At 44.1% G+C, this 57,671-nt stretch carries 49 protein-coding genes and 1 other RNA gene (2 of these 50 running past the window's edge); 20 read left to right on the top strand and 30 right to left on the bottom strand.

The window, feature by feature from the left end; all coding sequences use genetic code 11:
* The 9 genes from R7040_RS12010 to R7040_RS12050 all read right to left on the bottom strand — a co-directional run.
* Nucleotides 1-91: the 5' portion of a riboflavin synthase gene (locus tag R7040_RS12010; protein ID WP_005383626.1), read on the bottom strand. It extends 563 nt beyond the left edge of the window; only the first 91 of its 654 coding nucleotides appear in the window; its start codon is at nt 89-91; the stop codon falls past the left edge of the window.
* Between the two features lie 8 nt (nt 92-99).
* Nucleotides 100-1,227 carry a bifunctional diaminohydroxyphosphoribosylaminopyrimidine deaminase/5-amino-6-(5-phosphoribosylamino)uracil reductase RibD gene (gene ribD, locus R7040_RS12015; RefSeq protein ID WP_318096874.1) on the bottom strand — a complete coding sequence of 376 codons (1,128 nt, stop codon included), beginning with the start codon at nt 1,225-1,227 and terminating at the stop codon, nt 100-102.
* A 7-nt stretch (nt 1,228-1,234) separates the two neighbouring features.
* The gene (gene nrdR / locus R7040_RS12020; RefSeq protein ID WP_005381578.1) at nt 1,235-1,684 is read right to left on the bottom strand and encodes a transcriptional regulator NrdR; all 450 of its coding nucleotides are present in this window, start codon (nt 1,682-1,684) and stop codon (nt 1,235-1,237) included.
* Nucleotides 1,685-1,889: 205 nt separating this feature from the next.
* On the bottom strand, nt 1,890-3,140 hold the full coding sequence (locus R7040_RS12025) for a glutamate-5-semialdehyde dehydrogenase (protein WP_054579047.1): 1,251 nt from the start codon (nt 3,138-3,140) through the stop codon (nt 1,890-1,892).
* Between the two features lie 17 nt (nt 3,141-3,157).
* Nucleotides 3,158-4,297 (bottom strand): glutamate 5-kinase, encoded by a 1,140-nt coding sequence (gene proB / locus R7040_RS12030; RefSeq protein ID WP_005383771.1) that lies wholly within the window; start codon nt 4,295-4,297, stop codon nt 3,158-3,160.
* Between the two features lie 121 nt (nt 4,298-4,418).
* A complete protein-coding gene (gene crl / locus R7040_RS12035; RefSeq protein ID WP_258492743.1) occupies nt 4,419-4,808 on the bottom strand; it encodes a sigma factor-binding protein Crl in 390 nt (129 codons plus the stop codon).
* Nucleotides 4,809-4,923: 115 nt separating this feature from the next.
* Nucleotides 4,924-6,171, bottom strand: a complete 1,248-nt coding sequence (gene frsA / locus R7040_RS12040; RefSeq protein ID WP_318096875.1) for an esterase FrsA — start codon at nt 6,169-6,171, stop codon at nt 4,924-4,926.
* 91 nt (nt 6,172-6,262) lie between these two features.
* A complete protein-coding gene (gene tet(34) / locus R7040_RS12045; RefSeq protein WP_005381590.1) occupies nt 6,263-6,727 on the bottom strand; it encodes an oxytetracycline resistance phosphoribosyltransferase domain-containing protein Tet(34) in 465 nt (154 codons plus the stop codon).
* 263 nt (nt 6,728-6,990) lie between these two features.
* Nucleotides 6,991-8,280: an NCS2 family permease gene (locus R7040_RS12050; RefSeq protein ID WP_258470392.1), complete on the bottom strand. Its 1,290-nt coding sequence runs from the start codon at nt 8,278-8,280 to the stop codon at nt 6,991-6,993.
* A gap of 1,023 nt (nt 8,281-9,303) precedes the next feature.
* Between R7040_RS12050 and R7040_RS12055 the strand changes: the two genes are divergently transcribed.
* Nucleotides 9,304-10,776, top strand: a complete 1,473-nt coding sequence (locus R7040_RS12055; RefSeq protein ID WP_042521203.1) for an aminoacyl-histidine dipeptidase — start codon at nt 9,304-9,306, stop codon at nt 10,774-10,776.
* Between the two features lie 64 nt (nt 10,777-10,840).
* Here the strand turns inward: R7040_RS12055 and R7040_RS12060 are convergent, their stop codons facing one another.
* Nucleotides 10,841-11,380: a DUF3332 domain-containing protein gene (locus tag R7040_RS12060; protein WP_005381596.1), complete on the bottom strand. Its 540-nt coding sequence runs from the start codon at nt 11,378-11,380 to the stop codon at nt 10,841-10,843.
* A gap of 330 nt (nt 11,381-11,710) precedes the next feature.
* On the opposite strand from R7040_RS12060, the gene R7040_RS12065 reads away from it, so the two are divergent.
* From R7040_RS12065 to R7040_RS12075, 3 genes are all read left to right on the top strand, one after another.
* Nucleotides 11,711-12,778, top strand: a complete 1,068-nt coding sequence (locus R7040_RS12065) for a succinylglutamate desuccinylase/aspartoacylase family protein (RefSeq protein WP_042521202.1) — start codon at nt 11,711-11,713, stop codon at nt 12,776-12,778.
* A 263-nt stretch (nt 12,779-13,041) separates the two neighbouring features.
* Complete coding sequence (locus R7040_RS12070; protein WP_053306531.1) at nt 13,042-15,228, top strand: TonB-dependent receptor domain-containing protein; 2,187 nt, start codon at nt 13,042-13,044, stop codon at nt 15,226-15,228.
* A 118-nt stretch (nt 15,229-15,346) separates the two neighbouring features.
* Complete coding sequence (locus R7040_RS12075; protein WP_005381599.1) at nt 15,347-15,787, top strand: hypothetical protein; 441 nt, start codon at nt 15,347-15,349, stop codon at nt 15,785-15,787.
* A 90-nt stretch (nt 15,788-15,877) separates the two neighbouring features.
* Here the strand turns inward: R7040_RS12075 and R7040_RS12080 are convergent, their stop codons facing one another.
* Nucleotides 15,878-16,186: a DUF3622 domain-containing protein gene (locus R7040_RS12080; RefSeq protein ID WP_025998700.1), complete on the bottom strand. Its 309-nt coding sequence runs from the start codon at nt 16,184-16,186 to the stop codon at nt 15,878-15,880.
* 295 nt (nt 16,187-16,481) lie between these two features.
* Nucleotides 16,482-20,375: a phosphoribosylformylglycinamidine synthase gene (gene purL / locus R7040_RS12085; RefSeq protein ID WP_318096878.1), complete on the bottom strand. Its 3,894-nt coding sequence runs from the start codon at nt 20,373-20,375 to the stop codon at nt 16,482-16,484.
* Between the two features lie 298 nt (nt 20,376-20,673).
* On the opposite strand from purL, the gene mltF reads away from it, so the two are divergent.
* A complete protein-coding gene (mltF, locus tag R7040_RS12090; RefSeq protein ID WP_170894036.1) occupies nt 20,674-22,251 on the top strand; it encodes a membrane-bound lytic murein transglycosylase MltF in 1,578 nt (525 codons plus the stop codon).
* 587 nt (nt 22,252-22,838) lie between these two features.
* Here mltF and tadA read toward each other — a convergent pair.
* From tadA to R7040_RS12120, 6 genes are all read right to left on the bottom strand, one after another.
* The gene (tadA, locus tag R7040_RS12095) at nt 22,839-23,387 is read right to left on the bottom strand and encodes a tRNA adenosine(34) deaminase TadA (RefSeq protein ID WP_081248149.1); all 549 of its coding nucleotides are present in this window, start codon (nt 23,385-23,387) and stop codon (nt 22,839-22,841) included.
* Nucleotides 23,388-23,600: 213 nt separating this feature from the next.
* Nucleotides 23,601-25,160, bottom strand: a complete 1,560-nt coding sequence (locus tag R7040_RS12100) for an AbgT family transporter (protein ID WP_017635695.1) — start codon at nt 25,158-25,160, stop codon at nt 23,601-23,603.
* A 288-nt stretch (nt 25,161-25,448) separates the two neighbouring features.
* Nucleotides 25,449-25,859 carry a prepilin-type N-terminal cleavage/methylation domain-containing protein gene (locus R7040_RS12105; RefSeq protein ID WP_005381606.1) on the bottom strand — a complete coding sequence of 137 codons (411 nt, stop codon included), beginning with the start codon at nt 25,857-25,859 and terminating at the stop codon, nt 25,449-25,451.
* Complete coding sequence (locus tag R7040_RS12110) at nt 25,849-27,102, bottom strand: hypothetical protein (RefSeq protein WP_053350259.1); 1,254 nt, start codon at nt 27,100-27,102, stop codon at nt 25,849-25,851. Before R7040_RS12110 ends, R7040_RS12105 begins: the two co-directional genes overlap by 11 nt.
* Nucleotides 27,099-27,716 (bottom strand): PilW family protein, encoded by a 618-nt coding sequence (locus tag R7040_RS12115; RefSeq protein WP_053350258.1) that lies wholly within the window; start codon nt 27,714-27,716, stop codon nt 27,099-27,101. The genes R7040_RS12110 and R7040_RS12115 overlap by 4 nt, the downstream gene beginning before the upstream one ends.
* Nucleotides 27,697-28,206: a GspH/FimT family pseudopilin gene (locus R7040_RS12120; RefSeq protein WP_005381616.1), complete on the bottom strand. Its 510-nt coding sequence runs from the start codon at nt 28,204-28,206 to the stop codon at nt 27,697-27,699. The genes R7040_RS12115 and R7040_RS12120 overlap by 20 nt, the downstream gene beginning before the upstream one ends.
* A 103-nt stretch (nt 28,207-28,309) precedes the next feature.
* Here R7040_RS12120 and R7040_RS12125 point away from each other — a divergent pair, with 103 nt between their 5' ends.
* Nucleotides 28,310-28,741 (top strand): type IV pilin protein, encoded by a 432-nt coding sequence (locus R7040_RS12125; protein WP_104978840.1) that lies wholly within the window; start codon nt 28,310-28,312, stop codon nt 28,739-28,741.
* Nucleotides 28,742-28,810: 69 nt separating this feature from the next.
* On the opposite strand, the gene dnaJ is transcribed toward R7040_RS12125, so the two are convergent.
* The 4 genes from dnaJ to grpE all read right to left on the bottom strand — a co-directional run bounded on the left by dnaJ (nt 28,811) and on the right by grpE (nt 34,713).
* Nucleotides 28,811-29,959, bottom strand: a complete 1,149-nt coding sequence (gene dnaJ / locus R7040_RS12130; protein ID WP_005381620.1) for a molecular chaperone DnaJ — start codon at nt 29,957-29,959, stop codon at nt 28,811-28,813.
* 204 nt (nt 29,960-30,163) lie between these two features.
* Nucleotides 30,164-32,077, bottom strand: a complete 1,914-nt coding sequence (gene dnaK, locus R7040_RS12135; protein ID WP_005381623.1) for a molecular chaperone DnaK — start codon at nt 32,075-32,077, stop codon at nt 30,164-30,166.
* A 347-nt stretch (nt 32,078-32,424) separates the two neighbouring features.
* Nucleotides 32,425-33,699: a dicarboxylate/amino acid:cation symporter gene (locus R7040_RS12140; protein ID WP_053350256.1), complete on the bottom strand. Its 1,275-nt coding sequence runs from the start codon at nt 33,697-33,699 to the stop codon at nt 32,425-32,427.
* A 417-nt stretch (nt 33,700-34,116) separates the two neighbouring features.
* The gene (gene grpE, locus R7040_RS12145; protein WP_021034134.1) at nt 34,117-34,713 is read right to left on the bottom strand and encodes a nucleotide exchange factor GrpE; all 597 of its coding nucleotides are present in this window, start codon (nt 34,711-34,713) and stop codon (nt 34,117-34,119) included.
* Nucleotides 34,714-34,859: 146 nt separating this feature from the next.
* Between grpE and nadK the strand changes: the two genes are divergently transcribed.
* The 5 genes from nadK (at nt 34,860) to bamE (ending at nt 40,128) form a co-directional block, all read left to right on the top strand.
* Entirely contained in the window at nt 34,860-35,744 is an 885-nt protein-coding gene (gene nadK / locus R7040_RS12150) for an NAD(+) kinase (protein ID WP_005381631.1), read from the top strand.
* Between the two features lie 265 nt (nt 35,745-36,009).
* On the top strand, nt 36,010-37,191 hold the full coding sequence (locus R7040_RS12155) for a DUF3103 domain-containing protein (RefSeq protein ID WP_017820586.1): 1,182 nt from the start codon (nt 36,010-36,012) through the stop codon (nt 37,189-37,191).
* Between the two features lie 166 nt (nt 37,192-37,357).
* Entirely contained in the window at nt 37,358-39,022 is a 1,665-nt protein-coding gene (gene recN, locus R7040_RS12160; RefSeq protein WP_005383750.1) for a DNA repair protein RecN, read from the top strand.
* 21 nt (nt 39,023-39,043) lie between these two features.
* A complete protein-coding gene (locus R7040_RS12165) occupies nt 39,044-39,526 on the top strand; it encodes a GNAT family N-acetyltransferase (RefSeq protein ID WP_258470397.1) in 483 nt (160 codons plus the stop codon).
* Nucleotides 39,527-39,768: 242 nt separating this feature from the next.
* The gene (gene bamE / locus R7040_RS12170; RefSeq protein ID WP_017820585.1) at nt 39,769-40,128 is read left to right on the top strand and encodes an outer membrane protein assembly factor BamE; all 360 of its coding nucleotides are present in this window, start codon (nt 39,769-39,771) and stop codon (nt 40,126-40,128) included.
* A 101-nt stretch (nt 40,129-40,229) separates the two neighbouring features.
* Here the strand turns inward: bamE and R7040_RS12175 are convergent, their stop codons facing one another.
* Both R7040_RS12175 and R7040_RS12180 read right to left on the bottom strand, forming a co-directional pair.
* Nucleotides 40,230-40,589 (bottom strand): RnfH family protein, encoded by a 360-nt coding sequence (locus R7040_RS12175; RefSeq protein ID WP_005381640.1) that lies wholly within the window; start codon nt 40,587-40,589, stop codon nt 40,230-40,232.
* The gene (locus tag R7040_RS12180; RefSeq protein WP_005381641.1) at nt 40,579-41,022 is read right to left on the bottom strand and encodes an SRPBCC family protein; all 444 of its coding nucleotides are present in this window, start codon (nt 41,020-41,022) and stop codon (nt 40,579-40,581) included. The genes R7040_RS12175 and R7040_RS12180 overlap by 11 nt, the downstream gene beginning before the upstream one ends.
* A gap of 119 nt (nt 41,023-41,141) precedes the next feature.
* Between R7040_RS12180 and smpB the strand changes: the two genes are divergently transcribed.
* From smpB to R7040_RS12195, 3 genes are all read left to right on the top strand, one after another.
* Nucleotides 41,142-41,627: an SsrA-binding protein SmpB gene (gene smpB, locus R7040_RS12185; protein WP_005381642.1), complete on the top strand. Its 486-nt coding sequence runs from the start codon at nt 41,142-41,144 to the stop codon at nt 41,625-41,627.
* Between the two features lie 66 nt (nt 41,628-41,693).
* Nucleotides 41,694-42,061, top strand: a transfer-messenger RNA (tmRNA) gene (ssrA, locus tag R7040_RS12190).
* Between the two features lie 526 nt (nt 42,062-42,587).
* Nucleotides 42,588-43,073, top strand: a complete 486-nt coding sequence (locus R7040_RS12195) for a DUF6795 domain-containing protein (RefSeq protein WP_064377308.1) — start codon at nt 42,588-42,590, stop codon at nt 43,071-43,073.
* A 683-nt stretch (nt 43,074-43,756) separates the two neighbouring features.
* On the opposite strand, the gene R7040_RS12200 is transcribed toward R7040_RS12195, so the two are convergent.
* On the bottom strand, nt 43,757-44,320 hold the full coding sequence (locus R7040_RS12200; protein WP_005381668.1) for a porin family protein: 564 nt from the start codon (nt 44,318-44,320) through the stop codon (nt 43,757-43,759).
* A gap of 398 nt (nt 44,321-44,718) precedes the next feature.
* Here R7040_RS12200 and R7040_RS12205 point away from each other — a divergent pair, with 398 nt between their 5' ends.
* From R7040_RS12205 to R7040_RS12220, 4 genes are all read left to right on the top strand, one after another.
* A complete protein-coding gene (locus tag R7040_RS12205) occupies nt 44,719-45,597 on the top strand; it encodes a LysR family transcriptional regulator (RefSeq protein WP_213967875.1) in 879 nt (292 codons plus the stop codon).
* Between the two features lie 120 nt (nt 45,598-45,717).
* Nucleotides 45,718-47,253 (top strand): bifunctional GNAT family N-acetyltransferase/carbon-nitrogen hydrolase family protein, encoded by a 1,536-nt coding sequence (locus tag R7040_RS12210; RefSeq protein WP_047102129.1) that lies wholly within the window; start codon nt 45,718-45,720, stop codon nt 47,251-47,253.
* 204 nt (nt 47,254-47,457) lie between these two features.
* Nucleotides 47,458-48,045, top strand: a complete 588-nt coding sequence (locus tag R7040_RS12215) for a DedA family protein (RefSeq protein ID WP_213967874.1) — start codon at nt 47,458-47,460, stop codon at nt 48,043-48,045.
* A gap of 180 nt (nt 48,046-48,225) precedes the next feature.
* On the top strand, nt 48,226-49,593 hold the full coding sequence (locus tag R7040_RS12220) for a Na+/H+ antiporter NhaC family protein (RefSeq protein WP_005381672.1): 1,368 nt from the start codon (nt 48,226-48,228) through the stop codon (nt 49,591-49,593).
* A 74-nt stretch (nt 49,594-49,667) separates the two neighbouring features.
* Here R7040_RS12220 and R7040_RS12225 read toward each other — a convergent pair whose 3' ends face one another.
* The 4 genes from R7040_RS12225 to R7040_RS12240 form a co-directional block, all read right to left on the bottom strand.
* Nucleotides 49,668-50,507: a 3-keto-5-aminohexanoate cleavage protein gene (locus R7040_RS12225; RefSeq protein WP_158157263.1), complete on the bottom strand. Its 840-nt coding sequence runs from the start codon at nt 50,505-50,507 to the stop codon at nt 49,668-49,670.
* Complete coding sequence (locus tag R7040_RS12230) at nt 50,498-51,829, bottom strand: aspartate aminotransferase family protein (protein ID WP_213967873.1); 1,332 nt, start codon at nt 51,827-51,829, stop codon at nt 50,498-50,500. The genes R7040_RS12225 and R7040_RS12230 overlap by 10 nt, the downstream gene beginning before the upstream one ends.
* A 208-nt stretch (nt 51,830-52,037) precedes the next feature.
* Nucleotides 52,038-53,306, bottom strand: a complete 1,269-nt coding sequence (locus R7040_RS12235) for an O-acetylhomoserine aminocarboxypropyltransferase/cysteine synthase family protein (RefSeq protein WP_213872726.1) — start codon at nt 53,304-53,306, stop codon at nt 52,038-52,040.
* 117 nt (nt 53,307-53,423) lie between these two features.
* A complete protein-coding gene (locus R7040_RS12240; protein WP_132937057.1) occupies nt 53,424-54,335 on the bottom strand; it encodes a LysR substrate-binding domain-containing protein in 912 nt (303 codons plus the stop codon).
* 106 nt (nt 54,336-54,441) lie between these two features.
* Between R7040_RS12240 and R7040_RS12245 the strand changes: the two genes are divergently transcribed.
* On the top strand, nt 54,442-55,698 hold the full coding sequence (locus R7040_RS12245) for a D-amino acid dehydrogenase (protein WP_318081405.1): 1,257 nt from the start codon (nt 54,442-54,444) through the stop codon (nt 55,696-55,698).
* A 307-nt stretch (nt 55,699-56,005) separates the two neighbouring features.
* The gene (locus R7040_RS12250) at nt 56,006-57,553 is read left to right on the top strand and encodes an alanine/glycine:cation symporter family protein (protein WP_005381681.1); all 1,548 of its coding nucleotides are present in this window, start codon (nt 56,006-56,008) and stop codon (nt 57,551-57,553) included.
* Between the two features lie 100 nt (nt 57,554-57,653).
* Here the strand turns inward: R7040_RS12250 and R7040_RS12255 are convergent, their stop codons facing one another.
* Nucleotides 57,654-57,671, bottom strand: partial view of an acetate uptake transporter gene (locus R7040_RS12255; RefSeq protein ID WP_005381682.1) — the end only. Its footprint extends 573 nt past the window's final position; 18 of the gene's 591 nt are visible here — the last part of the coding sequence; its start codon lies off the right edge, out of view — the gene reads right to left on this strand; it ends in the stop codon at nt 57,654-57,656.

Below are 57,671 nucleotides of genomic sequence, written 5' to 3' on the forward strand. Positions count from 1 at the left end.
GCGTACCCGTTTCAACCGTGACGGTGATGTCTTCGCCCTTCGGCGTAATCGCAGCTAACTTGCCAACTGCTTCTACTATTCCTGTAAACATACTATTTCTTATCTAATTTCATTACGTTTTATGGTGGCGGTGATGCGAATGTCTACCCCAACCATACGAACGTCTGTAATGTTTAAATCTATGACGTCAGCCATAGCGCTTAACCCTAAAGCACCGATAAGCCCCCGACCATCGCTGCCCATGAGTTTTGGCGCAAGGTAAACAATGAGCTCATCTACAAGATTAGCCTTTATCATCGCACTCGCTAGCGTAGCTCCAGCTTCAACCCATAAGTGATTGATGTGGTGCTCATCCGAGATACGTTTTAATGTCGTTGATAAGTCAATTTGGTCAGCGCTGTCCAATAGAGGGATACAGTCTCCATCAGAGCGAATAATAACTCGCTCTCCATCGATGTGGAACAGCTTGAGCGCACCCGTTAAATGGTTCTGACGGTCTAAGATTACACGTACTGGTTGACGAAGTTCTTCTCGTAAATACTGCGCTTGAACACTGGTAGGTAAGTCATCCCAACGCACATTGAGTGACGCATTATCATCAATCACCGTTTTGCTGGTAGAGAGAATACCACCACTCATCGCTCGATAACGCTGCACATCTTGGCGGGCCGCAGGGGAGGTGATCCATTGGCTCTGACCATTATTGAGTGCGCTTTGCCCATCCAAACTGGCTGCCATTTTTAATTGAACAAACGGCATGCCTGTGCGCATGTACTTTATAAAACCAGGGTTAAGGGCAAGGGCATCTTGCTCTAACAAGCCGATTTGTACTTCAATTCCGGCATCACGTAACATCTGGATGCCGCGACCTGCAACTTTCGGGTTTGGGTCTACCATGGCGCAAACCACACGTGCCACTTTGGCTTTAATCAGCCCTTCGGCACATGGCGGTGTACGACCGTAATGAGAGCAAGGTTCTAGCGTCACATAAGCGGTTGCACCAACTGCTTTTTCACCCGCCATGCGCATCGCGTGCACTTCGGCATGCGGCTCACCAGCACGATGGTGATAGCCTTCACCGACAATTTCTTCATCACGAACGATGACACACCCTACATTTGGATTAGGGGCGGTGGTATAAATGCCACGTTTCGCTAACTTAATAGCTCGTGACATCATGGCGAAATCTAAATCAGAAAACGCTCTTTCAGGAGTGTGTTGAGTCATGAGCTACTCAGTCTTCTAGGCGGGCAATCTCTTCGCCAAACTCGCGAATATCTTCAAAGCTGCGGTAAACGGAAGCGAAACGAATGTAAGCCACCTTATCGAGCTCTTTGAGCTGGTCCATGACTAAATTACCAATCATTTCACTCGGAACCTCTCGCTCACCCGTCGCACGCAGTTGTGATTTGATCATACTGATCGCTAACTCTATAGAATCGGCACTCACTGGGCGTTTCTCTAAAGCGCGTTGAATACCGCCAACCATTTTATCTTCATCAAATGGTTCACGGTTGCCATTCGATTTGATCACTTTAGGCATCACTAACTCTGCGCTTTCAAACGTAGTGAAACGCTCGCTACACGCCAAGCACTGACGGCGACGTCGAACTTGATGGCCATCAGCCACTAAGCGGGAATCAATAACTTTGGTATCGTTCTCGGAACAAAAAGGACAATGCATATCACCTCCATATCTATACCAAAATAACCTCATGAGCAATCACGGAAACCACGCGTTCATGGTTATACGGACTCTATTAAAGCTATTTGGGTATAACGCTTTCAAACCGAAATAAAAGCTCATGTAGTGTAGCGGAATTGGTATGTTAGACAAAACAAAAAGGGGCGCAAAGGCCCCTTTTTCACTCAAGATCTCGTCGAATGTGTTAACTGCGTGCTAAGTAGTTCGCTTTACCAACCCACTTGTAGCTAGTTAGCTCTTCTAAGCCCATCGGACCGCGTGCATGTAGCTTTTGCGTAGATACTGCGACTTCTGCGCCAAGGCCAAATTGCGCACCGTCTGTAAAGCGCGTTGAAGCATTCACGTAAACCGCCGCCGAACCGACAGAATTGATGAACAGTTCTGAGTTTTCCAAGCTATTGGTCATGATCGCATCTGAGTGGCTCGCGTTATGGACACGCATATGATCAATGGCATCTTTCACATCAGACACAACTTTTACACCAAGAGTGTAGCTCAACCATTCCGTATCAAAGTCACCTTCAACAGCATCGCGAATTTGTGTTGCTTGAGCCATCAGTGCTTTTGCCTTAGGCTCTGTCACGAAGGTCACTTTATCGTTCATGCGCTCTACGATCATTGGTAGGAATTGCGCTGCAATTTTTTCATGCACGAGCAGCGTATCTAATGAGTTACACGCAGATGGACGTTGAACTTTAGAGTTCTCAACCACATTCAGGGATTTCTTTAGATCAGCGGATTCGTCGACAAAGATATGGCTGATACCAAAGCCACCAATAATCACCGGAATCGTGCTGTTTTCTTTACACATTTTGTGTAGGCCAGCACCACCGCGTGGAATGATCATGTCGACGTAATCGTCCAACTTAAGCAATTGAGAAACAAGCTCACGATCTGGTTTTTCAATGTACTGCACAGAAGCGGCTGGAAGGTTCGCCTTTGCGAGCGCAGACTGAATAACCTTCACTAATTCCATATTCGAGAAAAAGGTCTCTTTGCCACCACGTAAAATGCTTGCGTTGCCGGTTTTCAAGCACAACGCTGCAATATCAATGGTTACGTTTGGACGCGCTTCATAAATTACGCCCACGACACCAAGCGGCACACGACGACGAGACAGTGACATCCCATTTTCCAGTACCTTACTGTCTATTTCGCTGCCTACAGGATCGTTCAAGCTAATGACGTTGCGAACATCATTCGCAATTGCAGTCAGTCGTTCTTCATTAAGCAAAAGGCGATCGAGCAGCGCATCGGTTAAACCCGCTTCACGGCCAAGTTCGATGTCTTTAGCGTTTGCCGCCAAAATAGCAGCAGAGTTTGCTTCTAGCTCATCAGCAATGATGGCTAATGCTTGGTTCTTTTGCGCAGTTGACGCTGTCGCTAATTCGAAAGCTGCATCTTTAGCAGCTTTACCCATATTCGTTAAATCCACTTTGCTTCCCTCTAATTCTATTCCTGAATGACGACCAAATCATCGCGGTGAATCACCTCAGAGCCATAATCATGACCCAAAATAGAGATGATATCTTTACTGTGCTTACCCGTAATTTTAGTTAGGTCATCACTTGAGTAGGCGCTGATGCCACGAGCCACCAACTTACCGTGAGCGTTTGTTACACGCGCCACTTCGCCTCGTGCGAAGTCACCACTAACTTTGATGACCCCTTTAGCAAGTAGGCTACTGCCCTTGCCGACCACAGCATTGACTGCACCATCATCAATAACGATGTCGCCCGATGCCGCAGGTCCCGCTAGAATCCAGCGTTTACGGTTCTCTAAGGCTTCAGCGCAAGGTAGGAAGCGCGTACCCTGAGGTTCAGCACTTAAAGAGTCAAAGATAACATTCGGCGCACTACCAGCAGCAATAATAACCTCGATACCTGCGCGGCGAGCGATGTCTGCGGCTTGCAGCTTCGTTGCCATACCACCAGTACCCAATGTTGTACCGCTTCCACCTGCGATTTTACGCAGCGTATCGTCGATGGTTTTTACTTCCTTGATAAGCTCTGCGTTCGGATCTTTACGAGGGTCAGCAGTAAACAGACCTTTTTGGTCCGTTAAAAGCAAGAGCTTATCTGCACCACATAAAATGCCTACCAAAGCGGAAAGGTTGTCGTTATCGCCAACTTTAATCTCGCTAGTCGCAACGGCATCATTTTCGTTTACGATAGGAACAATATCGTTCGCAACGAGCGCATTAATAGTGTCACGCGCGTTAAGGAATCGCTCACGATCTTCTAAATCGGCACGGGTTAGTAGCATTTGGCCGATCTTGATACCATAAATACCAAACAAAGACTCCCATGTTTGAATCAAGCGACTCTGCCCCACCGCGGCAAGTAACTGCTTACTCGCCATCTCGTTGGGCAATGCGGGGTAACCAAGATGCTCACGGCCTGCTGCAATCGCACCAGACGAAACCATTACGATTGAATGGCCTTGTTTTTTAAGCTCAGCACACTGGCGTGCTAACTCAACCATGTGTGCACGGTCGAGTGCCAGAGTGCCGCCTGTCAGCACACTTGTACCCAGTTTCACAACGACAGTTTGTGGTTGTGAAACAACTGCATTTTGTTGATTCGTTGTCATGATGTCTTCTGAAGTGAAAAACAAATAAAGAGAGGATGTTTTAACAATCAAATAGGGAATTAACAAGAGAAAAGGTGCGTTTTCGCACCTTTTTGTTTGGTATTAAATGAAAACAACCAAATTAAGCGAAATCGAAAGACTCCGTGTGATATTCGACTTCTAATTTGAAGTGTTCTTCTAAAGTATCAACCAGCTTTTGATGGAATGTGCTCTGCGTGAGATACACTTCCTCTACCACTTTTTTGGGAAGGGCTTCAGATACCCATTGCCCTTCTTTGTTGTACTTGCCAATATGATATTTAGCAGTAAAGCCTCCCTCGATGGATTCCAAATCCATCCACCAGCCCCAAAATTCACGCTTCTCAGGCGATTTTTTGTCGTCTACACATACAGATAAACAATCAAAATAATAGCGCCCTTCTTGCGATTGTGGTTCGCGCAGGTAAGGCCCTATCGCCTTCAACTTTGACATCAAGCGAAAGTGAGTCGGGCCCTGAATCGTCTCTGACATATGAATCTCCGTTTTCATAGTTAAAAGTAAACACCCAAGAATGATTATTATTTTTAATTATCATGAGCTTATTTTTTGCTCAGATATATCACTCTTAACTAATTTAGGAGAATTGTCACCCTAATAATTCATCTTCTAGCCACTTTATGGCTAAATCGAGGGATTGCTCATATCCTTTTGTAATTGTATTGGAACTGATTTTTTTTGCTCTACCATACTGGCTAAATAGAGCAACAAGTTGATTATCACTGTGTGGCGACACTGGATCGCCTTCAAGACTCAAAGCCAAAATAGGCACTTTGGTTTTTCGACTGCTCAGGAAGCCCTGAACCTTCAATGACCACGCCATCATCTGACCAGCCATGCTATTAATATCAACCGCATTTTTCCCCAAACGGGAAGCCAAAAGATCTAAATACATCTTCGGCATTTTTTGTAACTTCTGAGGGGAAGTAAAAATATCATGTACGGGTGCGCCTAGAGCGACACAAGCTTTGATCTTTTCCTGCTCGACAAAAGAGAGTCTGATCATGGCATTACCACCAAAACGAAACCCAACTAACCCCACTTTGTGATGATCAACCCAAGGTAGCGAGTAAAGCTCATTCAATACCGCTTGATGTAGGCAACTTGAATTCTCGGTCAAGGGCCAATGAGAGCTATGCCCTACTGAAGGCATGTCTACGGTTAACATCGCAATATCTCGCGGTGCAAGACGATTACGGAACAAACGCCACATGTCGGTTTGTAGAGTATCCAAACCAGCGCTCACCATGACCACAGGCAACTGTTTATCCGTTCTTGGTAAATGGAGGTTCGCGATGATTTTGCGATTTTGGTAAGGCACTTCAATTTGCTTGATGGTGTACTTAGTTTTTTCTGCGCCGTCAGAATACGCTTTGTTTGCCAGTACTTGAGCCTGCGATGCCAAGTTGTCATTTTTTAAATGTGGGTAGCCTGCAATACTAAAACACAAAGAAGCAGTGAAGAGTTCATCCGCTGCCTCTTCTCCTTGCATTTCATTTGCTCGCTTCTGATGAGCCATACCAAGCTTGATCCACTCAAATGTCCAGTTACCACTATGATAACCCATTACAGTGTCCAACCAATCATCATTGGTTCGCGAGTGAGAAGATGAAGCAATTTTGGACAGTACGCCTTCCATTTCGATCGGAGACAATCCTTGCCAAGCCCATTGCAAGCGACGCAAATGACGATACCAAGCACGATCACCTTGCGCTTCTCGTTCATCAAGTATTTTTTTACTGGTCGGCATGTACTGGGTAAGCGCGGAGGTTTCTTTTGCTTGCTTATGTTTCACGAACAAAGTTTCGGAAAGATTTTTACTGACGTCTTCAGACATAGGAAGAACCCTAGGCTATTAGCATGATTTAATATCATAATAAAAAAAATGCCCCTATAAAGGGGCATTTCTCAATATTCTTTAACCGCGCTTATTTTTGCTTGCGGTTTACTGGCTCAGCATACTGGATTGACATATCCCAAGGCTGCTCGATCCAAGTGTCTTGAGCAATATCTACAACGTAATCATCCAGCAGCTCTTTGCCTGATGGTTTCGCACACACAGCGATCATTTTCGCTTTTGGATACATCTCACGTAGTTTGCGCGCTGTATCACCACTGTCTACTAGGTCTTCAACGATTAGGTAACCTTCGCCATCACCTTCAGGTGCTTTTAGTACCGTCATATCGCGCTGATGATCATGGTCGTAGCTTGAAATACAGATTGTATCAACGTAACGAATACCCAGTTCACGAGCCAAAATAGCGCCAGGAACCAAACCGCCGCGGCTTACCGCCCAAATTCCTTTCCATTGCTCAGCTGGCATTTGTTTCTCAGCCAGTTCACGGCAGTAAGTCTGCATTGCATCCCAAGTGATAATGAATTTTTTACTCATTGTAATAACCTAATAATTTGAAAATATGCATCCTCAAAATCTAGCGAAGTCACTCAAAAGCGGAATGCTCACTAACTTCTCCAAAATGTTTGGAGACGAGGATTTCAAGCTGCGCAAACGATTATTCTACCGAAACACACCGCTAATACCAACGGTGATATCAAAATTCTCTGCCTATTCCGCAGAAAAACCGTCTTCTGTGAACAACGTAAAAAAGAAAAAGCCAGCGTGAATAAATCCACACTGGCTTTTTGCTCGAGAAATTAACCGACGAGGTATTTAACGATGAAGATGGCTGACATCACCCATACACTCATCGACACTTCACGGCCCTTGCCGCTAAATAATTTGATCGCCGCGTATGCGATAAAGCCTAACGTGATACCTTCTGCAATCGAGAATGTTAGCGGCATCACCAAACAAGTCACAACAACTGGCGACGCTTCAGTTAAGTCACGCCAATCAATGCTTACTAGCCCAGACAGCATCAAGATCGCCACATAGAATAGCGCACCTGACGTTGCATAAGCAGGGATCATACCCGCAAGTGGTGAGAACAATAGAGCAAGTAGGAAGAGTACACCAACAACCACGGCTGTTAGACCAGTACGCCCACCCGCAGCCACACCAGAAACGCTTTCAATATAAGATGTCGTGTTAGAGGTACCAAGTAATGCACCTACTGACGTTGCTGTTGAGTCTGCAAGTAACGCTTTGTTTAAACGAGGGATGTTGCCATTCTCATCAGTTAGACCTGCTTTTTGAGAAACGCCAACGAGCGTACCTGCGGTGTCAAATAAATCGACAAATAGGAAAGCAAATACGACGGAAATCATTCCTACTTCAAACAAACCAGAGAAATCCAGTTGCATGAAAGTTGGCGCCATGCTTGGTGGCGTTGACATAATACCGCCCCACTGCACATCACCAAATAGAAGACCAAGCGCTGTAACTCCAAGAATGGCGATCATCACCGCACCTTTCACACCACGGTGAACCAATGCAATCGTAAGAAAGAAGCCAATCGCGGCCAATACAGATGGCAATGATGTGATCTCTCCCATAGAAACTAATGTCGCTGGGTTATCAACGACGATACCTGCATTTTTTAATGCGATAAACGCTAAGAAAAGACCAATACCAGCTGAAATACCTGTTCGTAGAGAATGCGGGATCGAGTTAATAATCCACTCACGGATCTTAAATACGCTTAAAAGAATGAACAGAAGGCCAGAAACAAATACAGCCGCTAACGCAACTTGCCACGTATAACCCATTCCCAATACAACAGAGTAAGTAAAAAATGCGTTCAGGCCCATTCCTGGTGCCTGTGCGATTGGGTAATTGGCAACGAATCCCATAATAAAACAGCCGATTGCGGCAGCAAGACAAGTCGCGACAAAAATGGCGCCACGGTCCATACCGGTATCCGACAGGATCGCTGGGTTTACAAAAATAATGTAAGCCATAGTTAGGAAGGTCGTAACACCTGCAATGATCTCAGTACGCACATTTGTGCCATTTTCACTGAGTTTAAAAAGCCTCTCGAGCATGATCGAATCCTGTAAAGGTAAAAAGTAAACGGTTGCGTAATCGATTGGCGGGAATTATAAAGTTATCAAATAGCAAATTCTAGATAGAATCTTCACTCTAATGCGTTTTTTTTCTTTGGATATGAAACACATTCTCTAATCTATCATAGCAAGCAAAGAAATATATTCTTATAAAACAATAGGTAACCCAGATAACACAGTTCTCTAAAAGAGAATAAAAACTGAGCAATGTACTAAACTTTCAGATGAAAAAGGCCCATTTTAAACATGGTATCTAACAGATTTGATGGAAAAGTCGATAAAACCGAAGAATGGGGAATAGAAGAAGGCTTTGATGGCAATAAGTGAGTCAGGAAGAGAAAATAGAGATAAAAAAACGCCACCCAATTTGGGTGGCGGTGAATCATGTCAGCACTATCACTGAAAAAAAATTCCAATTTATAGGGGTGAACAAACTGTTCGAGTCACATGCGTTGACTTCACTTAGTAGCCAAAGCTTGTTGGGTATACAAAGTTACCGGTGTAAACAGACTTGCTATTCCAGAACATTGTACTTGGTAAACCTTTCATAACTATCACCTTTTAAATCAATTAAACATTCGTTGATTTCTCGGTTCCTTGGAGGCGATAAAACGGACTCATCCTTTGAGCATTTCATTCTTCTCTCAGAAGCTGGTTACAAATATACCACCAAGAAATTTAATTACAAGCATTTTAGTGATTGGAATCACAAAAAATGCACAAATTGACCTTTATCAAAGTTTATGTGTAATTAAATTACAATTTTATGAATTAAAAAATAAAGCCACTTTCAGAATATATGATAGAGAACACATAGTGCTTGTTATTGTATTCACAAACTGTGACAGTTCTGAGAGAAATCCTTGTGATCGCGACTACTCGTACTCTTTATCTGGTGGTATGCTAACGGCAATTTGAAGGCCAAATCGTATAGCATTTAATGCTACCTTGATAATATTTTTACGGTATATATTTGGCAAAGCACATCAAAAGGAGTCATCCGTGTCTGAGTTCCATTCTGAGATCAGTACCTTATCACCTGCTCCACTTTGGCAGTTTTTCGATAAGATTTGTTCTATCCCTCATCCATCGAAACATGAAGAAGCATTAGCACAGTACATTATCAACTGGGCAACAGAGCAAGGCTTTGACGTTCGCCGTGATCCAACCGGTAACGTGTTCATCAAAAAGCCCGCGACACCAGGAATGGAAAATAAGAAGGCTGTTGTACTTCAAGCACACATCGACATGGTGCCGCAGAAAAACGAAGACACTGAACACGACTTCACCAAAGATCCAATCCAACCTTACATCAATGGCGAATGGGTAACTGCGAAAGGCACGACGCTTGGTGCAGATAACGGTATTGGTATGGCTTCTTGCCTTGCTGTATTGGCATCTAAAGATATTAAGCACGGTCCACTCGAAGTTCTGCTGACGATTGATGAAGAAGCAGGCATGACTGGCGCATTTGGCCTTGAAGCTGGTTGGTTAGAGGGTGAGATTCTTCTAAATACAGACTCTGAACAAGAAGGCGAAGTCTACATGGGTTGTGCAGGTGGCGTTGATGGCACCATGACTTTCGATATTTCTCGAGAATCAACGCCTGCAGGTTTTGTAACACGCCAACTGACGCTGAAAGGCCTAAAAGGTGGTCACTCAGGTTGTGACATTCACACAGGTCGCGGTAATGCCAACAAATTACTTGGTCGTTTCCTTGCCGGTCATGCTCAAGAGCTTGATTTACGTTTAGTCGAATTCCGTGGTGGTAGCTTACGTAATGCAATCCCTCGCGAAGCGTTTGTTACTGTCGCGCTTCCTGTCGAAAACCAAGACAAGCTTGCTGAGCTGTTCAACCACTACACTGAGCTGCTTAAAACTGAATTGGGTAAAATCGAAACAGGTATCGTAACCTTTAATGAAGTGATCACGACTGACGCGCAAGTATTTTCAATCGCCGATCAGCAACGATTCATTGCGGCACTTAACGCTTGTCCAAACGGCGTAATCCGTATGAGTGATGAGGTGGAAGGCGTTGTTGAAACTTCTCTAAACGTTGGTGTGATCAGCACAGAAGAAAATAAAGTCACCGTGCTTTGCTTGATTCGTTCTCTCATTGACTCTGGCCGTAGCCAAGTGGAAAGCATGCTGCGCTCGATTACTGAGCTAGCAGGCGCACAAATTCAGTTCTCAGGCGCTTACCCTGGCTGGAAGCCAGATGCAGATTCCGAGATCATGGCAATTTTCCGTGATATGTATGAAGGCATTTACGGTCATAAGCCGAACATCATGGTCATCCATGCTGGTCTTGAGTGTGGCCTATTTAAAGAACCATACCCACACATGGATATGGTTTCTTTCGGTCCAACAATAAAATTCCCTCACTCTCCAGATGAGAAAGTGAAGATTGATACTGTTCAGTTGTACTGGGAACAGATGGTCGCGCTTTTAGAAGCGATTCCAGAGAAAGCATAATTCAATCACGAAAAACGACAAAGGGTGCCATACGGCACCCTTTTTTTGGTTTAGTTGAACCCAACTACACACGGTTTTGCGCGTAAGCGGCTAACTCATCCATTGAGGTTTGTGCAGCAACTTCACCATCAATGTAGTAAGTAACAAACTCACCATCGCGTACACCCATGAGTGTCGCCTTTTCACCGTTACTGTAAGTAATATCCATTTGAACAGTGTTCTCATCGATTTGCTGCATTCGCCCCTGCTCAATGACACGGTTATCCGCTAATGGTGCGATTGGTGCCGTCGTTAACGACTTATCTAACTGGTGATTGACATCAATGTAAGTATCTACCTTTGTATCGAAGATATGTGGCTTACCATTTAACGGGTTCTTACCCGTCCAAAATTCTAGAGAGTTAAACACGATATAATCCGCTGCGATCGCGACACCATAAACAGGCGCTAAAAGCATATTTAGGCCACCTCGAGCGTAACGGTTGTCAACAGCTTTCAAGTTAAACCCCATGACATAACCTGTCACGGCATTACTACCTACGCAACCTGAAAGTGAAACTGCTACCGCAGTCAATGCACCAATTTTAGCAATTGCCTTTTTCATCAAAACCTCTAGTTAGAAAGTGTGAAACCTCAAATTCGGCGCGGATATTATCGGATAAAAAGTAGGGTTAAAAGTCCGTTTTTTTGTCCTCCATGAACAGTATTATTTTTAATACAGTCACATTTTTTAAGGCTATTATTGCGCACTCTTCTCTATGTCTTGTTATGTATTAAACTGATAGAAAAGATCATATTGAAAACAAAAACTTCACACATACCAAAATTTCACGCATGACGATTAAAGTAATTTGTCGTGTCCTTAATGAGAATGATTAGTGCGATTTTGCAGCAATTGTTACATTGCTGATGACGCATTTGACAGAGATGGTTTATGGCCAGAAGTAAAAAAAGCAAAGTGTTTGAGCTCTTAGGACATCAAATACAACCAGGACAACGATTAGAGATCGAATTTGAAGCAGCGAAGCTATATACACATTCGCCTTTATCTATTCCTGTGGAAATCATCCATGGGAAACAAGAAGGACCAGTGTTAATGGTGAATGCTGCTATCCATGGTGATGAGCTTAATGGCGTAGAAATCGTTCGTCAGATCATTAACCAACTGGATCCACAAAAACTGAAAGGCACTGTCATTGCAGTACCTATCGTTAACGTTTTTGGTTTCATCCATAAATCTCGTTACTTGCCCGACCGACGAGATCTCAACCGTTGCTTTCCTGGCAGTGAAAAAGGCGCACTTGCATCTCGTATGGCACACGGGTTCTTTAACAACATTGCCAAGCGTTGTGACTACATTTTGGATCTACACACAGGGGCAATTCATCGCACGAACTTGCCACAGATTCGCGCAAACTTAAGCAACCCAGAAACTCTACGTATTGCTCAAGCATTTTCGACGCCAGTGATTGTTGATTCAGCATTGCGTGATGGCTCTTTACGCAGTGAAGCAGAAAAATGTGATATTCCAGTGCTCACCTACGAGGCTGGCGAAGCATTGCGTTTTGATCCACTTTCGATCAGCGCTGGTGTGCTCGGGGTTCGGCGCGTAATGCAAGCCATTGGTATGTTGCGAGCGAGCAGGAAAAAGCTGCCTGAGCCTATCATAGCGAAGTCCACCAGCTGGGTTCGCGCGTCAGGTAACGGCATTTTGCGTACTGTCGTTAATCTGGGAGACAAAGTAGAACAGGGTGAAACGCTCGCTTATATTAGCTCTCCTCTTGGTCATGATGAGATAGAACTAAAAGCCCCGAAGCGTGGTTTGGTTATCGGTCAACAAACATTACCGTTGGTGAACGAAGGCGATGCAATTTTCCACCTTGCCTATTTTAACCAAGGTGATAATGCTTTAGAGCAAGCAGTCGAAAGCTATATTGAAGGCCTCACTGAATTCGATGCCGAGCCGCTGACCACCGGACAGATACCGTTAGAAACTCAGTAATTCCTACCAAGTAGGCGCCTGATTAGCTCAAAAGGAGCAACAGTGCTCGCACTATCTTGTTTAAAGCCAATAAGCTCAGCGTCCATGATGCTGGGCTTTTTGTTTTATGTACGCTAACGATACTTATCGTAGTTTCCACGAATGGATAAAAAACTTTACAATCCGTCGCAAAAACACATTTGATAATTAATCTCATTATCATTTATTAATCGTAATAATGTTCTTATAATCCCAGCTTCATAAAAACACTATAAATCATCAATATGAAACGATTAAAAAGTCATCCATTCAAAGTAAATCTCATTTCACTGGCTTTGCTCTTCCCTCTTTATTCATATGCCGAGACAGCGCCAAATGAAGAGCTTGAAGTCATAGGCGTTCGTTATGCCAAACCTATTACCATTGCTGAGCCTGCGCAAACCACCATTAATTGGTCAGAGATTGAAGAGCAACAGTACTCTAATTTTGCCTCAATGATCGATGCCGTTCCCGGTGCATCAATAGATGGTGGCGGTCGTTCTGGTGGCGAACGTATTAACATTCGTGGTTTTGATGATCCAAGCGATATCGCCGTCTTTGTCGATGGCGCTCCAATTGGCTTTCAACAATACCGCTACGGTACCTTCTTTTTTGATCCGTTCTTAATTGGCGAAGCAGAAATTATCAAGGGCGCGCACGACTATCGAGCACTCAACGGGAAGTTTGGTGGCTCCATTCGCATTAAAACCAAAAGTGTCGATGATCTCCTGTACGGCGAAAGAAACTTTGGTGCTCGCATCTCAAGTGCATACAACACCAACGGCGATGAGAACGCCTACACGCTAACACTCTATGGTAAAAACGATACTGGTTTTTATTTTCTAGCGAATGGCTCGGTAAAAGATTCTGATGACATTAAAGTCGGAGGTGGTGAAACGCTAGATTACTCAGGTTATGAGCAAGAAAACATGCTCGTAAAGGTCGGTTATGAAAATAACGATCACGAGTTTGAAATTAGCCATACTCGCTACAAAGATGAAGGTCGTAAACCTTGGGCTAACCGCCGCGGAAAAATGCCTAACATCACCGAATACAATATCAAGAAATACGGCTCATTAGAAAAAGCCCAATACGCTTACACCGTCGATAACAAATACACGGACAACACCACAACCATCTCTTACCACTACATGCCGACTAACCCGTATATTGATTTCAATATCAAAATGGCACGTTCCGAAAACGATCGTCATTGGGTTCGCCCTGACGTAGCATTCGAGAAAATGTTCGTTTCTGTTGGCAGTTACGGTCATGAGTCATGGCTGAGTTACGAGCGTGACTACGTTGATGTGTTTAACCAAGCGCAATTCGGAGACCACACTCTAGTCACTGGGCTTCAATATCAAAAAACCGATAGAGACTCGTTGGTATTCAACGCATCATACGACAGTAATGAAGCGAAAAACTACGGTTGGTACACCCCTTACTACGAACCATCTGGCACGCAGTCAATTTATGCCGCTTACATTGCTGATCACTATCAAGCAACAGACCGCCTAACAATCACACCTTCTCTGCGTTACGAATACATCAAGAGTGAAGGAAAAGGGAACGCAGCGCCGGATTATAATGATCCAGCTGCCGGACATAACTACGGTGAAACGACGCATAAAGGCTTTAGCCCACGTTTGGATATCGACTTTGATGCGAGCAATAATACGCGTTTAAACGCCTCCTACGCCTACGCTTTAAAAGCACCAACCGTTGATAACATCTACTCAGTGCAATATGCGCGAGCTACCGCTACGGCTACTGCTTTGAATCTGGACGTGTCTCGTATCCATGCTTATCAAGCAAGCGTTATCAACTTAACGGAAGGGCTGGTGAACTCTCGCGATAACCTCGCAACAGAGTTAACTATGTTCTATAACGATGTTAGCGACACAGTTGATATACGAACGGGCGAAAACCTCGACAAAAATACTACTGAGTTACAAAGCTGGAATACAAACCTAGATGGCTTTAAAAACTATGGCTTTGAGCTAATTTCACAATACCGGATTGAAGATTTCTACAGTAATTTCTCAGCAAGTTACATTCGCGGCAAAAACAAAGGTAGCCTATCTGACTCTACAGGTTCAGATGATGATCATCCTGATGTACCGCCATTAAACATTAATCTGGGTTTGGGTTACGAATGGATTCCTGGTTTACGTACGGGCTGGGAAGTCCGTTGGTATGATGCGCAAACCAAAACCAAGGCAAGCGGTAATAATTTAAAAGTGAAATCGCCAAGTGAGCAATACACGCTACAAAACGCTTACGTGGTTTGGGAAATACAACAAGTCGAAGGCTTGAGCGTTGGCGCGGTTGTGAAAAACTTAACCGATCGTTACTACGAAGCATACCTATCTAATGGCGTGCCTTCGCCTGGTCGCGAAGTCAAACTGCACCTCACTTATCAATACTAACCATACCTAAAAGATGCAGGGCAGACATTAACTGCCCTGTTATATCGTATCCAATGGCCATAATTGCACGCCGTTTTATTTATCAGTATTATCATTTCCTTTTGCTTGCATACACATTATGAACAATCTAAAAACACGGCTTCTTCTGATTTGCTTCTTCCCTGTAGGTAGCCTAGCGCAAGCTTCTGAGAACATTGCAGACTACTTACAAGAACAAAGCAAGCACCAAGTTTCAGAAGATTTTTACGCACAGCCAACAGCAAATAACCTGAATCTAGATGCAAAAACTAACTCTTTAACTTGGCACGAAGATGGTAAGCCGGATCACTGTCGTTACGCCAAGCAGCCCAAAGACGTCGCAACACATTTCGACTACGGTGAAGCAAACGATCTATCTGACGGCTTACAACACTTTGATTTACCGGAAAGACATTCTGCAAAGGTCAAATCGACACATCGCACTTATGCTAATAACCCTCACCTTCTTCCTGGCAATAAACAATTTGCAGCCCCTGAAGACGGCACGTTTAGCTTGTCCGTATCGTCGGATTGTTTTTAGCCGATATAAATAAAAAATGCCCTGAGACAAAACTCAGGGCATTTTCACTATTTGTTTGATGGGTAACGTCACCATCTCACCGATTTAAACTTATTCTTCGTCAGTGTCTACTTCGGTTTCACGTGCTTTGCGGGCTTCTTCTTTACGAACTTTTGCCGCTAGTTGTTCTGCTTCACGCTCTTGACGTTGCGCTGCTTTACGCTCGTTACGAACCACTTGGTTTTGGATAAACCCAGCCAGTTCTTGTTCAGCCCAAGCTTGTGCTTTCTCTTCGCTGTCAAAGCCTGTTTCACGCTTTGATACTACAGTCTTACGAGATGTCACTTGGCGAGTGATTTCTGCGCTCCAGCCGTTACGTTTTTCAGTGACGCGGATAGCAAATTTTGGATTCTTAGACATTTCTTTCATTTCCTAAGGGATTTAGGGATCAATCAGGGATTCGGTCAACTTGATAACTCCATCTAAGCTGAGCTGTTTAACACCATCCCTTGGTAAGCGCGGTATTAGAGCATAAAAGTAATCTAAACGCTGCAAGTTTTTTACGCTAGATAATAGATGACAAAGAAGAGGCAGAACAAAGCAACGTTTCGCCAAGTCACTAGAAAGAGCGACGAAGAAAAAAGAGTGATAAGAAAAAAGAAAGCGCTGGTCTCTCAACCAGCGCTTTACTTAAGCTAGATTAACCTTTGGTTAATTAACCGATACTCTTACGGGCATTTTGGAACATACGCATCCAAGCGCCATTTTCACCCCAACCTTCCGGAGCCCAAGAATTTGCAACTGTGCGGAATACGCGCTCTGGGTGAGGCATCATGATAGTTACGCGACCGTCTGCTGTTGTTAAACCGGTAATCGCGTTTGGCGAACCATTCGGGTTGTTCGGGTATTGTTGTGTTGGGTTACCGATGTTATCCACGTAACGAACCGCAACCGTACCTGATGCCTCGATCGCTGCTAGGTGCTCTGCATCACGTACTTCTACACGCCCTTCTCCGTGGGAAACCGCGATTGGCATACGCGAACCAGCCATGCCATCAAAGAATACAGAATCAGATTTCTGAACTTCAACTAGACTAAAGCGCGCTTCAAAACGCTCAGATTCGTTGCGCACAAAACGTGGCCACAAGTCTGCACCTGGGATCAGCTCTTTCAGGTTTGATAGCATCTGACAACCGTTACATACACCTAAAGAGAACGTCTCTTCACGGTTGAAGAAGGCTTGGAACTGTTCACGAGCTTGTGCGTTAAACAGGATAGACTTAGCCCAACCTTCACCCGCACCTAGTACGTCGCCGTAAGAGAAGCCACCACAAGCTACTAAGCCATGGTATTCATCCAGTACCGCTTGGCCCGTTAGGATATCGCTCATATGGATGTCGGTTGCTTCAAAACCTGCGCGGTCAAACGCTGCTGCCATTTCGACGTGGGAGTTAACGCCCTGCTCACGTAAGATTGCCATCTTAGGTTTAGCACCTTTCGCAATGTACGGTGCTGCAACGTCTTCATTTACGTCGAAGCTGAGCTTAACGTTTAGACCAGGGTCAGAGTTGTCTTTCTTAGCTTCGTGCTCTTGGTCTGCACACGCTGGGTTATCACGTAGACTTTGCATCTTATGCGTTGTTTCAGCCCAGATAACGCGTAGTTCGGTACGTGAACGTTCAAGCACAACTGCATCACCAGAAGTGATAACAAAGTCGTCTGAAGCTTCAACAGAACCAATCACATGTGAGCATGCCTCTAAGCCGTTTGCCGCCAGAGTAGATAGAACTGAATCTAGATCATCATTCTTAACTTGAACAACCGCACCTAGCTCTTCGTTAAATAGAACGGCTAGCGCATCATCACCCAGCTCTGCGATGTTCGCTTTTACGCCACAGTGACCCGCGAATGCCATCTCAGCCAGTGTAACAAACAGACCGCCGTCGCCTTTATCGTGGTAAGCCACTAGCTTGTCATCACGTACTAACGCTTGCATTGCATCAAAGAAGCCTTTTAGCTGCTCTGCATTATCTACGTCAGCAGGTTTGTCACCCAGCTGTTTGTATACTTGTGCCAATGCTGTCGCACCTAAGCGGTTTTTTCCGTTACCCAAGTCAACAAGAACTAGAGAGGTATCTCCTTTGTCAGTGCGTAGTTGTGGAGTCACGGTCTTACGTACGTCTTCCACACGACCAAATGCCGTGATAACTAGCGACAGTGGAGAAGTGACTTCTTTGCTCTCGCCGTTTTCTTCCCACTTGGTTTTCATCGACATGGAGTCTTTACCAACTGGGATAGTCAAACCTAACGCAGGACACAATTCTTCACCAACCGCTTTCACTGCTTCGTAAAGACCCGCATCTTCACCTGGGTGACCCGCTGGAGACATCCAGTTCGCAGACAGTTTAATGTGTTTAATATCACCGATGTCTGTTGCCGCAATGTTCGTTAGTGACTCACCAACGGCTAGGCGAGCCGATGCTCCAAAGTCTAGTAATGCCACTGGCGTGCGCTCACCCATCGACATTGCTTCGCCATGGTAAGTGTCGTAGCTTGCCGCTGTTACTGCGCAGTTTGCTACTGGTACCTGCCAAGGACCAACCATTTGATCACGAGCAACCAGACCCGTTACTGTTCGGTCACCGATAGTAATTAGGAATGTTTTTTCTGCAACAGCAGGAAGACGAAGTACGCGATCCACCGCTTCATTAAGCTCAATACCATCACGAACAATGGCAGGGCTTTCCACTTTTAGTGTGGTTGCGTCGCGGTGCATCTTCGGTGGCTTACCAAGCAGGATATCCATTGGCATATCGATTGGCGTATTGTCGAAGTGAGAATCTTCTAGCGTTAGATGACGCTCTTCTGTCGCCACACCCACCACTGCATACGGTGCGCGTTCACGCTTACAGATGGCGTCGAATGCTTCCATGTTTTCTGGCGCTACCGCTAGAACGTAACGTTCCTGTGATTCGTTACACCAGATTTCCAGTGGGCTCATGCCCGGCTCATCGTTTGGTACATCGCGTAATTGGAACTTACCGCCACGCTCACCGTCGTCGACAAGTTCAGGCAATGCGTTAGAGATACCGCCTGCACCCACATCATGGATAAATGCGATTGGGTTGTCGTCGCCTAACTGCCAACAACGGTCGATCACTTCCTGACAGCGACGTTCCATCTCTGGGTTTTCACGCTGTACTGAAGCGAAGTCCAGATCTTCTGCTGACTGACCAGATGCCATGGAAGATGCCGCACCACCACCAAGACCGATGTTCATTGCCGGACCACCAAGTACGATTAGGCTCGCACCCACTGGAATCTCTTTCTTCTGTACGTGTTCATCGCGGATGTTACCCATACCACCAGCAATCATGATTGGTTTGTGGTAACCACGAATTTCTTCACCCGCATGAGAAGTGACTTTTTCTTCGTAAGTACGGAAGTAACCCAATAGATTTGGACGACCAAATTCGTTGTTGAATGCCGCGCCGCCAAGAGGGCCTTCAAGCATGATGTCTAACGCATTCACAATACGACCCGGCTTGCCGAAGTCGGTTTCCCATGGCTGTTCAAAACCAGGAATACGTAAGTTAGAGGTTGTAAAACCAACCAGACCCGCTTTTGGCTTACCGCCGATACCCGTCGCGCCTTCGTCACGGATTTCACCGCCTGAGCCAGTCGATGCGCCCGGCCATGGAGAGATTGCCGTTGGGTGGTTGTGCGTTTCTACCTTCATCAAGATGTGCGTATCTTCATGGTGGTACGTGTATTGACGAGATTTAGGGTCAGGGAAGAAACGCCCCGCTTTAGAACCTGTCATAACGGCTGCGTTGTCTTTGTATGCAGACAGCACATAGTCAGGTGTCGTTTCAAAAGTGTTTTTGATCATTTTGAACAAAGACTTAGGTTGATCTACCCCGTCGATAGTCCAATCTGCGTTAAAAATTTTGTGGCGACAATGCTCTGAGTTCGCCTGAGCAAACATCATCAATTCAATGTCGTTTGGGTTACGCCCAAGCTTAGTAAAGTTCTCTACCAAGTAATCAATTTCATCTTCTGCGAGTGCCAAGCCAAGGGAAACGTTTGCCTCTTCAAGCGCAAGACGACCGCCAGCTAAGATATCAACATGTGCGACAGGCTTAGGCTCTGCAACAGTAAATAATGCTGATGCGGCTTCAAATTCTGTGAATACTGTTTCCATCATGCGGTCGTGAATTAACGCTTTAACAGCGTCAGCTTGAGCTTCTGAGAGAACAACTGAAGATTCGACATAATAAGCCGTACCACGCTCTAGACGTTTCACTTTCTCCAAACCACAGTTAACAGCGATATCGGTAGATTTAGAAGACCAAGGCGAGATAGTGCCAGGACGAGGCGTGACAAGAAGTAGAAGACCTTCAGGCTCATGCTCTTCGATGGTTGGGCCGTAAGTTAGTAACTTTTCAAGTTTTTCTAACTCTTGGTCATCAAGGTCTGACTTTAGATCGGCAAAGTGCATAAACTCGGCATAAATGCCAGTTACAGGCAGATCTTGTTCACGACAAAGTTCCAGTAGTTTATTAACACGAAACTCAGAAAGAGCTGGGGAGCCACGCAAAATTCTCATGTGCTTAGGTCTCTTATGCAATTGATTAAGGTGATATTGGAATAAATTCAGACAGTTAAAATAAGCCCTGTCGAACCTATGCCGATTCCACCTCGTCATTGCGAGCGCATTATATAGTAATTGTTTTTGTGATGTAACACCAAAAGCAACCGTTTGCGTCATTTTTTTGTCAAATTTGAATTACAACTAAAATGTCGATAAAACACACAATGTCACGTTATAAGTGTGTGATTCACTTTGCCCCATGAGCTCGCTTTGATATAAAGGCAAATAGAAATTTTCCAAGATGTACCTATTAATGCAAATAAGTCACTTCAACCGGCTCAAGCGCAGTGCTCTAATTTTAGTTTCTGTTCTTTTGCTCTCAGCTTGCCAGATTGAGTCGGAGCCCAAAAGTGAATTTGAAAAAATTCAAGAACGTGGTGTGCTTCGTGTTGGCACGCTAAACAATCAGCTTTCCTACTACATAGGTCCCGATGGTCCCGCAGGGTTGGATTACGAATTGGCGCGTCAGTTTGCGGAACAGCTCGGCGTCAAACTCGAGATTAAACCAGCCTTTCGCCAGGCTGAGCTTTTTCCTGCTCTTAAGAAAGGAGATATCGATATCATCGCTACGGGTTTAAATCAAACGTCACAAGCAGTCAAACGATTTAGACCAGGCCCTGCCTATTATTATGTAAGCCAACAAGTGGTATATAAAAAAGGGCAACTTCGACCACGTGATATCGAACAACTCATTGAATACCAAGCCTCGAAAGACGACGAGTCCGACGAAGATACAAATGCAGGCGCTCAAACATTAAAGATCGTTGAACAATCGCAATATGTTCCGACCCTAACAGCGTTAAAGAAGCAGTATCCAGAACTTCAGTTTGAAATTGTTGGTGATGCTGACACGAGAGACTTACTCAAATACGTATCGACGGGTGAGTTACGTTTTACTGTGACTGATTCGGTGGAACTTTCCCTTGCTCAACGCCTTTACCCCGATCTTGCGCTCGCGTTTGAACTTACAGAAGATCAACCAGTATCTTGGTTTACTCGACGTTCTGAAGACGAAAGTTTGTATGCGATGCTGATAGAGTTTTTCGGTAACATCAAACAATCAGGAGAACTGTCCACCCTCGAAGAAAAGTACATTGGTCATATTGAAGCATTTGACTACGTTGATACTCGCGCATTCATTCGAGCTCTGGATGACAAATTGCCTAAATGGGCACCTTTATTCCAAAAATACAGCGAAGAGTTCGACTGGCGCTTAATTGCAGCATTGGCTTATCAAGAGTCACACTGGAAACCAACAGCAAAATCGCCAACAGGTGTTAGGGGGATGATGATGCTGACTCTGCCAACAGCGAAAAGCGTCGGGGTAACAAACCGTTTAGACCCTGAGCAATCTGTTCGTGGTGGTGTCGAGTACTTACGTCGTATTGTAAGTCGCGTGCCTGATAGCATTAACGAGCATGAAAAAATATGGTTTGCGTTAGCTTCATACAATATTGGTTACGGCCACATGATGGACGCACGACGACTCACCAAAGCACAAGGTGGCGATCCGAACGCTTGGGCCGATGTAAAAGACAGGCTGCCTTTACTTCGTCAGAAGCGCTATTACAGCCAAACTCGCTATGGGTACGCCAGAGGCGATGAAGCGCGTAATTACGTAGAAAATATTCGACGTTACTACCAATCCATCATTGGTCATGTCAGCCAACAGCCAGCGATTGATGAGAATAGCGATGACTTACAAGTGATTCCGCCGCTCACCCCCGACATTTTGATATCGGGCGCAGTAGAGACCGTCGTAGAACAAGTCTCTGGCGCTTCTGACGTCACGGTTGAAGAAGACACCGAACAAGAAAGCATTGAAGAATAAACCCGCGGTAAACTAAAAAATGACGAGCCCATGAGCTCGTCATTTTTATTGAGTCCTAACGAAAACTTATCTAGAATCCAAGACTCTGAGTGACACCAACCACACTCAACCATTCCTTTGGTTGGTCGCCTTTTCTTCATCGTTAGTAAAACTGATTGCTTTGTAACAGATTGTTTTGCAACCACATGGTTTAGCTCACTTGATGAAGCGGCGCCTTCGGCTACACTCTGCCGAAATAACGTCACTCCTATTATTAAGCATCGTATTGAAATTGTTTGCTGGCTCTGTGCAATGCAGAAGTCAAATGAAGAACGTTTAAACCATACAATGTTTAGTGCGATTATCGAGCCTATTGCCAAGCATCGATGAGCCGCACTTTACTGGTATAAGTCTTGTCTGCAGGAGGTTTTGAATATGAGAAGACGTAGAGTGCAGTCAAAGCGTTTAAATAACACAGTAGCTGCTATCCGACGTAAACGTAAACTGACATGTATGAAAAAGAAAGTAAGTTCACGTAATCGTGTTTTTGTACATTTAGTCAATCACTAGTGCGTCCAAGCAAACATCTACCACGTTGTAGGTGTTTGCTAGCCCTCACCACTCCTACTACCTTGTTCGCTCTCTCCATTTTCTAATGCTTTTTGTGCTTGCTTCTTCGCTTTAATTTCCTTTCGGCGGCGCTTAAAAAACGCTTGTAGCTGAGTACGGCACTCATCTTCTAGCAGCCCCTTTTCAATTAAGGCGTAATGGTAAGCGGCTTGACTTTCAAACAAATTAAGCACTGTTCCTGCTGCTCCAGCTTTTAAATCTGGCGCTCCAAAAACAACCCGCTTAACGCGGCTATGCAATAAGGCTCCGGCACACATTGGGCATGGCTCAAGTGTTACATATAACGTCGTATCCAGAAGGCGGTAATTTTCTAGCTTTTGGCCTGCTTTACGCAGCGTTTGGATCTCAGCATGTGCGGTAGCGTCATTAGTACCAATAGAGCGATTCCACCCCTCAGCGATAATTTCACCATCTTTGACAAGCACTGCGCCAACAGGTACTTCCCCCTCAGCTTCTGCTTGCTCAGCAAGCTCCATCGCTCTGCGCATAAACAATTCATCTTGAGGGGAAAACGGATGGTTAGACAAAGGAGGCTCCAAAGAAACAAAAAACGATTGAAGTCAGGAATTTTATCACCAACTTCGGTTTCACTACAGCAACACATCACGGGACAAAGTCTGCAACTCCAAAAAAACTAGTTACAAGACCTATCGATGTTCGTTTTACGAGAACAAAAAAACGCAGATCGAAGACCTGCGCTTTTTGGCTGCCAATTAGCGGCTTTCACACCCTACACGTTTTTACATTGTGTAAGTATAAGGAGCTTGAATGCCTAGCGGGATACCTACCATCCAATAAGCAACTAGGAAGATAGACCAACCGATCAGCATTGCGATCGAGAATGGCATCATTAGTGACGCAAGCGTACCGATACCAGCCGACTTCACATAACGCTGACAGTAAACCACAACAAGAGGGAAAAATACCATTAGAGGCGAAATGATGTTCGATACAGAGTCACCCACACGGTAAGCCGCCTGAGACAGCTCAGGCGAGATACCAACCGCCATTAGCATTGGCACTAGGATTGGACCAATTAAAGCCCATTTTGCCGATGCCGAACCAATAAGTAGGTTTACAGACGCGGTTAGAAGGATCATACCGATGATGGTCACTTCACCTGGTAGGTTCATCGCTTTTAAGCCTTCTGCGCCATACAACGCTAGCATCGTACCGATGTTTGACTGAGCAAATGCAGATAGGAACTGAGCACAGAAGAACGACATAACAATGTATGCGCCCATGGTTGACATAGTATCAGCCATCGCTTTGATAATGTCGTTGCTGGTCTTGAACGTTCCAGACACTTTACCGTAAACGTAACCAGGAATGATAAACAGAATAAAGATCAACGGCACGATAGACTTCATTATCGGTGCTGAGAAGGCAGTAATTTCACCTTCAGGCGAGCGAAGTGCTGATGTTTCTGGAATTAACGCTGCAACAAGTAAAGCAATACCCGCCATCATTGCCCAACCTGCATAACGGAATGCTTTTGATTCCAGTTCAGTAAATGAACCTAGGTTTGGCGCGGTTTCCGCATCATCATCAATTGGCATTTTTGATAAACGAGGCTCGATGATTTTCTCTGTCACGTACCAACCAATCCCCACAATAATGATAGAGGATAGGCCAGTGAAGAAGATGTTCGCTAATGGGTTAACCACATATTCAGGATCAAGAACCTGCGCCGCAGTTTGCGTAAAGCCAGCCAATAGCGGATCGATACCTGAAGGGATAAAGTTTGCAGAGAAGCCACCAGATACACCTGCAAATGCTGCCGCAATACCTGCTAAAGGGTGACGACCTGCCGCATGGAAGATAATACCGCCAAGAGGAATAACCAGAACATAGCCTGCATCTGCCGCAGTATGCGATACAATGGCAACCAAAATAAGCATTGGAGTAAGAAGCTTAGCTGGCGTGAAGTTCAGCATCTTCTTAAGACCCGTCGTAATAAAACCCGAAGAATCTGCAACACCCACACCTAGCATTGCGACAAGTACGATACCCAGTGGCGCAAAGCCAGTAAACGTCGTCACCATGTTAGCAAGGAAACTTGCTAGCGCTTCGCCCGTAAGTAAGTTGGTGATAGTAAGAGCTTCGCCCGTTCGAGGGTTTGGAAGATCGAATGATACATTCGACAAAAGTGCTGACGCCGCCCAAGTAATGATCAATGCCCAGAAGAACAAAATCGCAGGATCAGGAATTTTGTTACCTGTCCTCTCGATAAAGTTTAAAAAGCGCTCCATCCCGCTCGGCTTCGATGATGGTGCCTTATTTACAGCTTGGTTACTCATGGTAACTCCATAGTGAATGATGTTGGTGCCAAGGCCTATTTGAATAATTATAACGACCTACTATCCAACGAGTATTCTAGTAAACACTAATGGAGAAAGCACAAGGTTCTAGATTTTTTTTCATAATTGGAGACATATTTTGCAAAAACACCACTTCAATTAAACATAATAAAAACAGTAGAACATCAACTCAATTAACAGTTCAAAAACCATTTATTAACCGTGACAAATCCGGTATCAAACAGGAGTTACATCCGCATTTGTCTCAGCCCATGTATGCAATTGAACTTAGTTTTCGAATTCACTGTATTGTGAGATCATCGTTTTAAGCTGAACTGATCGCGTCTCGCCGATTCTATCCTTCCAGCTAGAGGTAATGGTGATAGTTTTCAGTGTTCCTGAAACCGTGGCAGCTGGAACTTCCCACTCGACGACATAAGATCCAGTAACAGAAGAGCCTGTTGCAATAGAAGCAAAATTTGCAGGTGTGATGGTAGACATCGCCGCAGAAGCACCACGCGTCCGGAACCATTCGAGCTGGTTTTCTGCTAGACGAAGTGCTTCAATACTTTTTATGGCATATTCGGATTCGCGTTCTAGATATACGTTTAGCTTCGTTAAACCTAGAGCCCCAACACCGATAAGTAGAAAAGAAATTAGAACTTCAAGAAGGTTAAAACCTTTTTGTTTAGAGATCATTCCAGGAGCCTTTTTTCCATCTAGGAATTGCATGCGCATTCCTTGAATTGTCTATCACATCTTTATTGTATCTAAAGTCCAAAGAATCGAAGAAAACCGCTGCCTGATCTTCACTATCAAAATATTGACCACCAGATACCGTAAAAGAACCATGCTGATAATAAGAAGCTATTGTCCTGTATGAGTCTTCTACAACACTTGGCACATGATTTAGGTGAGCATTGGCTTCGAACCCAACCCAATCCGCTGTTGTCGGGGTATAATCATGATTGAAATGAAACAAGACCCCTTTAAACTTATTTGATGTAGCGCCGGAGCTCGGTGGTCCCATCACGGAGAAAAGACCATCATGAATGAGCACTGTTACGCCATTGGTCGATGATGTAGCATTCACTAAATCATTGTATTCCGATTGCTTGATTTCACAGCTCCCTTCCACCCATAAATGATGCTTCCCTGACTGAATTTCTGCTGTTAAAGCAGCACCACAATTAGGTATACCATCAGCCACTGAGCCCGTCATAACATGAAATACACCATTATCTCGGACATCGTTATGCTCTTCTGCCTTTACTCCAAAGAAGGATTCAAATGGCTTTAAATCTGTATCTTGAGTAAAATCATCACCAGCACCAACCCCGCCAACACTAGATGAGAGATGACGGTTTGCCGTCGTGTTTGCACAATCTTTATTTGTAGGGTTGTTAAAATCGGCATAGGGAGACTCTCCATGAATTACGCCTTTATTATCAACTGAAGAGGAGTAAAAGCGCTTTTTATACCTTAACGCAATACACTCCCACCCATCGCTGCTCAATTCCCCTGGGTCTGGAGTAGAGAACGTTGCACTAGAATGAAAATAAATGTCGGCACTAGACTGCATTGCACCATAACTCAAGTTACCTCCCAAAATAATCTCCTTACTAATGCTTGTAAATCCAACATTAGAAGTAACCAAATACCCATTGGAAGTACTCGTAAAATTCGGAATCGTCCAAAGCCCTGAGCCACAATCTGTTATTACGGCAGGTACAATATTATTAACTCTAAATTGCGCCCATGCACATTCAACACCTCCTTCCGCTAACCAATGTGCTTGTCGAGATTTTATTTCGTTTTGCGCAACTTTTATTTGAAAAAATACACCTTTGGATGATGCTAATGATGCAATTAAAGCAAGTAATAAAAGTATAGAAGTCACAAGCAAAGTGGTATAACCGGAATAGCCATATTTAGATGTCATTGCCAATTCCTTTGTTTGATAGAAAACTCCGCAACTTCACTAAAGACTCCATCAATCGTTTTCAAACCTAACTTAACGCTCGTGACCGAACTTACATTTCCTCCATTAGTCACTGTTTCTGAACTAACGGTGAATTGGGTAACTTGGAAAATATCATCATCAAATAGAGAACGACAAAAATCTATACCATCAAAAGATAATATTTGTGTTTGAGACACAACGCCTTTTTCACATATAAAAAACCGAGTATCTCTCTTCTCATACTTAATATTTCGATAGTCTTCATTGGCAGCTGAGTCCTCTTTAAAATACACAACCCCTACAGAAGAGGCGCCGCTCAGCATTATGGTTCCTGTAGCTCCGGATAATTTGAGTGAACTACCGTTCCCACCATCATAACCTGCCCTTTGAATATCTTCTTTCATAACAGATAAAGTGATGTTCAGACCTTGCAATAAATTTAGCTCTAAGCTTTTTTCCTTTGCTGTTTTTTGTAAACTCAAGAATATAGAGCCCACTACACTAAGGACAATTAATCCAATTAAAGAACTAATCATCAATTCGATTAAAGAGCTACCTATTTGATAACGTTTGTTAGCACTGACGGTAATCATATAACTTAGCTCCAGAGTTACTACAAATTTTAATCCTTCCGGGAGGGTTGGAGAGCTTTGCTTGTAGTTTTATGTTTTGAGCATTGGTTGGGAAAAACTCTATATTTCCTCCTTGGGGTCGTCCACGGACCTCGTCGAAGCTTATTTTTTGATTATCGTAGCTGTGCTTCAAAGATAATTCAGAGTAGGCGGAGCCGGAAAGGCTTAAAATTACGCCCCCAGAGCCGCTAGACGAGTTAGTTAACTGTAGAGACCATGCACCTTGACTGACAACGACGTTTTTAGCCATAGAGAAATGTATATATAACTTTTGATTTCTCATTACCGCCTCGGACTTACTTTGGCTTAGAAAGCCAGCTAATTCAGTTGCTAATCGCTGCATTTGCACAGTTTGTGAAACACGGCTAAAGCTTGGAGCTGCAAACGCCAATATAATACTCAGTACAGCAACAGTAATAAGAAGCTCCAACAACGTAAACCCGCGAGGCATTTCCCAAATTCCTATGTAAACGGCAAAAGGGCCGTAATTCATCTTGCACAGATGCTATCACCTGCCAAAAATAGGCGGAAAAGTGAAAAGGAAACTACTCGTGATGATTCGAATTTCTCGTTGTAACGGCTACAAAAAAGGATTGAGAGGGATGACATTGATCGAATTACTGGTAGCTGTAGTGATTGTCGGGATCATTGCTGCGATCGCCTACCCTTCTTACACTAATCATGTAATCAAGTCTCATAGGACGGTTGCCTTGAGCGATCTTAGTCGAATTCAGCTAGAGCTAGAGACATCTTATGATGGTGGGTACGACTGGAGTCATATTCTCTCTGGAGGCACATGCACTCTATGTGACTCAGACACAAATAGATTTTCTTTCGATATTGCGAGCTCTGCAAGTACGGCCTATACCATTACAGCAACAGCAAAATCGGCTCTGGGACAAGACGACGACGAGTGCTTGACTGGTTCTAAAACGATTACTTTAACGTCAACAAATGTCGAAGAACCAAGTGATTGCTGGAATTAGGAAGAACACCGAGATGCAAAAAGGCCTGCATTTTAGCAGGCCTTTGTATTTGTGCTTTTCACTAACGTCTTAGCTGGTTAAATCATCAAAGAACTTTTTCACACCGTTGAAAAAGCCTTCTGATTTAGGCTTGTGCTTTGTCGCCGCTTCACCACCACAAGACTCTTCAAACTCTTTGAGCAGTTCTTTTTGGCGTGAGCTTAGGTTTACTGGTGTTTCAACAACCAACTTAACAATAAGATCACCAACACCGCCACCGCGAACGCCTTTCACACCTTTACCACGCATACGGAACATACGACCTGTTTGCGTTTCTGAAGGCACTTTTAGGCTTACGCGACCATCTAGGGTTGGTACTTCAACTTCACCACCTAGAGCTGCCATCGCAAAGCTTACTGGCACTTCACAGTATAGGTTGTTGCCATCACGCTCGAAGATATGGTGCTCTTTCACGTGCACTTGTACATACAAGTCACCCGCTGGTGCTCCCATTTCTCCCGCTTCACCTTCGCCAGATAGACGAATACGGTCGCCAGTATCAACACCTGCTGGGATCTTAACGTTAAGTGTTTTTGTTTTCTGCTTACGACCTTGACCATGACACTCATTACAAGGGTCTTTAATGATTTTACCTTTGCCGTGACAGGTAGGACAGGTTTGTTGCACTGCGAAGAAGCCCTGGCGCATCTGTACTTGACCATGACCATGACAGGTACCACATGTTTCAGCAGATGAACCTTTCTTCGCGCCACTACCATCACAGGTATCACAGTGTACTAGTGTCGGTACTTCGATCTCTTTCGTTACACCACGAACCGCTTCTTCTAGCGTCAATTCCATGTTGTAACGTAGGTCAGCACCTCGCTGGGCACGGTGGCCACCACCGCCACGACGACCACCACCAAAGATGTCACCGAATACATCGCCAAAGATGTCGCCGAAATCAGCACCGCCGCCGCCAAAGCCGCCGCCACCGAAACCACCGCCGCCTTGTTCAAAAGCAGCATGACCGTATTGGTCGTACGCCGCTTTCTTTTGAGGGTCGGTCAGAACTTCGTACGCTTCTTTTACTTCTTTAAACTTGTCCGCCGCAGAATCATCACCCTGGTTTCGGTCTGGGTGGAATTTCATCGCTAGACGCTTATACGCCTTTTTGATATCGCGCTCTGAGGCATCACGGCTTACGCCTAATACTTCGTAAAAATCACGTTTTGACATGTTCTTCGTCACCAGTTAATTACTACAAACGGCATCGATTCACCGCTTGGTGTTTGTATCGTTCTAGGTAAGTGCACTTGTCTGCAACATACTTAACTAGAAAGACAGCGTTTACAAACAGACGGGCGTAAGAGTTGCCCCAAACGCCCGCACACGAAGTCTTATCGACCCCAGATGGCTATGCAACCATCTGGTTAAGAAATATTATTTCTTGTCGTCTTTAACTTCTTCGAACTCAGCATCTACAACGTCGTCTTCTTTAGACTGTGCACCTGCGTCAGCACCTTGTGCTTGCTGCGCTTGAGCTTGTTGTTGAGCGATTTCCATCAGCTTTTGAGAAGCAGTCATTAGTGCTTGAACTTTAGCATCGATAGCTTCTTTGTCTTCGCCTTTACGTGCTGTTTCTAGCTCAGAAATTGCTGCTTCAATCTTCTCTTTCTCTTCTGCAGGTAGCGCTTCACCAGCTTCTTCTACTTGCTTACGAGTACCGTGAATCATTTGGTCAGCTTGGTTACGTGCAGTCGCTAGCTCTTCGAACTTCTTGTCCGCTTCTTTGTTAGCTTCTGCTTCTTGAACCATTTTCTCGATGTCTTCATCGCTTAGACCGCCAGAAGCTTGGATAGTGATCTTCTGCTCTTTACCAGTCTGCTTGTCTTTCGCAGACACGTGTAGGATACCATCCGCATCAAGGTCAAAAGTAACCTCGATTTGTGGCATACCACGTGGTGCAGGCTGGATGCCTTCTAGGTTAAATTGGCCTAGAGACTTGTTGTACATCGCTTGCTTACGCTCACCTTGTAGAACGTGGATAGTTACCGCGCTCTGGTTGTCTTCCGCTGTAGAGAAAACTTGGTTCGCTTTAGTTGGGATAGTTGTGTTCTTCTCAACTAACTTAGTCATCACGCCACCCATTGTCTCGATACCTAGAGACAGTGGAGTTACGTCTAGTAGTAGTACGTCTTTAACGTCACCAGCAAGTACACCACCTTGAACTGCAGCACCCATTGCTACTGCTTCGTCAGGGTTTACGTCACGGCGCGCTTCTTTACCAAAGAACTCAGCAACTTTCGCTTGAACCATTGGCATACGAGTCTGACCACCAACTAGGATTACGTCAGTGATGTCGTTTACTGATAGGTCAGCGTCAGCTAGAGCTACTTTTAATGGCTCAAGAGAGCGTTGTACTAGGTCTTCAACTAGAGATTCTAGTTTTGCACGAGTCACTTTAATGTTCATGTGCTTAGGACCAGTTGCATCTGCAGTAACGTAAGGTAGGTTTACGTCTGTTTGAGAAGTAGAAGAAAGCTCGATTTTCGCTTTCTCTGCTGCTTCTTTAACACGCTGCATTGCTAGTGGGTCGTTTTTAAGGTTGATGCCTTGCTCTTTGTTGAACTCATCAACCAAGTAGTTGATTAGACGGTTATCAAAGTCTTCACCACCTAGGTGAGTATCACCGTTAGTTGCTAGAACTTCGAATGTTTTCTCGCCTTCAACTTCATCGATTTCGATGATTGAAATATCGAATGTACCACCACCAAGGTCGTATACCGCGATAGTGCGATCGCCGCCTTTCTTATCAAGACCGTAAGCTAGCGCAGCTGCTGTTGGTTCGTTGATGATACGTTTAACTTCTAGACCTGCGATACGGCCAGCATCTTTTGTCGCTTGACGCTGAGCATCGTTAAAGTAAGCAGGTACTGTGATAACTGCGCCAGTTACTTCCTCACCAAGGAAGTCTTCAGCAGTTTTCTTCATTTTCTTAAGAACTTCAGCAGAAACCTGAGGAGCTGCCATTTTTTGGCCTTTCGCTTCTACCCAAGCATCACCGTTGTCAGCCTTAACGATTTTGTAAGGCATGATTTCGATGTCACGCTGAACTTCTTCGTCTTCAAAACGACGACCGATTAGACGCTTAATTGCAAATAGCGTGTTTTCTGGGTTAGTTACTGCTTGACGTTTCGCTGGTTGACCTACTAGCGTCTCACCGTCAGTGTAAGCAATAACCGATGCAGTAGTACGTTCGCCCTCTGCGTTTTCAATTACACGTGGTTTGTCGCCGTCTAATACAGCAACACATGAGTTAGTAGTACCTAAGTCAATACCAATGATTTTACCCATCTGGCTATCTCCGAATAAATTCTATTTTCGTTTGGTTATAACCCCAATGTGGGGGGAGGAGAATCGGGTTTCAACCCTTGCTCACAAACAAAAATAATCAATGTTTGCTTCTCTATGCCACATAGATAAGGGCGGCAAAATGCTTTTCAAGGGCAGAATTAAAAAAAAGCGTCTTTTTTCGAAATTTATGTGTTTCTTTCTGATTAGTTGGGAACTCGTCACACTGCTGTAGCGCAACAAAACGTCATTTCCCAGATAAATTTATTTATGTCCGACTCTTCCTAAATAAAAAACGAGCTCATAAGAGCTCGCTTCAATATTAGGGTTAAAATAAATTATTCAAGGTATTAGGCGTTCGCTTGAGCAGGCTCAGCATCAACACCTTCTTCTTTACCGATCTCACCTTCTGTTTTTGCAACAATGGTGTTCACTGCCGTGTCGCCGACAACGTTAGATGATGTACAGAACATATCATTAATACGGTCGACCGCTGCAATGATTGCTAAACCTTCAGGTGGTAAACCTAGTTGGTGAAGCAAAACGCCTACCATTACCACGCCGCCCCCAGGAACACCGCCAGCACCAATAGATAACAGAAGAATAGTTAAGCCAAGTGTGAAGATGTCTGCGGTGTTAATTGGCTGGCCAAAAGCGTTCGCAACAAACATCGTTGCTAGAGCAATATAGATAGAAACACCAGACATATTCATCGTTGCGCCCAGTGGTACACCGAAGCCAGCAACCGATTTAGAGACCTGAAGCTTTTCTGTCAGTGTGCGCATCGTTACCGGGATAGTCGCGTTTGAGCTCGCGGTAGATAGAGAGAAAAGAATCTGCTCACGAGTTGCACGTAGGAAAGTCTTTGGAGAAGTTCCTGTCGCAATACTCACTGCCATTGGGTAGAAGAAGAAGATCCAGAACACCAACATCGCAACCACCAAAGCCACGTAACCGGCAACGGACATTAATGTATTGGCGTTTAGCGTTGCACCTAGTTGAATCATTAGTGCGAACACACCATATGGTGCAAGACTCATCACTAATCCAACCAATTTCATCATGATTTCATTTGCCATTTTGAATGTGCGAATAGCTGGGCCACCACGAGAATCCAAAGCTTGAATTGCAAGCCCCGTCAAAATTGCCATAAAGATGATTTGCAGCATGTCGCCGCTAGCAAACGCTTGTACAGGATTGCTAGGAACAATGTTAACAACTAAAGAGAAAATGTCCGGCGTCTCTGTCGTTGTCAGCTGTACAGCCTCAGATACCGTTCCTGCTAGATTAGCGCCCACTCCTGGCTGGAAGATCAAGCCGACAGTCAAAGCCGCCGTAATCGCAATGATGGTGTTAAGAATGTAAAGGGTAAAAGTTTTTCCACCAAGACGACCAAATGCACTGATGTCTTTCAAGTCAACAATGCCGCATACGATTGAAACGTAAACTAAAGGAACAACAAGCAATTTGATCAGTGAGACGAACATGCCGCCAACACCTTCTGCTGCTCCAAGTAGGTATGTATCAAAAATCGCAATACCGCTAAATAAGTACTGAATTGCTGTCCCCAGCACAAGGCCGGCAAACAAGCCTATAAAAATCTTACTAGAAAGCGATTTATCCATTATAAATCTCCGATATGTTGTGTTTACTATTTACATTTTTGTAGTTATATATGCTTACTTTTAAAGCATTAGTCGCAAATCATACACACCGAAGTTACAAAATAAAGTGATAATTTACATTTTTGTTAACGACATTGTTTTAGAAAAAATGACTATATTTACATTCCTATGCAGAACAAATATTCACACAACGAATGATTACAATCACTTATAGCCCTGTCCGTTAATAAACACGCAGCGAGATGAGAGAAAATCTCCTATAGGAAAATAATTAACCAATAGGAAAAAATATGAAGGGGATCAAATTTTCATTTATCGATATACAACGAAGTTCGATGTAGTCATTTATGTTTAAAACAAAAAAGCGCCCATCAAAAATGATGGGCGCTTTTATATTTAAAAAACAGGTAGTTAAAGTTACTTAGCAACCATTACCATTGCCGGACGAATCACACGGCCGTTTAGTTCGTAACCTTTTTGCATAACAAACATAACAGTGTTTGATTCATGATCAGGGCTCTCCTGAATCGACATCGCTTGATGAAACTCTGGATTGAATGCTTCACCTTCAGGGTTGATTGCTTTCAAGCCAAATTTCGCGACAACGTCTACAAACGTTTTATGTGTTAGTTCAACGCCTTCTAGGAACGGCTTCACAGTTTCATTCTCTGTATCTGCCGCTTGAATTGCACGCTCTAGGTTATCAATAACAGGAAGCAGCTCTTCTGCAAACTTGTTCAACGCAAACTTACGTGCTTTATCGATCTCTTGCTCAGTGCGACGACGCATGTTTTCTACTTCAGCTTTAGAACGCAACACCGCATCTTGTTGCTCTTTTACTTTTGCCTCGCTAGACAATAGTGCCGCTTCTAGTTGAGCAATCTTAGCGTCTGTCTCATCACCAAGCTCTTCAAGCTCAGCTTCAACTTCTTGTGCTTCAGCTTCTACTTTTTCAGCCTCTTCGATGATTTGATCAAGCTCTTCTTCTGTAACTTTGTTTTCTTCGTTGCTCATGATATCTCCAGAATTCAACATAATGCCCTTAAAGCCATGCGCGTTTTTGCGGGCTTTAACCACATAAAAATTCGCATATTTAGGTGACTTGCCATTATTATGGGGATGAAGATTCCTGATTCAAGCCTCTTTAATGCGGAAATGCTATGAAAAATCCATGTAACGTGATCGCGATTATCGGAAAACCAAGAGATCAACAAGCAATTCAAACTCATAAAGAGTTGTACCAATGGTTGACCTCTGAGGGCTATAAAGTATTCATTGACGATCGCCTTGCCGCAATACTGGATGATATCCCACAGAGTCAGTTTGCTAGCTTAGTTGAACTAGGAAAAAATGCCGATCTAGCCATTGTGGTTGGTGGCGATGGCAACATGCTAGGTGCAGCAAGAATTTTATCCCGATTTGATGTACCAGTTATAGGCGTGAACCGCGGAAATTTGGGCTTCTTAACTGACTTGAACCCAGACGACTTCCAAGCGTCTCTGCAAGCGGTACTCGACGGTGAGTATATTGAAGAGGAGCGTTTTCTTTTAGAGGCGGAAGTACACCGCCACGGACAAATAAAGAGCCATAACGCTGCGCTAAACGAAGCCGTACTTCACCCAGGGCAAATTGCTCATATGATTGAATTTGAAGTGTATATTGATGAAAGCTTCGCCTTCTCTTTACGGGCCGACGGTTTGATTGTCTCCACTCCGACTGGCTCGACGGCATATTCACTTTCTGGCGGCGGCCCAATTCTTTCTCCTAGCTTGAATGCCATTTCACTCGTGCCAATGTTCCCGCATACATTGTCGAGTCGACCTTTGGTGGTTGATGGAAAACGTCGAATTAAATTGGTGGTATCACCAGAAAACCGTGGAACACAAGAAGTTAGCTGTGATGGACAAGTCTCACTTCCAGTTACCCCTGGCGACGAAATTCACATCTATCAAAGTCCAAATGTACTAAAGCTCATCCATCCAAAAGACTACAGCTACTATCACGTCTTACGGAATAAGCTTGGCTGGTCTAGTAAATTGTTCTAACACTTGTTACTCAGGGCAATAACTTCAATAAAAAAGCCAGCAGCTTAATTGCTACTGGCTTTTGGCTTTCTTAGACAAGAAATAGACACAAAGTAGTGAGGCGACACGATATTTGTCATCATTAAAGAGAAGCTTATAAATTTTGATCCTGTGGGCAAACTTTACACAAAAGATAGAAAAGCAAATTCAATGATCTATGTCCGGTGATATTCTCACCATGAATAGAGTATTAACTCTATTTCATACAATCAATAAAGGACATATTATGAAGAAAACCATCATTCTGTCTGTTCTCAGTACATTAGCACTTATTGGCTGCCAATCAGAGGAAACGCAAGTCAACAGTGTATCCAACGCAAAAGCGGAAGATATCACTAAGACGAAGCGTGCCCTAGCTCAACAATTGAGTGAGAACTATGCTGCCATTGAACCCATGTTGAGAAGAGATATTACTCCACAACAGACTAACGTGTCTGTATCAGCATTTGTTAAGCAAAACCCTAACTCAGAGTTCAGCCGCCAGCTTGTACAAGCTGACACTCAAATTCGTAGCTGGAAAGGTATTTCTGAATACTCTGATCAGTTGTTAGAAGTTCGCTTGGCAAATGAAGCCATGATAACAGCATGGCAAAGTGGCGAGGTCGAGCCATTATTTGCATTTGAACCAAGTGGTGATGATGAGAATTGGCAATACATCGAAGCATTTGATGTTTATGGCAACATCCATCAACTCGATGTTTACCAGCTCCCTGAGGTACCTGTGCTTGTCGTTGATAACAATAGCTCTGCAGAGCTAAAAGCAGGCTTGCAAGCTATGCAAGCTGAGATGAAAAAACTCGGTCAACCAGCTTTAGTTCAACCATATATTGCTGATGAACAACGCCAAAATACACCGCTATTGTCAAATAGCGAAGCGGCTCCAATTCAAACCACGCAGTTGAAAAAGATCCGTCTAGCCGATGACAAAGAACCTTGGATCTCTGGCAAGGCAGAAATCTACGCTATCGTAACGGGCGTCAATCCAAGTCGTGATGAACCTACTCTCGATTTGGTGGAGCTTCCATACTTAGACTACGATAACCAAGATTACTATCCGAATCAGATCATTATTCACTGGTCTCGTTACCGCTGGGGTGCGGCAGACATTGTGCTCATGGAGCAAGATGACGGCACAGACTATAAACAATTGGCAAAACTCCTTGTTCAAGTTGCCGAAGAAGTATTGAAAGCGATTCCAGATCCAGAAGTTCAGGCTTACGCGATTATTCCGCAAATCACGAACAAGATCATCGACACTATCCCCGATGGTGTACTCACGAATGATGATGACTTCGTCGACGTTTACTACACTCTAATGCAAGATACTTCATACGTAGATCACCCAGGTGCAGGTGTGAATGCAGTCGTCACACTAGAACCACTAACGATTAACCCAACTCGTCCGTAACCTGTTCAATTTTAATGAGTCGTTGTAATCACATCGGCTCATTTTTCCCACTTCATCACAAAAAAACAGCCTACAAAGAAAATTTTCCTTACCTGACTTTACTGTATAAAGAAACAGTATATACTGTTCTCTTATACAGTATTGTTCAGTTATACAGGTAAATAAAATGCTGGCTCATCTAAGTGTTAATAATTTTGCGATTGTTAAGTCTTTACAACTCGAGCTTTCTAAGGGCATGACCACCATTACAGGTGAAACAGGCGCGGGTAAATCCATTGCTATCGATGCTTTAGGGCTCTGCTTAGGCGGACGAGCCGATGCCGGCATGGTGCGACAAGGTGAAGAGAAAACCGAAGTTAGCGCCGCTTTTTTATTGGACAACAACTTACATGCAACACGTTGGTTAGAAGATAACGATCTGCTAGATGGCAGTGAGTGTATTTTGCGTCGTATTATCACAAAAGAAGGCCGCTCAAGAGCCTTCATTAATGGCAGCCCTGTTCCACTATCACAACTCAAATCTCTAGGGCAGCTACTTATCAATATCCATGGGCAGCACGCTCATCATCAATTGATGAAAAGTGAGCACCAAATGGCCATGCTCGACCAATATGCTGGGCATTTAAACCTACTAAAAAGCACACGAAGTGCTTACCAGCATTGGCGTCAGGCGGATAATAACCTCAAGCAGCTAAAAGAAAATAGCCAGCAAAACCAGGCGCAAAAACAGTTGCTTGAATACCAAATCAAAGAACTGAATGAGTTATCGCTAGGTGAAGAAGAATTTGCAGAGCTCGAGCAAGAGCATAAACGACTATCCAACAGTGGTGAACTCGCCACTACCTGTCAGCAAGCCATCGAACTTATTTACGAAGGTGAAGAAGTCAATGCGCTTGGTATTTTGCAATCGGCCAATCACTCCCTAATTCAATTAGCCGAATTAGATGAAAAGCTATCTGAGCTACCTAACATGCTGTCAGAAGCGATGATTCAACTTGAAGAAACGAAGAATGAATTACGCAGCTACTTAGATGGCATCGATGTTGATCCAGCTCGTATGGCTTATGTAGAAGAACGTTTTTCTAAAGTGATGTCTGTAGCTCGTAAACACCACGTAATGCCAGAAGAACTCTACCAGCATCATCAAGATCTTCTGGCCCAAGTAGAAGCGTTAGATTGCTCCGATGAACGTTTAGATGAACTTGCTCAAGAAGTAGAACACAAGTACCAAAGCTTTCTAACACAAGCAGAAAAACTGCACAAATCACGCAGCCGTTACGCAAAAGAACTGAACAAACTGATCACACAAAGCATGCACGAATTGAGCATGGAGAAAGCAGTATTCAGTATCGAAGTTAGCAATGACAACACGCACCCATCGCCGCTTGGCATGGACAGCGTGTGCTTCTTAGTATCGACCAACCCGGGACAACCATTGCAACCTATAGCAAAAGTTGCGTCAGGCGGTGAGCTATCACGTATCTCTCTAGCTATCCAAGTGATCACCGCTCAGAAAGTAGATACACCAAGTTTAATCTTCGATGAAGTGGACGTAGGTATTAGTGGCCCAACAGCTGCCGTAGTGGGCAAAATGCTACGCAAGCTTGGCGAATCTACTCAGGTATTGTGTGTCACTCACCTCCCTCAAGTTGCCGGATGCGGCCATCAACAAATGTTTGTTGCTAAGCAAACCAAAGCAGGCCAAACCGAAACCCAAATGCACGCATTAGATGAACAACAACGTGTGGCAGAATTAGCTCGCTTACTTGGGGGTAGTCAAATAACCGACTCAACGTTGGCAAACGCAAAAGAACTGCTTATCGCCGCTTAATAAATCGACAAGGGATGAGAAATGGATATCAGAGCAATACACAAAACCAACTGCTTAGATCTCATCCCTATTTTTATTGAGTTAGAACATTACTACTTCAAAGAAAAAGCTTCATCAAAACACGATCTGGTCCATTATCTAAAGAGCCAAGTCTTCTCTGAACATTCTGGTGTTAATATCATTGCGGTTTACGATAATGATGACGTCGTAGGCTTTGCATCTTATACCGTCATGTTCCCTGCCCCAAAACTCTCAGGGCAGATGTACTTAAAAGATCTGTTCGTATCTTCGAAGGTTCGAGGAAAAGGGGTTGGTCTCAAGTTAATGAAGTATCTGGCATCTTTGGCGATCAAGTTTGGATGCCAAAGGTTGGACTGGACAGCTGAAAGTAGTAACCCTACCGCAGGTCAGTTTTACCGCTCAATTGGTGCAACACTAATTCATGAAAAAGAGTATTATCGTTTTTCAGGTGATGCATTACGCGAATTCGCCAAAACCGACTAACGAGTCACTAGGCTTTGCTCACCGCTGAAAGCGTCCATCACCCTACTTCCGATTGAAATTTGCTCTTCGTCACCTAACTAATACGTCATGTGGTGACATTTACCGCCTAATATCGGTGAATAAATGCAACTCAACTCAAAATTCGTTGTCAGATTGTCTACCATACGACGCATAGCTTTTTACATCTGCGTCGAGCTTGTTTATTATCAGCGCAGTATTTTAAAGGTTACTAAGAAATTATTATGCAATTAAAGAAGTGGTTAGTTGCCGTACCATTAGCAATGACATTGCTGACAGGATGTTCGGTATTGGAAAGACTGGTTTATCGTATTGATATCAACCAAGGCAACTATGTAGAACAAAGTGCGGTTGATAAATTAAAGTTTGGGATGACTAAAGCACAGGTTCGCTTCGTATTAGGGTCGCCAATGCTTATTGAAAACGGCTATCCAAACACTTGGTATTACATCTATCATCATACTCCTGGCCATGGCGAACCAGTACAGAAAGATCTGATTGTAAACTTTAATGACCAAGGCACACTCGCAGACATCAGTGGTGACTTTCCAAAAAGTGACGCATTTTACGAGCAAATTCAGTAAACTGACTTTTGCAAAAAAACCTCCCGTTTGGGAGGTTTTTTATTATATAGAAATCACGTTAGTCAAACTTTGAGTAACTCACATGAGCTATTGGGTTTATATTAATCCTGCTTATTTTTACGTACAGAACTAGGCTTGCCACCGGTGACTGGGTCTGCACTCCCCTCGGCTTTAGCCTGCTCCGCCCGTTTACGGCGAATCTCTTTCGGATCGGCGAGTAACGGACGATAAATCTCTATTCGATCTCGATCTCGAACGGTCGCATCTAACTTCACGTTACGACTAAACACACCCACTTTGTTCTTGGACAAATCAATTTCAGGGTACAACTCCAATACACCGGATTGTCGAATGATCTCTTCTACCGTTGCGTGATTATTTACCACTAAGTTAAATACACGCTGTTCATGAGGAAGAGCATAGACAACCTCAACGTGAATCATATCTGACTCAATACTCATAACACTCGTAGACCTGTTTTGCGCGTTTAGTAAATGCATTTACCATATTACTAGTAAGCTCGTTAAAAATCTTACCGAAGGCCATCTCAATCATTTTACTTGAGAATTCAAACTCAAGCTTTAGTTCAACCTTGCAAGCTTGCTCATCTAGCGCGGTAAAAATCCAACCACCACGCAACGTCTTAAACGGGCCATCCACCAAGTTCATCATAATTGCCTGACCGGGGATCAACTCATTTGAAGTCGTAAACGTTTTGCTGATTCCAGCCTTCGCCACATCGACAGAAGCCACCATACCATTCCCCGAAGACTCAATGATTCTAGAGCCCGAGCAACCAGGCAGAAATTCAGGGTATTTAGCAACATCATTAACCAGATTGAACATCTGTTCGGCGCTAAAAGACACAAGCGCAGAACGGCTGACTTGCTTCATACATACTCCTATCGATACATGTACAGATTTAAAGCTACTCGCCAATTTTACTTTTATTCCATGATTGCGCAAATAAAAGGATTTCCTATCCGATATCCAACCCGTATAATGACGCTATTATGGCAAAGAAAAAAACGAAACAAAAAGCGGGTAGCAATACTATCGCGCTGAATAAAAAAGCTCGCCACGAGTATTTCATCGATGATGAAATCGAAGCTGGCTTGGAGCTCCAAGGTTGGGAAGTGAAAGCCCTTCGCCAAGGTAAAGCCAATATTTCTGAAAGTTACGTATTTATGCGTGACGGTGAAGCCTTTGTGAGTGGCATGACAATCACTCCTTTAAATCAGGCATCGACACACGTTGTGGCGAACCCTACACGTGTGCGTAAACTACTAATGAGTCGTCGTGAGCTGGATAACCTATTCGGACGTGTAAACCGTGAAGGTATGACATTAACGGCCCTCTCACTGTACTGGTCTCGCTCTTGGGTGAAACTAAAAATTGGCGTAGCAAAAGGTAAAAAGCTGCACGATAAACGTACGGATCTAAAAGAAAAAGACTGGGCAAGAGAAAAAGCACGCGTAATGAAGAGCGCGCTGCGTTAATCTTGACCACTTAAACGCATAGTACTGGACAGCCAATGCTTTTCTGTTACTATGCGAATATTACCTGGGGCTGATTTAGGATTCGACGGGAATTCAGAAGTCTGAGGTGCATGCCGAGGTGCGGTAGGCCTCGTTAACAAACCGCAAAAAAATAGTCGCAAACGACGAAAACTACGCACTAGCAGCTTAATAACCTGCTAAGAGCTCTCTCGCCCTAGCTTCCGCACGTAAGACGGGGAATAACGAGGGATCAAACCCAAACGCGCTAGCCCGGATTCTCCCGCCTGAGAGATGAACGGCGAATTTTAATTCAGGCTAGTCATTCATTAGCGTGTCGGTTCGCAGGTGGGTGGCGAAATTAAAGATCGACTAAGCATGTAGTACCAATGATGAACGGTTTTCGGACGCGGGTTCAACTCCCGCCAGCTCCACCAAACGTTTGGAAAAGGCCACCTTCGGGTGGCCTTTTTTGTATCAACTAAAATAGTCTCTTTTTTCAAACATTCATGCTTTCTGAAATCTTACTACATGGATTACCGCATACCTTTGGCCCATGTAGGTTTACAAACTCGTTGAGTATTAATCAGTAAACAAGAAGTTCATAAGTACTAATCAAAAAGGCAGAGAGCATGGTACTAAAAGCCCTGTAACTTAAAAGTCTTCTGCTTACCTATCCTTTCTAAGAGATAACTAGATCTAAGTCTAAAGTCTATACTCATCTCCCTCGATGAATTGATTGATGTATTCATTGTTAGTCCCTACTCGCTTGTTTCATTACAACTCTATAGATGTAATGACTACAAACAGTAGTTACAAAAAATAATGTAACTCTAATCACAAAGTAACCTTAGATATTGAACAGAAACACAACATATATAGATTTTTAAATTTCAAAATGAAAATATTGTTGTGAAAAATTAAGTTGCTGGAATTATTACAGTCATATTAGTGAGCATTGTAATGAATTTTGAAGAAAGTAAATTGAATGACGAACACGTTAATCAATACACACCGCAAATCAATGGTGTGTTAACAAAGAAAGGAAAACCCCTTAGTAGTCTGAAGGTTAGCCTTAGTATTGGTTTAAGCACGTCAGGGAAATCAATAGACTTATCAACATTCACAGACAGTACTGGTCGCTTTGAGTTTTCTCCAGTCTATGAAAATAAAAACATCATAAGCACTCCTCTTATTGAACACTATGTAACTATTGTTTTAGTCGCAGAACTCAGCAATGATGAAAGTACTATTATTTGGGAAGGAAGCTTTGATGGTTATAAAATAGAGGATTACGTAAAAAATAACATGGCTAACCTTGCTTGTGACACTGAGAACCCTCTTAAGTACTTTGCTTTTTCAATTGATGATGAAGAAAACGATGACTACTACGTGAACAGCCAATGTAACTTATTTGGTTATATAGACTCTGACTTGTATGGAAATTAAATAATGCACTCATGATGCAACTCCAGTTCCTATGTCTCCTCTTTGGCCATTCATTCACGGGGGCATTGAGTATCGGTTAGAAGGAGGTTCTGGTATCGACTTCCACGCTCATGGACTAGAAAAAAATCTGTTCCGGGTTATGTCAATAACGCTACAAGTAATGAGTGATCGGCACTACAATCTAAGCCTTAAACTTATCTAGAACGCAACGTATTTCTTGACTTCAACAATAGATATAACGCTCGGATGACTGATGGTTGGGTAAGTAAAATAGTCTCTTCAACTTTGACTTTACTAAGAATTTCAGGTCTGGGTCATATAATACAACAGATGCGACCGTAGGCCTTGCTACTTGGGTTCAATTAGCTAATTTCAGAGCTAAAAAATGAACGTAACGAACACGTACGCGGTATTATAGGCCACATAAATGTAATGTCAGGCAATGCGGAAATTAACCTATCTAATATTACTTGTAGAGCAATAAAGCTTTGTTTTTCAAGGTTAGTAAAAAGGCTAGACAGTCATGCTAGTAACGTATTAAATACCCTGGAGTAACAATAAAATAAATTAGCCATCGTTTTATATATACGCTTCATCGGTCTTAAATTATTTGAATGATAAATAATAAAAGTGCGAAGCTATTTTGCTTCGCACTTTTATTGAGTCCAGCACGGCTAACTATATTAGAAGCGATACTCTACACCTAGTGATGCTTGGTTAAAGTCTGTTTCCGTGTTTGCACCGTTCGCGACATTCTCCGCATTGAGTTCTACGTCGTACCACATATATTCTGCGTTAACTAAGAAGTTATCAGTAACTTTAAAACCCACACCGGCACCAGCGAATACACCTTCATCATCTTTGTTGCCTTGGAAGCCCGCAACGTTGTAATCCGTCGAGTACCACATTTGACCGCCTTTTGCGTAAAGGTCGACACGATCAGCAATGGGAGCGGTAACTTTTAGAGCCGCGGTATAGCCGTCCGTTTCGGCATTTGCTAGGTTATTACCATAGCTACCGAAATCAATGTAACCACCCTCCAACGCTAAGTAAGGATTAAAACGGTAACCAACTAAACCTTGAATAACATCGCTGTCATCATCAAAGTCATCTTGTCCATCAACTTTTAAGTAACCGTAGTTGGCGCCAACATACACACCATGATCGTTGGAGTCCGCAGCATGTGATAAAGTACTAAACGTTGCTAAAGAAAAAAGGCTAATCAAAGTAACAACATTGCTTTTCATTTCGTTCTCCTAATATAAGTTCCATTGAAGGTTCGAATAGTAAAGAGCAAATGCAATGCCAACTTTAAATTAATGAAAAATATATTTAATTTTATAGAATACTGACAATCCTCTAAAGATCGCCGAACAAAAATAGAAAAAAAGAGCTGTCTGTTTACTTTATATAAACAATATTAAATTGAGGTTAATCGCTGATGTGAAAAAGATTCTTGTTAATTTGTAGATTTTTCAAAGAAATTAAATAAACATCTAAAATACTCTTATAGATTAATCAGTCAAAAAATGCTTAGCTAGTTTTTATAAGAAAGGAAGCTAATCACACATACGTTGCATCTTACTTTGCTTCAAGCCATGAATATTCTACTCTTTGCCTAAGCAGAGTTTAATGGAACTGAAGTATGTTAAAAGGCAGTGAATACCCTTCTATTCGAGCATTAAGGACGTTTGTCGCGGTCTCTAATTACCTCAGTTTCTCTAAAGCAGCGGATGCACTATGTATTACGCAAAGCGCAGTAAGCAAACAAATCGCATCGCTGGAGCAATTGGTGGGTTTACCTTTAATACAAAGAGGGGCGAGTGGTATTGAGTTAACCGAAGAAGGCAAGCGTTATCTGCCGCAAGTCACAGAAGCTTTGGAGCTTATTCAGCATGCAACTGCCAACTTAATCCAGTCAGATTCAAAGCAAGAATTACTCACCGTGGACGTAACCCCTTCTTTTGCCAGTCTTTGGTTGATACCTAATATTGATGACTTCCACCAGCAACATCCTAACATCCGAGTAAGAGTCTGTACTGGGGATGGGAACGTCAAAGATTCGAGCAACGAAAGTGACTTACATATTCGCTGCCTTCCATTATCCACGCATTATGAATACAGCCACTTACTATGCGAAGAAATACTACTATTGGTCGGTACTAACGCTCCTGCACTCAAGAATGTGCACGCTGTTAGCGACTATCCGCTGATACCTCAAATCACTCGTCCTCAGTTGTGGGAGCAATTTAAGGCGGCACATGCAGTAGAATCAACCGTTACCTATCACTCTGTAGGCTTTGAACATTTTTACCTAGCTTACGAAGCCGTCAAAATGGGAAAAGGACTCGCCTTACTTCCTGATTTTATGGCGCAGAATTCTATTTTAAGAGGGGATATCCAACATATTCTCAACCTAACTTTACAGAGTGGTTATGGTTATTACGTGATGATCCCGAATTATCGCCTATCGGCTAAGAAAGTGGCGGCGTTTTACGAATGGTTGAAGAGCAAACTAAGCTAATATTGTTTTCTTGAAATGCTTTTGGTAAACCAAAACAACTCAAAGACTTCAGTATCTGTCTGCTCCAAATTGTGGCATTCTCATTAACACTGTTTCAAAAGGATAAATGGATTGAAAGATATGGACAGCAATTCGCCCAAACTCTCATTACGTACCATTGAGCCAACGGATTACCCTGAGCTTGCAGAACTAATGGACTTAGTGTTTCCTGATGTTGGCGGCTCATGGCCACGGCTGACTATTATGGATCTCATTCATCAGTTTCCTGATGGCCAAATCTGTATTGAGGATAACGGAAAAATTGTCGGCGCAGCGCTAACAATCAAAGTGGACTACAACCGGTTTTCACTTCCTCACCTGTACACCGACATCATCACCGAGAACAACGTCATCCAAAACCAAGTGACCGGTGACGCCATGTATGGTCTCGATGTATTTGTTCACCCGGACTACCGTGGGCTGCGTTTAGGTCGCCGTCTGTATGATGCGCGTAAAGAACTTTGCCGGAGTAAGAATTTCAAAGCAATTTTAGCCGGTGGTCGCATCCCGAATTACCACAAATATGCTGACGAACTGAGCGTGGCTGAATACATCGACAAGATAAAACGCCGTGAGCTTCACGATCCTATTTTGTCTTTTCAGCTTGCAAACGACTTCGATGTCAAACGTATTATGCGTGGTTACTTGCCAGAGGATAGTGCTTCTAAAGGCTACGCAACTCTGCTGGAGTGGGATAACTTCTTCTACGAAGAGGATATTCAATCCGTACATGATGTAGAAAAAACGCTGATTCGTATTGGTGTTGTGCAGTGGCAAATGCGCGCCATGAATGACTTAGAGGACTTGCTCGATCAGGCTGAGTTCTTCATTTCTTCTCTTGCGAACTACAAAGCCGATTTCGCCCTATTCCCTGAATTCTTTAACGCGCCGCTGATGGGCTTGCAAAACGACCAAAATTCCGTCGAAGCAATTCGCTTTTTGGCTAGCTTTACAGAAGAGATCAAAAACCGCTTCTCGCAGATGGCAGTCACCTACAACATCAACATTATTGCTGGCAGTATGCCCGTCATCGAAGATGGCAAGTTGTATAATGTGGCCTACTTACTGCAACGAGATGGTGAAATAAACGCTCAATATAAGATTCACATCACGCCCCATGAGCAAAAAGACTGGGTGATCGACGGTGGTGACAATGTTCAGGTGTTCGAAACCGATGCAGGCAAAGTCGGCATACTGATTTGTTATGACAGCGAGTTCCCAGAGTTGGGAAGAATGCTCGCCGAGCAAGGCGCACAAATTGTGTTCGTTCCTTTCTGGACAGACACAAAAAATGGCTACCAACGAGTACGAATCTGTTCCCAATCACGAGCCATCGAAAACGAATGCTACGTTGCAATTGGGGGCAGTGTCGGCAACTTACCTCGTGTTGATAATGTCGATATCCAGTACGCACAATCTGCCGTATTCTCACCGTCGGATATCTATTTCCCACACGATGCGACCTTGACAGAAGCAAGCGCCAACACCGAAATGATAATCTTCGCTGATGTTGATTTGACTAAGTTGAAACAGCTTAATACCGAAGGCTCTGTCACCAACTTACGTCATCGCCGCCTTGATTTGTATGGCGCATTCACCAAAGCCAAAGAGTCATAAGGATCTCCCTAGTTCGCCGCTACCAAAGAGCGTGGCGGCGAGTAAAGCCAGCTGCAGGTTGATTCTGCGCAATTATCAGAGGCATGTCAGTTTTTCTCAACGGTGAGAAACAAGAATTGACCCAATAGGACATTCGGAGTATCACTCCAACTTCGTTCCGCTTTTATTAGGGGAAAGCTTTTGGAACATATTAACGAACTTCTCATGTCAATGAAGCCTTTGCTTGAGCAATACGGCTACGTTGCGCTGATTGTCAGTATATTTCTAGAAGGGATAGGTATCCCGATGCCTGGTCAATCACTGATGATCGCGGCATCTTTGCTCTCGTCAGAACAAGTCATGAACCTAAGTATGGTAATGATGGTATCGTGGCTGAGCTGCTTTTTTGGTAATACCTGTGGCTACTTAATCGGTTATTACTTTGAGGGGTGGTTAGATAAAAAAGGCTACATTTCCGGCCCGAAGATGCAAACGCTTCAATTGACTATCCAGAAATACGGCCCTACGTGCTTGGTGGTCAGCCGCTTTATTGAAGGAATGAAGCAATTTATGCCTCTTGCATGCGGTATCGCGAAAATGCCACGTAGAGAGTTTTTGCTCGGTAACGCCCTCGCGGCGACGGTTTGGGTATTGGTATTCAGCTTGTTAACTCGCTTTGCATTTGAACATTTAAGCGTGTTGAGCAACCTGTACACCGAATACAAATATCTGGTATGGGCATTTGCTGCTGTCTTATTTACGTGGATGGTTTTAGGTATTGTTAAACGCAAAAAAGCCAAATCAATGCAATAACGACAGTCTCTTCATTAGCGCATAACTAAAGCTCGTGGTATCAGTGAGATACGCAACACGAGCTTTTATCTTTTTCTTTACGTGTAAAATTTAAACAGCCATTTAGACGTCTAGACGTTGACAATGCGTAAATGTGATATTAGTCTGCTCTTCTCTCTTATCATTAACATTGTCGTTTACATGTCCGGTTCCCAACAAACAACTAAAACAGTTGCACCGTCTGCGGTCGCACTGATCCCATTAATTGTATTCCTTGCGCTATTTATTGGCGTAGGCACTTACTTATCTTTGCAAGGCGTGGAATTTGCCTTCTACCAGCTGCCTGCACCCATCGCGGTATTACCAGCCATCATCATTGCGTTTCTTTTAAGTAAAGAGAAACTTAACCGCTCAATCGAACACTTCATGCGTGGTGTTGGCCACCCAGACATCATCGCAATGTGTATGATCTATCTGCTTGCAGGTGCCTTTGCTGCGGTAGCAAAAGCCTCTGGCGGTGTTGATGCAACAGTGAACCTTGGTTTATCCGCTATTCCAACCAGCATGATTTTACCGGGCATTTTTCTGATTTCTGCTTTTATCGCAACAGCAATGGGGACTTCGATGGGTACCATCGCAGCCGTTGCCCCCGTAGCGTTGGGTATTGCTGAATCAGCAGGAATGAGCTTACCGTTAACCGCAGGCGTTGTGCTGAGCGGCGCTATGTTTGGTGATAACCTTTCTATCATCTCTGACACCACCATCGCGGCGACACGCTCTCAAGGTTGTGAGATGAAAGACAAGTTTAAAGAGAACATTCGTATTGCTTTACCTGCGGCGTTGATCGCGATTGCAGTGTTCGCTTTCAACAGTACCGCGACTCAAGTGCCTGCAACTGGCGATATTGAGTGGCTAAAAGTCTTGCCGTACATCACTATTTTGATCCTAGCGGTATCTGGTGTAAATGTGTTTGTGGTTCTGTCGATTGGCATTCTTTTGGCTGGCGGCGTGAGCTTGGCATCGATTGACAATTACGGACTGACTAATCTAGCCCAAGACGTATACAAAGGCTTTGGTAACATGCAAGAGATCTTCTTGTTATCCATGCTGATTGGTGGTTTGAGTGAACTGATGCGTCGCCAAGGTGGTCTTGCTTTTCTAACAAATTTCGTTAGTAGCCTTATCCACGCGTTTGGCTCTAGTCACTCTAAGCATGCGAACAGTCGTGCAAGCGAGCTAGGTATTGCAGGTTTGGTATCAATGGTCAATGGCTGTACGGCAAACAACACCGTAGCCATCATTGTATCGGGCAGCGTTGCTCGCCAACTGGCGGAAGAGAATAATGTCTCTCCTCGCCGCTCAGCAAGCTTGTTAGACATTTTCTCATGCGTGGTGCAAGGCGTGTTGCCTTACGGTGCTCAAGTACTGCTGCTAGGTTCCGTATTCAACCTCTCGCCACTTGAAGTAGTTGCCAATTCTTACTACTGTTTTGCATTAGCGATAGCGGCTGTTGTCGCGGTGTTTATCAAACATCCCGCTCGTCAACCTGTAGCGCAAACTGAGAACTAACGACAAATACCGAAAAGGCTCCGATGGAGCCTTTTTACTTTCCTTTCTTCTTTTTTTCTTTTCCGCGAGCAGATTTACTTCAAAGCTGAACGCAAACTTTGCGCACTGTGTAAAGGAATCGCAAAGCGATGCGCCACATCGCGTAGAGCTTCCACCTGAGCCGCGTTACTGATTGCTAATTCGCCTGCCACATCGACGTGGTTATTCTCAAACCCCACTCTCACATCGAATCCAAGTAACATCGCACTCGCTAAACAGTCTTGCTCTCGCGCGCCAAAAGCACAAATGGCACATCGAATTTCTTCCTCGACAAAACGCGCCAAATTCAAACCTCGTAAATCCCATGGCGAAGACTGTTGAGCTTGGTGATAACGCCCTAACACCACTAATGCATGCTGATGCGTTTTAGGTAACACGCCCGCATCACGCAGTTGGAAATAACGTTCAATGTCGGTTGCATCGTAGAGAATAATTTGGCTCACGATGTTGTGTTCTGCCACCCAATGGAAAAAGGCATGCCCTTCTTTCTCACTTGCGCGATCAGGGATTAACTCCCTCAATGCAAAAGAAGCCGCTTCTGGTTTCACAGCTTTAACTAACGCCATCTGTTGTGGCGGAGAATACAAGCCCACCGCCTCTGTGGTGAGCTGTACCATCATGTTTTGTCCCACCGCTTCTTTCACGGCATGGTAAATTGCCATGTTGTCGTCGATGTCTAATGAATGACGTCCGTTGGCGTCTCTAGCATGCAAATGGATCATGGCAGCCCCTGCCGTTTGACAAGCGATAGCCTCTGCAACCAGTTCGTCTGTTGTCATGGGTAAGCTGGCGTGATCGTACTTAGTTTTTCTTGCACCGTTTGGGGCCACGATAATAGCGATAGGCTCTCGTATAGATCGATTTTCTAATTCCATTCCTTCGCTACCTCTTTTAGCGTTAATGAGAGTTTGCCAACTAGCTCATCAATATGGTGAGGCTGAATAATGAATGGCGGTGCAAGCAAGATATGGTGCCCATTAACGCCATCAATCGTTCCTCCCATTGGGTAGCACATTAAGCCATTTTCCATTGCTTGCTGTTTGATGCGTTTGTCTGCCAATGTGGCTTTACTCAGAGGCGCCTTGCTTTCTTTATCCGCCACCAGCTCAATGCCAAAAAATAAGCCTTTACCACGAATGTCGCCAATGTACGGTAAATGGGCCAATTCAGAAGTAAGCTCATTACGCAGCAAAGCACTTTGCTGATTCACCGCCGTTAATAAATCATCTTGGAAGATGGTTTGAATGGTTGCCACGGCAGCAGCGCACGCCACAGGGTGCGCCATAAAGGTATGGCCATGTTGGAAAAAACCGCTTCCACCGGCAATAGCTTGGTAGACTCGATCATTCGCAACCACCGCGCCAATAGGTTGATAACCCGCACCAAGCCCTTTAGCCATACACACCAGATCGGGTTCTGCCTCTTCTTGCTCAAACGCAAAAAAACTGCCACTGCGTCCAACGCCACACATGACTTCATCCAAGATCAATAACACATCGTATTGGTCGCATATTTCGCGAATACGCTTGAAGTAACCTTGTGTGGCAGGCACAGCTCCAGCGGTGGCTCCCACAATGGGCTCAGCGACAAAAGCCATGACATTATCAGCCCCCAACTCAAGAATTTTTGCCTCTAGCTCATTCGCCGCTCGCAATGAGTAATCCAATTCCGACTCATGACTCTGCTGATAACGATAAGCATAGCAAGGGGCGATATGATGGCTCGGGTGTAAGATGGGTTTGAACGGTTCACGTCGCCATTCATTACCTCCGACAGCCAAAGCCCCCAAGGTATTGCCGTGATAACTTTGCTGACGCGCGATGAATTGCTTTTTCTCTGGCTTACCTGATTCCACGAAATACTGCCGCGCCATTTTTAGTGCCGACTCCACCGCTTCTGATCCGCCACTGACTAAATACACATGGTTGAACTGTTCAGGCATGTGCTGACAAACCAATTCTGCTAGGCGCTCACTGTTATCACTAGTAAAAAATCCAGTATGAGCAAACGGCACTCGCTCGATCTGTTCCAACATCGCTTTTTTAACGGCTTGATGACTGTGGCCAAGGTTTGATACCGCAGCCCCACCACAAGCATCGAGATACTGCTTTCCATGCTTATCGAATAGATAAACACCTTCACCTCTATCGATGATTGGCAGCGTGGCATGGCAGTGACGGTGAAATACGTAAGACATTTGAGTCCCTTCCAATGTGTAATACATGCACACATCATCAGGAACAAACCCAAACGTGACAAGAGAATAAATCTCACCCTCTATGAGCTTTTGGAATACCACAAACCAAAAACACCAAAACCCTTGATATTTAAACAATAAAATAAAAATAGGCCAGCTTTTTTAAAGACTGGCCTATGGGTAACCCAAAGCTAAAAAAAGAATCGTTTTACGCGTTTAGTGCCTGTTCTAAATCGGCTAGAATATCGTCAATATGTTCAATACCCACCGATAAACGAATCATCTCTGGAGACACACCAGCTTGTTTTTGTTCTGCTTCGCTCAATTGACGATGAGTCGTCGATGCAGGATGGCAAGCCAATGATTTTGCATCGCCAATGTTCACCAAACGCTTAAAGATTTTCAAAGCATCATAAAAACGCACACCAGCGTCATAACCATCTTTTAAACCAAACGACAAAATCGCAGAAGGCTTACCTTTCATGTATTTTTCAGCGAGGTTGAAGTGTGCTGAACTCGGCAAGCCGGCATAACTCACCCAACTGACTTTGTCATGCTGTTCCAAGAATTCAGCCACTTTGAGAGCATTCTCAGTATGGCGTTCCATACGCAGCGGTAACGTTTCTAGCCCTTGCATAAGCATAAATGCATTCAACGGTGATAATGCCGAACCGGTATTACGCAATGGTACGGTACGCGCGCGCCCGATAAATGCCGCCTCACCAAACGCTTCGGTATACACCACGCCGTGGTAAGAAGGTTCTGGTTGGTTGAAAACAGGAAAACGGTCTTTGTGCTGCGCCCAAGGGAATTTACCGGAATCCACAATCACGCCACCTAATGTGGTGCCATGCCCACCAACGTATTTAGTGAGAGAGTGAACTACGATATCCGCACCAAATTCGATGGGTTTGCAAAGCACTGGCGTCGCAACGGTGTTATCCACAATCACAGGTACGCCTTGTGCATGAGCAAGCTCCGCCACACGTTCTAAATCGATGATATTACCCGCAGGGTTACCAATGCTCTCGCAGTACACCGCTTTGGTATTTTCATCAATTAATTCGGCCAAACTTTCTGGCTTGTCATCTTTAGCAAACTTCACCTGAATACCCTGATTTGGCAGCATATGCGCAAACAAGGTGTAAGTACCGCCATAAAGTTGCGGCGTAGAAACGATGTTATCGCCCGCTTGCGCTAAGGTCAGAATTGCATAGTTAATCGCTGCACTCCCCGCACTCACGACCAATCCAGCAATGCCGCCTTCTAACGCCGCCATGCGTTTTTCCAGAACATCGTTAGTCGGATTCATGATGCGAGTGTAGATATTCCCCGGCACTTCCAAGTTAAACAGATCAGCGCCGTGCTGCGCGTTGTCAAACTCGTACGCGACTGTTTGATAAATCGGCGTCGCGACAGATTTAGTGGTAGGGTCAGTTTCGTAACCAAAATGGATGGATAGCGTTTCGTCTTTCATGTTCTTCCCTGTCTTTCATCACTCAAATAGCGGCAAGCAAAGCACTTACCTTGCTTAAAACTTATATTGCCCAATTTTTCAACAAATAACGTAGGGATGAATCACAGAGATAAAACGCTAATTCAACTGTCCAAGTAACCAGTGACGAAACGTTTCTGTCGCATTCGTACGTGTGTTCATGATCAAGTAATACCCTGCATTGGCAGGAATCGGTTTGAATGGAGAAACCAAACGCTCTGTCGTCAATTCATCCTCAATCAGTGCCATTCGTGCCATCGCAATCCCAACGCCTGCTTCGGCTGCAGACATCGCCATATCCGTTCGATTAAAAAAGTGTCCGATATCGGTTTTAAAATCCAACCCCATCGCTGACGCCCAATATAGCCACTCATAGTCACGCGTCGCGTTTTCCCATGGCATCGCATCGTGTAGTAGCGTCGCCTCTTGCCATTGCTTCACTGGCATTGAGTTTTTTTGCTCACCAAACAACGTTTTTAGCCAGCCATGATCCTCAAGGTATTTTGGACTCATCACCGGTAGCAGATGCTCATCCAAAATCAGCTCCGCGTTAGCATTTCTATAAGGATGAAGACCATAGTCAATTGCGACGTCATAGTCTTTTATCTCACTATTTACCAGCGCACCTTCCGCAAAGATTTGTACTTGGATATCCGGATTATCATGATGGAAGCTTTCGAGCTTTGGGACTAACCATTTGAAAGCAAAAGAAGGCGTCAACTTCAAACGAATTTCATTGGTTTGCTTTTCTACTTTGAGCTCATCAAGCAATTTGCTCAGTTCCGAAAAGTGAAACTGCGTCGCTTGGTGTAACTGAGTGCCTTTTACGGTTAAACGAATACCGCGAGAGTGGCGTTCAAATAAAGTAAAACCTAATAACGCTTCCAAATGAATAATTTGTTGGCTTATGGCACCAGTGGTGAGGTGTAAATGTCTTGCAGCACCAGTAAAGCTGTTGTACTCCGCGACTTGGCTAAATAGACACAAGCCACTTATCAGATTACTTTTCATCCTTGAGCCTATAGTTTTTCTAAACGCTGTGTGTAATTTATATCGATTGTTAACAAAAGGTAAAGAAAAGAAACTGAGCACTCTGATAAATGTGTGGAGTGCATCAATGGAAGTCATCGTATTAGGCAGCGGCGTTATCGGCTTAACCTCTGCTTGGTATTTATCTCAAGCAGGCTATCAAGTTACCGTCATTGACCGCCAACCAAGCAGTGCCATGGAAACGAGCTTCGCCAATGCCGGGCAGATCTCATATGGCTATTCTTCGCCTTGGGCTGCGCCTGGTGTTCCTGTTAAAGCCATTAAGTGGTTAATGGAGGAGCATGCTCCACTTAAAATCAAACCCACTCTGAATGCCGACATGATCCGCTGGGCGAGTAAAATGGTCGCGAACTGCACCCTACCTAGCTATCAAGTTAACAAGGCTCGCATGCTTTCGATCGCTAACCACAGCCGTATTTGCTTAGAACAGTTACGCCAAGAACACGCCATTGAGTATCAAGGACGTCAGTTTGGGACCTTGCAAGTATTCCGAACACATCAACAGCTGCAAGCTATTGAAAAGGACATGCAGCTCCTTGAACAAAGCGGAACCCGATTTAAGCTAATGGACGTCGAACAATGTATTGAACAAGAGCCAGGGCTTGCACTTGTGAAAGACAAACTGGTTGGTGGCTTGCATCTACCTGATGACGAAACGGGCGATTGCCATCAATTTTGCCAACAACTAACGGAGCTTGCTAAGGCACACGGTGTCCGATTTGAGTTCGATACTGAAGTAAGCAATTGGGTTACAGTAGGTAAAAAGATCATAGGTGTCCAAACGAACCGAGGACAATTTAAAGCAGACCAATATGTGGTGGCCTCTGGCAGCTACTCTACAGCGCTACTCAAGCAACTCGATATTGATATTCCGGTCTACCCTGTCAAAGGCTATTCACTCACCATCCCGATGGAAGATGAACACTTCTCTCCTCGATCTACTGTGATGGATGAAACCTATAAAGTCGCTATGACTCGATTTGATGACCGAATTCGCGTAGCTGGCACCGCAGAATTAGCAGGGTTTGATGCTTCCCTTCCACAAAAGCGCAAAAACACCATCGAAATGGTCATCCGTGATCTTTTTCCTCGTTGTGGTGACTTCAGCCAAGCTGAGTTTTGGAGCGGCTTTAGGCCAATGACGCCTGATGGCACACCAATTATCGGCGCGACTAAATACGATAACCTTTTTACTAACACCGGACACGGAACTCTGGGCTGGACGATGGCTTGTGGTTCAGGTCAATTGCTAGCAAGCGTAATTAAAGGTGAAAAAACAAAAGTGATGGATAATGCGGAGCTTAACCTTTGTCGTTACGCCTGAGGACATGACTGAACAAAAAATAGGCAGACACTTACTCCACAAAATGCATAACCACTGGCATTTTTAACTCATCAAAATCGCAGCACATTTAAATGACAATGTGCTGCATAATTAATCATCAGGCAAATCTTCTACCTAAAAGGAGCAAATAAGCAACAAGAACCAAATTTTAACAACTACTCTCCATTCTGTGTTCATCATCACGCTACAAAGGATTTGTAGCTAAAAAAGTTAACAATTGCATTACATAAAGGGTAATGTATTGTGTGAAAAACAACCACAAACACAACTAACAGGGAAAATACTCATGCAGTCATTAGTTGATTTTCTGAATGGAATTATTTGGAGCCCGGTACTGATCTATTTGTGCCTTGGCGCAGGTTTGTTCTATTCAATCATGACGCGTTTTGTACAAATTCGTCACTTCTTTGAGATGTGGCGCTTATTACTTTCAGGGAAGAGTTCAACAAAAGGGATATCATCATTTCAGGCACTTGCCGTTTCACTGTCTGGCCGTGTAGGTACAGGTAACATTGCTGGTGTTGCTGCTGCTATCGGTTTCGGTGGCCCAGGCGCCGTATTCTGGATGTGGGTCGTAGCCTTCTTTGGCGCTGCAACCGCATACGCAGAATCAACACTTGCACAAATTTATAAAGAAGAAGACGAAGGCGAGTTCCGTGGTGGCCCTGCTTACTATATTGAGAAAGCAATGGGACAAAAATGGTACGCTTGGATCTTTGCTATCGCGACCATCTTTGCTTGTGGTGTCCTACTTCCTGGCGTTCAATCGAACAGTATCGGTAACGCAGTAGAAGCCGCATTTGGCTCAGGTGACATGATTGAAACCGCTATTGGTACCTTCAGTTTTGCTAAAATTTTCACTGGTACGGTTGTTTGTGTCATTTTGGCTTTCATCATTTTTGGTGGCGTAAAGCGTATCGCGAACTTTACCCAAGTCGTTGTGCCATTTATGGCGTTAGCTTACATCATTACTGCGTTTGTCATCATCCTTCTAAACATTGGTGAGGTTCCACGCATTTTCGGCATGATCATTGGTGACGCGTTCACACCAATGGCAGGCGTTGGTGCAGCAATCGGCTGGGGTGTAAAACGTGGTGTCTACTCCAACGAAGCAGGTCAAGGTACTGGTCCTCACGCAGCAGCAGCAGCGAGTGTTGATCACCCAGCTCAGCAAGGTCTTGTTCAATCTTTCTCTATTTACATCGATACACTACTTGTGTGTTCAGCAACCGCGTTCATGATTCTTATCACTGGCGCGTACAACGTAAATGGTGCGATTGAAGGTACATTCCTGGTTCAAAACCTACCAGCGGATATTGGTGCAAATGGTCCTGTGTTTACACAGATGGCGATCGAAAGCGCACTACCTGGCGTGGGTAAACCATTCATCGCAATCGCTCTATTCTTCTTCGCGTTTACGACCATTCTGGCTTACTACTACATTGCAGAAACGAACATTGCTTACATTCGTCGTACGTTCAAAGTAAATGGACTGATGTTTATTCTGAAAGTCATCATTATTTCATCCGTGTTCTACGGAACCGTGAAAACCGCCAACTTAGCATGGGCGATGGGTGATGTAGGCGTAGGACTGATGGCGTGGCTAAACATCATCGGTATTTTGATCATCTTCTTTATGTCGAAGCCTGCACTCAAAGCACTGAACGACTACGAAGAGCAACAAAAACGTGGTGTGACCGATTTTACATTTAACCCTGTTGCACTGGGCATTAAAGGCGCAGATTACTGGGAAGATAAGTACCGACGTAAAACGGGTAAAGCACCAACGGCAGACAGCAATAGCGCAGAAACTGTTGAGCAACCATCAACATAGCGTTATCACATAAATAAGAAAAAGCAGTGGTCCGATTGAGGACATAAAAAAGGGGGATTAACCAATGGTTAATCCCCCTTTCTTCATTATGAGTAGCAGCTTAGGCGATAACCGCTTC

The sequence above is a fragment of the Vibrio sp. 1069 genome (assembly GCF_033340555.1).

Excerpts from the sequence above, each read along its gene's own strand:
- ribD (WP_318096874.1), bottom strand. The coding sequence starts at position 1,227 with ATGACTCAACACACTCCTGAAAGAGCGTTTTCTGATTTAGATTTCGCC.
- nrdR (WP_005381578.1), bottom strand. The coding sequence starts at position 1,684 with ATGCATTGTCCTTTTTGTTCCGAGAACGATACCAAAGTTATTGATTCC.
- proB (WP_005383771.1), bottom strand. The coding sequence starts at position 4,297 with ATGACAACGAATCAACAAAATGCAGTTGTTTCACAACCACAAACTGTC.
- crl (WP_258492743.1), bottom strand. The coding sequence starts at position 4,808 with ATGTCAGAGACGATTCAGGGCCCGACTCACTTTCGCTTGATGTCAAAG.
- frsA (WP_318096875.1), bottom strand. The coding sequence starts at position 6,171 with ATGTCTGAAGACGTCAGTAAAAATCTTTCCGAAACTTTGTTCGTGAAA.
- R7040_RS12050 (WP_258470392.1), bottom strand. The coding sequence starts at position 8,280 with ATGCTCGAGAGGCTTTTTAAACTCAGTGAAAATGGCACAAATGTGCGT.
- R7040_RS12060 (WP_005381596.1), bottom strand. The coding sequence starts at position 11,380 with ATGAAAAAGGCAATTGCTAAAATTGGTGCATTGACTGCGGTAGCAGTT.
- R7040_RS12065 (WP_042521202.1), top strand. The coding sequence starts at position 11,711 with ATGGCCAGAAGTAAAAAAAGCAAAGTGTTTGAGCTCTTAGGACATCAA.
- R7040_RS12070 (WP_053306531.1), top strand. The coding sequence starts at position 13,042 with ATGAAACGATTAAAAAGTCATCCATTCAAAGTAAATCTCATTTCACTG.
- R7040_RS12075 (WP_005381599.1), top strand. The coding sequence starts at position 15,347 with ATGAACAATCTAAAAACACGGCTTCTTCTGATTTGCTTCTTCCCTGTA.
- R7040_RS12080 (WP_025998700.1), bottom strand. The coding sequence starts at position 16,186 with ATGTCTAAGAATCCAAAATTTGCTATCCGCGTCACTGAAAAACGTAAC.
- purL (WP_318096878.1), bottom strand. The coding sequence starts at position 20,375 with ATGAGAATTTTGCGTGGCTCCCCAGCTCTTTCTGAGTTTCGTGTTAAT.
- mltF (WP_170894036.1), top strand. The coding sequence starts at position 20,674 with ATGCAAATAAGTCACTTCAACCGGCTCAAGCGCAGTGCTCTAATTTTA.
- R7040_RS12100 (WP_017635695.1), bottom strand. The coding sequence starts at position 25,160 with ATGAGTAACCAAGCTGTAAATAAGGCACCATCATCGAAGCCGAGCGGG.
- R7040_RS12105 (WP_005381606.1), bottom strand. The coding sequence starts at position 25,859 with ATGATCTCTAAACAAAAAGGTTTTAACCTTCTTGAAGTTCTAATTTCT.
- R7040_RS12110 (WP_053350259.1), bottom strand. The coding sequence starts at position 27,102 with ATGACATCTAAATATGGCTATTCCGGTTATACCACTTTGCTTGTGACT.
- R7040_RS12115 (WP_053350258.1), bottom strand. The coding sequence starts at position 27,716 with ATGATTACCGTCAGTGCTAACAAACGTTATCAAATAGGTAGCTCTTTA.
- R7040_RS12120 (WP_005381616.1), bottom strand. The coding sequence starts at position 28,206 with ATGCCTCGCGGGTTTACGTTGTTGGAGCTTCTTATTACTGTTGCTGTA.
- R7040_RS12125 (WP_104978840.1), top strand. The coding sequence starts at position 28,310 with ATGATTCGAATTTCTCGTTGTAACGGCTACAAAAAAGGATTGAGAGGG.
- dnaJ (WP_005381620.1), bottom strand. The coding sequence starts at position 29,959 with ATGTCAAAACGTGATTTTTACGAAGTATTAGGCGTAAGCCGTGATGCC.
- dnaK (WP_005381623.1), bottom strand. The coding sequence starts at position 32,077 with ATGGGTAAAATCATTGGTATTGACTTAGGTACTACTAACTCATGTGTT.
- R7040_RS12140 (WP_053350256.1), bottom strand. The coding sequence starts at position 33,699 with ATGGATAAATCGCTTTCTAGTAAGATTTTTATAGGCTTGTTTGCCGGC.
- grpE (WP_021034134.1), bottom strand. The coding sequence starts at position 34,713 with ATGAGCAACGAAGAAAACAAAGTTACAGAAGAAGAGCTTGATCAAATC.
- nadK (WP_005381631.1), top strand. The coding sequence starts at position 34,860 with ATGAAAAATCCATGTAACGTGATCGCGATTATCGGAAAACCAAGAGAT.
- R7040_RS12155 (WP_017820586.1), top strand. The coding sequence starts at position 36,010 with ATGAAGAAAACCATCATTCTGTCTGTTCTCAGTACATTAGCACTTATT.
- recN (WP_005383750.1), top strand. The coding sequence starts at position 37,358 with ATGCTGGCTCATCTAAGTGTTAATAATTTTGCGATTGTTAAGTCTTTA.
- R7040_RS12165 (WP_258470397.1), top strand. The coding sequence starts at position 39,044 with ATGGATATCAGAGCAATACACAAAACCAACTGCTTAGATCTCATCCCT.
- bamE (WP_017820585.1), top strand. The coding sequence starts at position 39,769 with ATGCAATTAAAGAAGTGGTTAGTTGCCGTACCATTAGCAATGACATTG.
- R7040_RS12175 (WP_005381640.1), bottom strand. The coding sequence starts at position 40,589 with ATGAGTATTGAGTCAGATATGATTCACGTTGAGGTTGTCTATGCTCTT.
- R7040_RS12180 (WP_005381641.1), bottom strand. The coding sequence starts at position 41,022 with ATGAAGCAAGTCAGCCGTTCTGCGCTTGTGTCTTTTAGCGCCGAACAG.
- smpB (WP_005381642.1), top strand. The coding sequence starts at position 41,142 with ATGGCAAAGAAAAAAACGAAACAAAAAGCGGGTAGCAATACTATCGCG.
- R7040_RS12195 (WP_064377308.1), top strand. The coding sequence starts at position 42,588 with ATGAATTTTGAAGAAAGTAAATTGAATGACGAACACGTTAATCAATAC.
- R7040_RS12200 (WP_005381668.1), bottom strand. The coding sequence starts at position 44,320 with ATGAAAAGCAATGTTGTTACTTTGATTAGCCTTTTTTCTTTAGCAACG.
- R7040_RS12205 (WP_213967875.1), top strand. The coding sequence starts at position 44,719 with ATGTTAAAAGGCAGTGAATACCCTTCTATTCGAGCATTAAGGACGTTT.
- R7040_RS12210 (WP_047102129.1), top strand. The coding sequence starts at position 45,718 with ATGGACAGCAATTCGCCCAAACTCTCATTACGTACCATTGAGCCAACG.
- R7040_RS12215 (WP_213967874.1), top strand. The coding sequence starts at position 47,458 with ATGTCAATGAAGCCTTTGCTTGAGCAATACGGCTACGTTGCGCTGATT.
- R7040_RS12220 (WP_005381672.1), top strand. The coding sequence starts at position 48,226 with ATGTCCGGTTCCCAACAAACAACTAAAACAGTTGCACCGTCTGCGGTC.
- R7040_RS12225 (WP_158157263.1), bottom strand. The coding sequence starts at position 50,507 with ATGGAATTAGAAAATCGATCTATACGAGAGCCTATCGCTATTATCGTG.
- R7040_RS12230 (WP_213967873.1), bottom strand. The coding sequence starts at position 51,829 with ATGTCTTACGTATTTCACCGTCACTGCCATGCCACGCTGCCAATCATC.
- R7040_RS12235 (WP_213872726.1), bottom strand. The coding sequence starts at position 53,306 with ATGAAAGACGAAACGCTATCCATCCATTTTGGTTACGAAACTGACCCT.
- R7040_RS12240 (WP_132937057.1), bottom strand. The coding sequence starts at position 54,335 with ATGAAAAGTAATCTGATAAGTGGCTTGTGTCTATTTAGCCAAGTCGCG.
- R7040_RS12245 (WP_318081405.1), top strand. The coding sequence starts at position 54,442 with ATGGAAGTCATCGTATTAGGCAGCGGCGTTATCGGCTTAACCTCTGCT.
- R7040_RS12250 (WP_005381681.1), top strand. The coding sequence starts at position 56,006 with ATGCAGTCATTAGTTGATTTTCTGAATGGAATTATTTGGAGCCCGGTA.